The sequence below is a fragment of the Gluconacetobacter azotocaptans genome (genome assembly GCF_014174355.1).
Taxonomy (GTDB): domain Bacteria; phylum Pseudomonadota; class Alphaproteobacteria; order Acetobacterales; family Acetobacteraceae; genus Gluconacetobacter; species Gluconacetobacter azotocaptans.
The window spans coordinates 1-55298 of sequence record NZ_JABEQF010000006.1; the positions used below are offsets into that span (position 1 = coordinate 1).

At 65.7% G+C, this 55298-nt stretch carries 55 protein-coding genes and 1 pseudogene (1 of these 56 running past the window's edge); 36 read left to right on the plus strand and 20 right to left on the minus strand.

The features are described 5' to 3' along the window. From HLH34_RS09395 to HLH34_RS19380, 4 genes and pseudogenes are all read left to right on the plus strand, one after another. Positions 1-366, plus strand: a pseudogene (locus HLH34_RS09395) (hypothetical protein); the annotation flags it as partial. Beyond that, a complete protein-coding gene (locus tag HLH34_RS09400; RefSeq protein WP_183119344.1) occupies positions 366-824 on the plus strand; it encodes a hypothetical protein in 459 nt (152 codons plus the stop codon). The pseudogene HLH34_RS09395 and the gene HLH34_RS09400, both read left to right, overlap by 1 nt. Next, positions 821-1306 (plus strand): hypothetical protein, encoded by a 486-nt coding sequence (locus HLH34_RS19375; RefSeq protein WP_244959807.1) that lies wholly within the window; start codon positions 821-823, stop codon positions 1304-1306. The genes HLH34_RS09400 and HLH34_RS19375 overlap by 4 nt, the downstream gene beginning before the upstream one ends. Further along, positions 1207-1737: a hypothetical protein gene (locus tag HLH34_RS19380; RefSeq protein WP_244959808.1), complete on the plus strand. Its 531-nt coding sequence runs from the start codon at positions 1207-1209 to the stop codon at positions 1735-1737. Before HLH34_RS19375 ends, HLH34_RS19380 begins: the two co-directional genes overlap by 100 nt. Positions 1738-1790: 53 nt before the next feature. Here HLH34_RS19380 and HLH34_RS09410 read toward each other — a convergent pair whose 3' ends face one another. The 3 genes from HLH34_RS09410 to HLH34_RS19390 form a co-directional block, all read right to left on the minus strand. Further along, a complete protein-coding gene (locus tag HLH34_RS09410; RefSeq protein ID WP_183119599.1) occupies positions 1791-2360 on the minus strand; it encodes a manganese efflux pump MntP in 570 nt (189 codons plus the stop codon). Positions 2361-2722: 362 nt separating this feature from the next. Next, entirely contained in the window at positions 2723-3229 is a 507-nt protein-coding gene (locus HLH34_RS19385) for a phosphatase PAP2 family protein (RefSeq protein ID WP_244959809.1), read from the minus strand. Next, complete coding sequence (locus HLH34_RS19390) at positions 3226-3531, minus strand: hypothetical protein (RefSeq protein WP_244959810.1); 306 nt, start codon at positions 3529-3531, stop codon at positions 3226-3228. The genes HLH34_RS19385 and HLH34_RS19390 overlap by 4 nt, the downstream gene beginning before the upstream one ends. A gap of 191 nt (positions 3532-3722) precedes the next feature. On the opposite strand from HLH34_RS19390, the gene HLH34_RS09420 reads away from it, so the two are divergent. The 4 genes from HLH34_RS09420 (at position 3723) to HLH34_RS09435 (ending at position 6147) form a co-directional block, all read left to right on the plus strand. After that, positions 3723-4067 (plus strand): hypothetical protein, encoded by a 345-nt coding sequence (locus HLH34_RS09420; protein WP_183119346.1) that lies wholly within the window; start codon positions 3723-3725, stop codon positions 4065-4067. Continuing rightward, positions 4064-4537, plus strand: coding sequence for a GNAT family N-acetyltransferase (locus tag HLH34_RS09425; RefSeq protein WP_183119347.1), 474 nt, complete (start codon positions 4064-4066; stop codon positions 4535-4537). The genes HLH34_RS09420 and HLH34_RS09425 overlap by 4 nt, the downstream gene beginning before the upstream one ends. Then, positions 4537-5253: a hypothetical protein gene (locus HLH34_RS09430; protein WP_220792112.1), complete on the plus strand. Its 717-nt coding sequence runs from the start codon at positions 4537-4539 to the stop codon at positions 5251-5253. The genes HLH34_RS09425 and HLH34_RS09430 overlap by 1 nt, the downstream gene beginning before the upstream one ends. Positions 5254-5502: 249 nt before the next feature. Continuing rightward, positions 5503-6147, plus strand: a complete 645-nt coding sequence (locus tag HLH34_RS09435) for a YkgJ family cysteine cluster protein (RefSeq protein ID WP_244959811.1) — start codon at positions 5503-5505, stop codon at positions 6145-6147. A 164-nt stretch (positions 6148-6311) separates the two neighbouring features. Here the strand turns inward: HLH34_RS09435 and HLH34_RS09440 are convergent, their stop codons facing one another. Further along, positions 6312-7046 (minus strand): YfdX family protein, encoded by a 735-nt coding sequence (locus HLH34_RS09440; RefSeq protein ID WP_183119349.1) that lies wholly within the window; start codon positions 7044-7046, stop codon positions 6312-6314. Positions 7047-7323: 277 nt separating this feature from the next. On the opposite strand from HLH34_RS09440, the gene HLH34_RS09445 reads away from it, so the two are divergent. The 4 genes from HLH34_RS09445 to HLH34_RS09460 are packed head-to-tail and all read left to right on the plus strand — an operon-like array spanning position 7324 to position 9939. Then, on the plus strand, positions 7324-8229 hold the full coding sequence (locus HLH34_RS09445) for a phage tail protein (RefSeq protein ID WP_183119350.1): 906 nt from the start codon (positions 7324-7326) through the stop codon (positions 8227-8229). Next, positions 8226-8720 (plus strand): hypothetical protein, encoded by a 495-nt coding sequence (locus HLH34_RS09450; protein WP_244959812.1) that lies wholly within the window; start codon positions 8226-8228, stop codon positions 8718-8720. The genes HLH34_RS09445 and HLH34_RS09450 overlap by 4 nt, the downstream gene beginning before the upstream one ends. Continuing rightward, a complete protein-coding gene (locus HLH34_RS09455) occupies positions 8720-9199 on the plus strand; it encodes a hypothetical protein (protein WP_183119351.1) in 480 nt (159 codons plus the stop codon). Before HLH34_RS09450 ends, HLH34_RS09455 begins: the two co-directional genes overlap by 1 nt. An 11-nt stretch (positions 9200-9210) precedes the next feature. Then, a complete protein-coding gene (locus tag HLH34_RS09460) occupies positions 9211-9939 on the plus strand; it encodes a hypothetical protein (RefSeq protein WP_183119352.1) in 729 nt (242 codons plus the stop codon). Positions 9940-9966: 27 nt separating this feature from the next. On the opposite strand, the gene HLH34_RS09465 is transcribed toward HLH34_RS09460, so the two are convergent. Further along, positions 9967-10287 carry a hypothetical protein gene (locus HLH34_RS09465; RefSeq protein ID WP_183119353.1) on the minus strand — a complete coding sequence of 107 codons (321 nt, stop codon included), beginning with the start codon at positions 10285-10287 and terminating at the stop codon, positions 9967-9969. An 87-nt stretch (positions 10288-10374) separates the two neighbouring features. Here HLH34_RS09465 and HLH34_RS09470 point away from each other — a divergent pair, with 87 nt between their 5' ends. Further along, on the plus strand, positions 10375-11214 hold the full coding sequence (locus HLH34_RS09470) for a hypothetical protein (protein WP_244959814.1): 840 nt from the start codon (positions 10375-10377) through the stop codon (positions 11212-11214). Positions 11215-11319: 105 nt separating this feature from the next. On the opposite strand, the gene HLH34_RS09475 is transcribed toward HLH34_RS09470, so the two are convergent. Further along, positions 11320-12066, minus strand: a complete 747-nt coding sequence (locus HLH34_RS09475; RefSeq protein ID WP_183119354.1) for a glucose 1-dehydrogenase — start codon at positions 12064-12066, stop codon at positions 11320-11322. A 146-nt stretch (positions 12067-12212) separates the two neighbouring features. On the opposite strand from HLH34_RS09475, the gene HLH34_RS09480 reads away from it, so the two are divergent. The 3 genes from HLH34_RS09480 to HLH34_RS09490 all read left to right on the plus strand — a co-directional run bounded on the left by HLH34_RS09480 (position 12213) and on the right by HLH34_RS09490 (position 16317). Next, positions 12213-12857 (plus strand): TetR/AcrR family transcriptional regulator, encoded by a 645-nt coding sequence (locus tag HLH34_RS09480; protein ID WP_244959815.1) that lies wholly within the window; start codon positions 12213-12215, stop codon positions 12855-12857. Positions 12858-13042: 185 nt separating this feature from the next. Further along, on the plus strand, positions 13043-14788 hold the full coding sequence (locus HLH34_RS09485) for a glycoside hydrolase family 32 protein (protein WP_183119603.1): 1746 nt from the start codon (positions 13043-13045) through the stop codon (positions 14786-14788). Between the two features lie 782 nt (positions 14789-15570). After that, positions 15571-16317: an EcsC family protein gene (locus HLH34_RS09490; protein WP_244959817.1), complete on the plus strand. Its 747-nt coding sequence runs from the start codon at positions 15571-15573 to the stop codon at positions 16315-16317. Positions 16318-16637: 320 nt separating this feature from the next. Here the strand turns inward: HLH34_RS09490 and HLH34_RS09495 are convergent, their stop codons facing one another. Continuing rightward, positions 16638-17711 carry a ParA family protein gene (locus HLH34_RS09495; protein WP_183119355.1) on the minus strand — a complete coding sequence of 358 codons (1074 nt, stop codon included), beginning with the start codon at positions 17709-17711 and terminating at the stop codon, positions 16638-16640. A gap of 318 nt (positions 17712-18029) precedes the next feature. Continuing rightward, on the minus strand, positions 18030-18893 hold the full coding sequence (locus tag HLH34_RS09500) for a LysR substrate-binding domain-containing protein (protein WP_183119356.1): 864 nt from the start codon (positions 18891-18893) through the stop codon (positions 18030-18032). Positions 18894-18968: 75 nt separating this feature from the next. Between HLH34_RS09500 and pdxA the strand changes: the two genes are divergently transcribed. From pdxA to HLH34_RS09515, 3 genes are read left to right on the plus strand one after another with little or no spacing between them, the layout of a single operon-like run. Then, positions 18969-19973: a 4-hydroxythreonine-4-phosphate dehydrogenase PdxA gene (gene pdxA / locus HLH34_RS09505; protein WP_183119357.1), complete on the plus strand. Its 1005-nt coding sequence runs from the start codon at positions 18969-18971 to the stop codon at positions 19971-19973. Then, the gene (locus HLH34_RS09510) at positions 19970-20650 is read left to right on the plus strand and encodes a vWA domain-containing protein (RefSeq protein WP_183119358.1); all 681 of its coding nucleotides are present in this window, start codon (positions 19970-19972) and stop codon (positions 20648-20650) included. The genes pdxA and HLH34_RS09510 overlap by 4 nt, the downstream gene beginning before the upstream one ends. A 14-nt stretch (positions 20651-20664) precedes the next feature. Further along, positions 20665-21027, plus strand: a complete 363-nt coding sequence (locus tag HLH34_RS09515; RefSeq protein ID WP_183119359.1) for a cupin domain-containing protein — start codon at positions 20665-20667, stop codon at positions 21025-21027. Positions 21028-21236: 209 nt separating this feature from the next. On the opposite strand, the gene HLH34_RS09520 is transcribed toward HLH34_RS09515, so the two are convergent. Both HLH34_RS09520 and HLH34_RS09525 read right to left on the minus strand, forming a co-directional pair. Next, a complete protein-coding gene (locus tag HLH34_RS09520) occupies positions 21237-24053 on the minus strand; it encodes a bifunctional diguanylate cyclase/phosphodiesterase (RefSeq protein ID WP_183119360.1) in 2817 nt (938 codons plus the stop codon). 307 nt (positions 24054-24360) lie between these two features. Continuing rightward, positions 24361-24771 (minus strand): MerR family transcriptional regulator, encoded by a 411-nt coding sequence (locus HLH34_RS09525; RefSeq protein WP_183119361.1) that lies wholly within the window; start codon positions 24769-24771, stop codon positions 24361-24363. Positions 24772-24842: 71 nt separating this feature from the next. Here HLH34_RS09525 and HLH34_RS09530 point away from each other — a divergent pair, with 71 nt between their 5' ends. Next, a complete protein-coding gene (locus HLH34_RS09530) occupies positions 24843-25496 on the plus strand; it encodes a cation transporter (protein WP_183119605.1) in 654 nt (217 codons plus the stop codon). 71 nt (positions 25497-25567) lie between these two features. Here HLH34_RS09530 and HLH34_RS09535 read toward each other — a convergent pair whose 3' ends face one another. Both HLH34_RS09535 and HLH34_RS09540 read right to left on the minus strand, forming a co-directional pair. Beyond that, a complete protein-coding gene (locus tag HLH34_RS09535) occupies positions 25568-25948 on the minus strand; it encodes a PRC-barrel domain-containing protein (protein ID WP_183119362.1) in 381 nt (126 codons plus the stop codon). A gap of 99 nt (positions 25949-26047) precedes the next feature. After that, positions 26048-26671 carry an FMN-binding negative transcriptional regulator gene (locus tag HLH34_RS09540; RefSeq protein ID WP_183119363.1) on the minus strand — a complete coding sequence of 208 codons (624 nt, stop codon included), beginning with the start codon at positions 26669-26671 and terminating at the stop codon, positions 26048-26050. Positions 26672-26936: 265 nt separating this feature from the next. Here HLH34_RS09540 and HLH34_RS09545 point away from each other — a divergent pair, with 265 nt between their 5' ends. The 5 genes from HLH34_RS09545 (at position 26937) to aldA (ending at position 33751) form a co-directional block, all read left to right on the plus strand. After that, positions 26937-29393 carry a membrane-bound PQQ-dependent dehydrogenase, glucose/quinate/shikimate family gene (locus HLH34_RS09545; protein WP_183119364.1) on the plus strand — a complete coding sequence of 819 codons (2457 nt, stop codon included), beginning with the start codon at positions 26937-26939 and terminating at the stop codon, positions 29391-29393. A 161-nt stretch (positions 29394-29554) separates the two neighbouring features. Next, positions 29555-30445, plus strand: a complete 891-nt coding sequence (locus HLH34_RS09550; RefSeq protein WP_183119365.1) for a transporter — start codon at positions 29555-29557, stop codon at positions 30443-30445. 122 nt (positions 30446-30567) lie between these two features. Further along, positions 30568-31518 carry a helix-turn-helix domain-containing protein gene (locus HLH34_RS09555; protein ID WP_183119366.1) on the plus strand — a complete coding sequence of 317 codons (951 nt, stop codon included), beginning with the start codon at positions 30568-30570 and terminating at the stop codon, positions 31516-31518. 398 nt (positions 31519-31916) lie between these two features. Next, a complete protein-coding gene (locus tag HLH34_RS19625) occupies positions 31917-32051 on the plus strand; it encodes a hypothetical protein (RefSeq protein WP_264784297.1) in 135 nt (44 codons plus the stop codon). A 251-nt stretch (positions 32052-32302) separates the two neighbouring features. Continuing rightward, on the plus strand, positions 32303-33751 hold the full coding sequence (gene aldA, locus HLH34_RS09565; RefSeq protein WP_183119367.1) for an aldehyde dehydrogenase: 1449 nt from the start codon (positions 32303-32305) through the stop codon (positions 33749-33751). Positions 33752-33798: 47 nt separating this feature from the next. On the opposite strand, the gene HLH34_RS09570 is transcribed toward aldA, so the two are convergent. Further along, positions 33799-35286: a sugar porter family MFS transporter gene (locus HLH34_RS09570; RefSeq protein WP_183119368.1), complete on the minus strand. Its 1488-nt coding sequence runs from the start codon at positions 35284-35286 to the stop codon at positions 33799-33801. Between the two features lie 335 nt (positions 35287-35621). Here HLH34_RS09570 and HLH34_RS09575 point away from each other — a divergent pair, with 335 nt between their 5' ends. Further along, positions 35622-36731, plus strand: a complete 1110-nt coding sequence (locus HLH34_RS09575; RefSeq protein WP_244959846.1) for a major royal jelly family protein — start codon at positions 35622-35624, stop codon at positions 36729-36731. Between the two features lie 54 nt (positions 36732-36785). Here the strand turns inward: HLH34_RS09575 and HLH34_RS09580 are convergent, their stop codons facing one another. Both HLH34_RS09580 and HLH34_RS09585 read right to left on the minus strand, forming a co-directional pair. Further along, positions 36786-39197, minus strand: a complete 2412-nt coding sequence (locus tag HLH34_RS09580) for a penicillin acylase family protein (protein ID WP_183119370.1) — start codon at positions 39195-39197, stop codon at positions 36786-36788. A gap of 259 nt (positions 39198-39456) precedes the next feature. After that, positions 39457-39927: a MarR family winged helix-turn-helix transcriptional regulator gene (locus tag HLH34_RS09585; protein WP_183119371.1), complete on the minus strand. Its 471-nt coding sequence runs from the start codon at positions 39925-39927 to the stop codon at positions 39457-39459. A gap of 63 nt (positions 39928-39990) precedes the next feature. Here HLH34_RS09585 and surE point away from each other — a divergent pair, with 63 nt between their 5' ends. Both surE and HLH34_RS09595 read left to right on the plus strand, forming a co-directional pair. Then, the gene (gene surE / locus HLH34_RS09590; RefSeq protein WP_183119372.1) at positions 39991-40779 is read left to right on the plus strand and encodes a 5'/3'-nucleotidase SurE; all 789 of its coding nucleotides are present in this window, start codon (positions 39991-39993) and stop codon (positions 40777-40779) included. 252 nt (positions 40780-41031) lie between these two features. Continuing rightward, positions 41032-41568 carry an isochorismatase family protein gene (locus HLH34_RS09595; RefSeq protein WP_220792113.1) on the plus strand — a complete coding sequence of 179 codons (537 nt, stop codon included), beginning with the start codon at positions 41032-41034 and terminating at the stop codon, positions 41566-41568. Positions 41569-41922: 354 nt separating this feature from the next. On the opposite strand, the gene HLH34_RS09600 is transcribed toward HLH34_RS09595, so the two are convergent. Then, complete coding sequence (locus HLH34_RS09600) at positions 41923-43203, minus strand: DEAD/DEAH box helicase (protein WP_183119607.1); 1281 nt, start codon at positions 43201-43203, stop codon at positions 41923-41925. Positions 43204-43806: 603 nt separating this feature from the next. Here HLH34_RS09600 and HLH34_RS09605 point away from each other — a divergent pair. Together HLH34_RS09605 and HLH34_RS09610 are read left to right on the plus strand one after the other, a co-directional pair. Continuing rightward, positions 43807-44787, plus strand: coding sequence for a DGQHR domain-containing protein (locus tag HLH34_RS09605; RefSeq protein ID WP_183119373.1), 981 nt, complete (start codon positions 43807-43809; stop codon positions 44785-44787). A 79-nt stretch (positions 44788-44866) separates the two neighbouring features. Next, a complete protein-coding gene (locus HLH34_RS09610; RefSeq protein WP_220792114.1) occupies positions 44867-45745 on the plus strand; it encodes a hypothetical protein in 879 nt (292 codons plus the stop codon). Between the two features lie 15 nt (positions 45746-45760). Here HLH34_RS09610 and HLH34_RS19170 read toward each other — a convergent pair whose 3' ends face one another. After that, the gene (locus HLH34_RS19170; protein ID WP_220792115.1) at positions 45761-45982 is read right to left on the minus strand and encodes a hypothetical protein; all 222 of its coding nucleotides are present in this window, start codon (positions 45980-45982) and stop codon (positions 45761-45763) included. 64 nt (positions 45983-46046) lie between these two features. After that, complete coding sequence (gene ftrA, locus HLH34_RS09620) at positions 46047-47030, minus strand: transcriptional regulator FtrA (RefSeq protein WP_183119375.1); 984 nt, start codon at positions 47028-47030, stop codon at positions 46047-46049. 113 nt (positions 47031-47143) lie between these two features. Here ftrA and HLH34_RS09625 point away from each other — a divergent pair, with 113 nt between their 5' ends. Continuing rightward, the gene (locus tag HLH34_RS09625; protein ID WP_183119376.1) at positions 47144-47758 is read left to right on the plus strand and encodes a glutathione S-transferase family protein; all 615 of its coding nucleotides are present in this window, start codon (positions 47144-47146) and stop codon (positions 47756-47758) included. Positions 47759-47965: 207 nt separating this feature from the next. On the opposite strand, the gene HLH34_RS09630 is transcribed toward HLH34_RS09625, so the two are convergent. After that, complete coding sequence (locus tag HLH34_RS09630) at positions 47966-48784, minus strand: alpha/beta fold hydrolase (protein WP_183119377.1); 819 nt, start codon at positions 48782-48784, stop codon at positions 47966-47968. A 239-nt stretch (positions 48785-49023) separates the two neighbouring features. Here HLH34_RS09630 and HLH34_RS09635 point away from each other — a divergent pair, with 239 nt between their 5' ends. From HLH34_RS09635 to HLH34_RS09645, 3 genes are all read left to right on the plus strand, one after another. Next, positions 49024-49371 carry a VanZ family protein gene (locus HLH34_RS09635; protein WP_183119378.1) on the plus strand — a complete coding sequence of 116 codons (348 nt, stop codon included), beginning with the start codon at positions 49024-49026 and terminating at the stop codon, positions 49369-49371. A 174-nt stretch (positions 49372-49545) separates the two neighbouring features. Beyond that, complete coding sequence (locus HLH34_RS09640; RefSeq protein WP_183119379.1) at positions 49546-50697, plus strand: aldo/keto reductase; 1152 nt, start codon at positions 49546-49548, stop codon at positions 50695-50697. Positions 50698-51128: 431 nt separating this feature from the next. Next, entirely contained in the window at positions 51129-52880 is a 1752-nt protein-coding gene (locus HLH34_RS09645) for a glycoside hydrolase family 13 protein (protein WP_220792116.1), read from the plus strand. A 161-nt stretch (positions 52881-53041) separates the two neighbouring features. On the opposite strand, the gene HLH34_RS09650 is transcribed toward HLH34_RS09645, so the two are convergent. Continuing rightward, positions 53042-54793 carry a DUF885 domain-containing protein gene (locus HLH34_RS09650; RefSeq protein WP_220792117.1) on the minus strand — a complete coding sequence of 584 codons (1752 nt, stop codon included), beginning with the start codon at positions 54791-54793 and terminating at the stop codon, positions 53042-53044. Between the two features lie 114 nt (positions 54794-54907). Between HLH34_RS09650 and HLH34_RS09655 the strand changes: the two genes are divergently transcribed. Together HLH34_RS09655 and HLH34_RS09660 are read left to right on the plus strand one after the other, a co-directional pair. Continuing rightward, positions 54908-55246, plus strand: coding sequence for a hypothetical protein (locus HLH34_RS09655; protein WP_183119381.1), 339 nt, complete (start codon positions 54908-54910; stop codon positions 55244-55246). Between the two features lie 38 nt (positions 55247-55284). After that, a protein-coding gene (locus HLH34_RS09660) for a Bax inhibitor-1/YccA family protein (protein ID WP_183119382.1) crosses the window boundary here: on the plus strand, positions 55285-55298 show its 5' end (the start). 706 nt of this gene lie beyond the right edge of the window; 14 of the gene's 720 nt are visible here — the first part of the coding sequence; the start codon lies at positions 55285-55287; the stop codon falls past the right edge of the window.

Sequence of the window (55298 nt, forward strand, 5' to 3'; positions counted from 1 at the left end):
CGGAAGCTGGCGATGCTGGCCGCCGTGCCGCCGTCGCCCCCGCCGGCGCGGGCGGACCCGCCACCGCCGCCCGGTGGGCCGCGCGGTGTCGTGGTGCTGCATCATGGCGCGCGGGTGATCGACGGGTTCGGCCCGCCGGACGGGCGGGTCGTGGGGTGGGTGGGCGACGTCTACCTGCAACGCGACGGCGGCGCGGGCGGGGCGCTGTGGTCCAAGCCGTCGGGCGCCGGCACCGCGGACGGCTGGGCGGCCGGGGGCGGCGGCGACAACAGGGCGGGCGGCGTGCTGCCGCTGGTCAATGGCGACACATCCCCGATCGGCATCCTGTCCGATCCGACGGGGCAGACAATCGGGGTGCCGATCTGATGGGACACAGCACGCTGATCACCGATTATTTCGGCTATGGCGCCGCCGCCGCCCGGCCGGCGGCGCCGAATATTCCCGGCGGCTGCCTGGGGTTCTACTACGCCACCGATATCGGGCAGGTCTATGCCTGGGACGGGGCGTGGCAGGCCTGGGCGCCGTCCGGGCAGAGCTTCGCCGGCGGGCTGGGGGCGGCGGGCGCCACGCAGGGGGCGGCCACGGCGCTGGTGGCGAACGTCAGCCTGTTCACCACCGTGGCGGCCGGCGGCGGCGCCATCCTGACGGCGGGGGCGGTGGGCACCTGGCGGAAGGTGCTGAATCGCGGCGCGGCCGCGCTGCTGGTCTATCCGCCCCCGGGCGGGGGGATCGACGCGATGGCGGCGGATGCGCCGTTCACGATCCTGGCCGGCGGCGCCGCGACGTTCTGGCAGAACAGTGCAACGCAATGGTATTCCGAATGAAGACGATTTTGCTGACCCTGGTCGGCGCGCTGGCGCTGGCCGCCCCCGCCCGCGCGCAGGTCGCGGGGCCGGTGGGGCATGGCGAACTGCCGTCCTGCCCCGATGCCGGCGGCAACCATCTGAACTACGTGCCCGCGACGGGGGCGTTTTCCTGCGGCACGTCGGGCGGGGTGCCGGTGCTGGCGAACGGGACGGTGCTGGGCAATGTCAGCGGCGGTGCCGCCGTTGCCGCGGCCCTGACGCCGGCGCAGGTGACGGGGCTGATCCAGCCGTTTACCGCCGGCCTGCCGGGCGCGGTGCCGGCCATCGTGCAGAGCCAGGTGGTGGCGATGACCGGGGGGCGCTGGTCGTTCCGCTGCCGAACGCGCCGACGGCGGGGAACATGCTGCTGTTCGTGGGAACGAAGTGGAATATCTCGCCCTCGATCGTCGCGGGATGGACCACGCTGTGGTTCGACCCCACCGAGACCGCCGACGGGCTGATGGTGCTGTACCGTTTCGTGCTGCCCGGCGATACCGCGTCGATCCAGCTTTCGACCCAGCAGACCGGGTGGGTGGGGTGCCTGTTCGAACTTTCGGGGGTGGGGGCGGGAAATATCATATCGGTGCAGAAGGGGGCCGATTATGCCGGCGGCAGCACGCCGGTCGGCGCCAGCTCCGGCTTTCCCGACGACGGGACGCTGATGGTGGGAATGGCGTTGGCCGAGGGCGCCGCCGCGCAGCCGGCCGTCACCCTGACCGGCGCGACGCCGGGCCAGACGGCGTGGGCCACGGGGTCGGCCAATGGCGGGAACCGCTTCGTGACGTCGTTTACGGCCGGCCCGCTGCCCCGGGGCGGGACGACCATCGCCGCCGGCTTTTCGCCATCGGCCACGACCATCATCGGCACGGTGGCGATCAGCCCCGTGCGGTGAGGGGGCGATGGGCGGCCGACCCGATGCCGTCCCTCGGGTGCCGCGGCGTGCCGCTAGGCGGTGAGATGCTGGTACAGGATGGATGCGCCGACGACGATCAGCGCGACGCCGCCCAGTATTTCGGCATAGCGGCCGATATAGGCGCTGGCGTGCCGGCCCAGCATGACCCCGAGCGTGGCGACGACGGTCGTCACGCCGCCGATGACCAGGCAGGCGGTAACGATGTTGACCTGCATGACCGCAAGGCTGACGCCGACGGCGGTCGCATCGATGCTGGTGGCCAGGGCGGTCGCGGCCAGCCGGAGCGGCGTGTGGGTTTTGTCGGGCGAAGCATCCTGCGACGCTTCGTTCGTCATGGCGGCATGGATCATGTGAACGCCGACGCCCAGCAGAAGGAAGAACGCGATCCAGTGATCGACGGCGGCGATCCGGTTGCTGAGCGCCAGGCCGATGCTCCAGCCGATTGCCGGCGTTATGGCTTCGAAGACGCCGAACACGGCCCCGACGCGCAGCGCGTGGATCCATGCGCTGCGCCGGGTGGCGGCACCTTTGCCGACAGCCGCGGCAAACGCGTCCACGGACAGGCCGGCGCCAAGTGCGCCGAGCGTGATGACACCTGTCATTTCGAACATGTCCCAGGGCCGTCAACGAACGATGCAATCCACCTCCGGCCGCGAAGGAGGCGGGCATCGCTGGTCTTGCCGGGCAGGTCGAAACCTGCTGCCATCGCCACGGATTGCTCTGCCGAGCCTTCCGAGGATGTTGACGACGGCCCCGCGCGTGGCGGGTAGCTACTCCCCAAGAGCGAGGCTCTCATATCCGCAGACGGCCGGCGGCGCAACCGCGCAGGAAATCCATCTCGGCGCCGGTTTGAAAATGCGCGCTGGCGGCGATCCGACGCGCATTTTCTGCGTTCCGCTTCGGGGCTCGAAAACACACGCCGGGCGCTTCGCTGCGTTCCGCTCTCGCTCGCCAGCCCACATCTTCAAACAGGCTCTCGTTCCGTGAGATGTCGGGGCCGGGAAAGCCAGGCGAAGACGGCGAAGACGGCGGCGCCGGCGATCAGATCGACGGCGTAATGGCCACCGACCGGGATCGCCGAGAGAAGGACCGCGGCACACCAGACGCAGGCCGCCGCCAGCAGCGCGGCGGATTCCCATGCGGCGAACGGCGCCAGGAAGGCCATCACGGCGTGGAACGAGGGAAAGGTGACGACGCCCTGGAGGTGACGCACGTCGATCGTATCGGTCGATCGCGCGTGGTAGAGGCCGAAGACCTGCTGATGGTAACGGCCCGCGCCGGGCGGCAGCGACGCCAGGATCTTCTGCAGTGTCGCATAATTGATCATCGCGCCGATCGCGGGGATGAAGGCGGACACGACAATGCATGTCAGGGCCGACATGATGTAGATGAAGCAGAAGCGCCACAGTCGGGGCATCCGGTTCGCGCATCCCAGAAAAAGCGCCGACGCCAGCATGGATGGCACGGTCATGCCATAGACGACATCCAGCCGGCGATCGCGGCGAGGCGTAGCGGCGGCCGTGCCGCCGTATAGACGAGGTGTACCGCAAGAAGAATGCAGATCATGCCGGCCCCGCGCAGCAGGGGTGGCTCGATCAGCAGGCGGGTCCGCGTGGCGGCGAGCAGTGCCCCCGTGGCGGCCGTGGGGATGAGGCAGAAGCCGACAGCGGGATAGGTGCGGCAGAAATCCAGGAAACGGGGGACGATATCGGGCCCGTCCGTCGCCATGCCGTCGGAACGTGCCCCGGTGGCGTCGAGAAACGATCGTCGCACGGCTGGCCTCGTGATATTGACGCATCGTGACTATCACGCCGGAATGAAAAGGGCGAGGCGGCGTGGACATCGGGCCCGTTTTACGCGCTTGCGCGGCCATCCGCCGGTGGGGTACAAACGTCGCATCCGGGCACAGGCACCGCCCGCTCTCCGACGCCTCCACAGGGGGCGCGTATGCGATTGCAGGTGCCATGTCCGTTCAGCCGGTTTCCATCCTTCCCGCGCAGCCCGTCCCCGCGTCCACGACGGCGATCTATACTTCGCCCGGCGGGGTGTTGACGCGCATCGACGCGCTGGGCGTGTGCAATGTCGCGGCCGTTGCCGTCCAGGTCACGATCTGTCTGGTTCCGGCGGGGGCCGATGCGGGGCCTGCGAACGCCACGACGTTCAACCAGACCATCCTGCCCGGGCAGAGCTGGAACAGCCCGAACGAGATCGGCAAGGTGCTGGGGCCGGGGGATGCGATCGCGGCGGTGGCGACGGCGGGGGCCGCGCTGACGATTTCGGCCGGCGGGCTGCAGGTGACCACCTCGTGATCGTCTATCGGGTCGAACCCTGGTCGGCGGCGCTGGCGGACATGCGGCCGCTGTGGGCGGCGCATTTCCACGAGGTTGCGGCCGATCAGGCGCGTGTTCCGCTGGACATGGATCTGGCCGCCTATGCGGCGCTGGAGGCGGCGGGCGCGCTGCATGTCGTGACCATGCGCGACGGCGACCGGCTGGCGGGGTACCTGGTCGCGATGGTCTGGCCGCATCTGCATCATCGCAGCACGCTGCATGCGTTTTTCGATTTGTATTACGTCCGACCGGCCGACCGCAGATGGACCGCCGGCCTGCGGCTGTTCCGCGAGGCCGAGCGCACGCTGGCGGCGCGCGGGGTGCGGCGGCTGATCACCGGCACGAAGATCCATGCCGCGCCGTGCGGCCGGCCGCTGGATGTCGGGCGGATTTTCCAGCGATTGGGCTGGGTGGAAATGGAACGTCAATTCGGGAAGTGGATCGGCTGATGGTGACGGCAATCACGGGCGGGCTGGGCGCGCTGGGTTCGATCGCAAGTGGTCTCACGGGGGCGGACGCGGCATCGACCGCCGCCCGCCAGCGGGCGTCGGAGTTCAACGCGGCCAACCAGTTCCAGCAGGGGGTCTATGACCAGACCCGGCAGGATTTGTCGCCCTATGTCTCGGCGGGGACGAATGCGCTGTACAGCCTGGCCAGCCTGATGGGGCTGCCGGGTGGGTCTTCCGGCCAGGGGTCGGGCGCGCTGGATGCCTACAACCAGTTCACCCGGACGCCCTATTACCAGTTCCCGTTGCAGCAGGGCGAACAGGGGCTGGACCAGTCGGCCGCGGCGAAGGGGCTGGCGCTGTCGGGCGGCCAGATGAACGCCTTGCAGAAATACGCGCAGAATTACGCGGGGACGCAGTTCGGCAACTACATGAGCGGGCTGTCCGGCCTGGCGGGCATGGGCAGTTCGGCGGCCGGGACCGTCGGCAGCCAGGGCAACCAGGCGGCCGGCGACGTGCTGAACGCCCTGTCGGGGGCGGGGAATGCGACGGCGCAAGGCACGCTGGGCGCGACCGGCGCGTTGCAGGGCGGGCTGGGAAACGCGCTGGCGCTGCTGGCCGGCGGCGGGTCGTCCGGGGTGCTGGGGTCGCTGCTGGGCGCGGCGGGCGGGGACAGCAGCTACCAGAACCCGTTCGCCGGCATGGGCATGACGATGTAGGGCTGCAAACCCGTCGCGGATCGGGGGGCATTGCCTGTCATGGCCATGGCTTGTACACTGTTGCCCGGCCTCATTCGGCGTTTTATCTCCGGGACCCGGAAAATTCGGGTTGGTATCGGAATAAAATGGAAACGCCTTCCTCCGGCACATGTTCATCGGACGTGATGGAAAGACAGATCAGAATTGGTAATGGACAATCGCACTTCCGCCTCTCGCCCCGCCTCGCCGCTTGCGTACATGCGGGAAAAAATGACTCAGGCGGATGCGGCGTTCAGGCACGATCTGGCTGCCGCCACGGACGGGACCGACGTGAGCCGGCTGGCGCGTACCCTGCTGGCTCTTTGCGATGACGTGGCCGATGAACTGCTGCGGATCGGCCCGGTCAAGCCACTGGCCTGCCGCGCGGGATGCGATACCTGCTGCCGGAGCCTGATACAGGTCAATCCGGTTTTTGCCGTTCTGGCTGTTGCCGAGGCGCGCCGGACATTTTCGCGGGACCGGTTCCAGGCGCTGAAGGACCGGCTGGCGTCAGGCACGCCCTTCTGCCCGTTTCTGTTCGATGGCGTCTGTTCGATATATCACAGCCGCCCCATGGTCTGCCGCGGCTATTACAGCCTGGACCTGGACCTTTGCAAACAGGGCGATTACTGCGAAAAAAACCTTGGGTACCAGGGCGACGAGGCGCATGCGGCGCACCAGTTGATGATTTTTCTCTTTTCGCTGGAAAAACGCATCGAAGGCATCGAGGCCGACCTTGGCCTGGACCCGGGGCCGGTCTTTCTGGATGCGGCGGCGCGTGTGCTTCTGGAGACGCCGACCGCGCCCGACGCCTGGCTGTCGGGCGGGCGGATCTTTTCCGGAAATCACGACCGGGAAAAAATTCCCGCAACCTGACGGGCTCTTGCGCGGCGTGCCTCAGGGCTCTGCCCTGAAACCCGCCAAAGGGCCGAGCCCTTTGGAAACCCGGTCGTTTGATCCATGATCGGGGTCCAGGGCCTCAGGCTCCCCGATCCCGGATAACGGGTGGGTTCGGGCGAAGCCCGATCTTCCTTCGCGGCTTAAGAGGATTTCGGGCCCGTGGGAGCGAACACCATGTCGTCGGCGACGAAGCGGGCGGCGTTCTGGGCGTCCTGCAGGGCCTGGTCGGCGCCCGCCATGTCGGTGCCGCGCACCAGGTTCGAAGCCCGATAGACGTCCGCCGTCACGCTTTGCAGCGGTGCGACGATCATGACGAAATCGACGTCGACATCCGCGCCCTTCAGGGTCTGCGCCGCAGCGGCGGATTCGCCTTTCTTCATGTGCTGGCTGGCGGTTTTCGCGGCCTGGGCCTTGTCGGCGGGGGCGGTGGCCGGATCGGCCGAGACCACATATTCCGCATCGACCGGAATCCAGGTGACGGCCGGCGCGGTCGCTGCCGGGTCGGGGGCCTTGCCGTGCGTGCCCTGCGGCGCGTGGGCCGGCGGGGCCAGGGCGGCCTCGGCGCGGGTGAAGGCGTGATTGTCGGTTTGCGCACGGGCCAGGGCGGTGTTGGCGTCGGCCAGGAACGTGCCGGCCGCGCCCTTGTCGCCCTGCGCCAGGGCCTGGCGCGCCAGGTCGATATCGGCAAAGGCCCGCAGCCCGTCGCGCGACAATCTTCCGAAATCGTGCTCGATCGCGGTCTGGCCCGGTCGTGCGACGTGGGTCTGGGGCACGGTGGCCTGGGGGGCCGTCTGGGGGGCGGCCAGGGCGACGGCCGGGGTGGCGGCCAGGGCGGCGGCGAGAAGGGCGCGGGACAGGACGGAACGCTGTGGCATCGGATGACCTCGGCTGTTGGCGGGGCCAGCCTCCCCCCTTTCCGCCCGGGGGCAAAGACCCCTGCGCGCAGGGCGGAGTCCCCCCTCCTGCATGACGGGCGGGCCGGGAGCGGGGGAGATGCGACGGGAAAAGTCGCGACGGACTGCGTATATTTCCGGTATTTCATATTGCACGGTTGCCCGTTCGCCGTTTCCGCGGCTAGGATGCGGCATCAGGGCACAGGCACCGCCCGCTTATCCAGTCGCCCCCGCGCGGGGCGCGGTCGGGGTATGGTGCATGTCTGGTTCAGCCGCTCGTTTCATCTGGCCCAACAGTTTCAGCGTGGATGCCGCGGGCGTGCCGCGCGCGGGCGCACGGCTGTTTTTCTACCAGACCGGCACGACGACGCCGCAGGCGACCTATGCCGACGCGAGCCTGACCATCCCCAATCCCAACCCCGTCGTCGCGGACGAGGCCGGGCAGTTCGGCGCCATCTTCCTGGTCGGCTTTCCGGCCTATGCCGTGGTGCTGGACGATGCCGGCGGCAACCAGGTCTGGGCGATGGACCCGGTGGGCGCCGGCACGGGCGGCATGGGCGCGGTGCCGGTCGGGGCGGTGATGGATTTCGCCGGGGCCACCGCGCCGCCGGGGTGGGTGCTGTGCTACGGCCAGACTGTCAGCCGCACGACCTATGCCGCGCTGTTCGCCGTGCTGGGCACGGTTTTCGGCGCGGGCGACGGGGCGACGACGTTCGGCCTGCCGGACCTGCGCGGCCGGGCGACGTTCGGCGTCGACAACATGGGGGGGGCCGCGGCCAATCTGGTCACCTCCGCCGGGTCGGGGCTGAACGGGGTGCAGCTTGGCGCCGTGGGCGGCAGCCAGATGAGTGCATCGCACACGCACGGCGTCACGGATTCCGGACACACGCACGCCGTCACCGACCCCGGGCACGTCCATAGGCCGAACCACGGATCCGGCTTCGTCGTGCCGCAGGGATCGGGCGGCGAAATGGACGCGGTTTTCGCCGGGGGCGGCGACGTCGAGGAAAAGGCGACCGCGCAGACGGCATCGGGCACGACAGGGATCGCCCTCGCCAGCGCCGCCACCGGCCTGACCATCGACAGCGCCGGCAGCGGTACCGGCCAGAACATTCCGCCGGCGATGATGCTGAACCGGATCATCTATACCGGTGTGGGCGGATGAGCGCCGTCGCCCGGCCGCGGGATGACGATGCGCCCCGCCCCGCGATGCCCGAACCGGTGACGCCCCAACCGGCGATGCCCCAATCGGCGATGCTGGACCCCGTCGAGGCGTCCGAGGCGCTGCGCGACCACGGCCTGCGGATCGGCCGGCTGGAGGCCGGGCAGCAGGGGCTGATGGTCAAGCTGGCCGAGATCTCGGCCGAGGGGCGCACGCGCGGCGAACATCAGGACCGGCGCGCCGACCGCGATTCGCAGCAGACGCAGCAGGCCATCGCCGGGCTGCGGAGCGAGATGCGCGCGACCATCGCCGAGACGACGGCCCCGCTGAACGAGGCGCAGCGGACGCTGATCCGCCAGAGCGAGCAGATTGCCGGCGGCATCAAGGTGATTCGCAACATGGGCATCGGCATCGGCGGCGTCGTGTCGGCGCTGCTGGGGTTCCAGCCGTTCGTCGACTGGATCGGCCATGTGCTGCGGCTGGGGGGACGCTGATGTCCGGCATCGACCTGGCCCAACTGAAATGGCGCGTCGTCGCCCCCACGCTGGCGACACTGGGGCTGGGCGGGGATGCGGCGGTCAATCTGCTGACGGGCACGGCACTGGTCGAAAGCGGCGGGGTCTGGCTGGCGCAGCTTGGCGGCGGCCCGGCGCTGGGCGTGTGGCAGATGGAACCCGCGACCCATGACGATATCTGGCGCAGCTTCCTGTCCGACGACCGGTTCGGCGAGATCGAAACCCGCGTGCGGCGCATGACCGGTTCCGACCTGCCGCGTGTGCAGCAGCTTGTCGGCAACCTGCGCTACGCCTGCGCCATGGCGCGGCTGAAATACTACCGCGCGCCCGATGCGCTGCCGGCCGCGAATGATGCCGCCGGCCTGAGCGCGCTGCACAAGCGTGTCTACAACACCGTGCGCGGCGCGGCGGACCCCACCACCAACATCGCGGCGTTCCGGCGCGCGATTGCAGCATAAGGAGGTCCGCCATGGACCCGGCGACCCTTTTCCCCACGCTTCTGGCGATCGTGCCGGTGCGGTACCTGATCGACGTGGCCGCCGTGTGCGGCGTGTGCGCGGCCGTGATGCCGTGGCTGCCGGTGCCGGCCCGCGCGGCGTCGGCGTACGGGCGCGTCTATGCGCTGCTGAATATCGCGGCGCAGAATTTCCGCAATGTCACGAACCTGGCGCGGCCAGGGAAGGGTGGATCGGGGTCCTCGGGGACGCCGATGGCGGGCATGGCGCTGCTGGCGGGCCTGGGCCTGTCGCTGTCCGCCTGCACCACCGTCGGCGGCACGACCGCGATCGACACCGCCGAACTGAACGCCGATGCCGGCGCGATCGCGTTCGCGGCCGAGGCGATCGAGGCCATTCCGGGCCTGTCGTCGCATCTCAGCCCCGATCAGGTGGCGCGGGTCAATGCCGCGCTGGGCCGGATCAAGGACATCTCGGCGCAGATCGATGCGGCATCGGGGGGTGCGATCGACATCGACACCGGCAAGGGCTGGGCGTCGGCGCTGGCGTCGGAATTCCAGACGATCCTGACCATCGCGACGCCGATCGTGTCGGCCTTCGCGCCCGGGGTGGGGGCCTATATCCAGACGGCCGGGCAGATCATTCCGCTGCTGTTGCAGGCCGTGGGGCTGACGCCGGCAAGCGTGTCGGTGACGCCGGACACGCCGTCGGCGGTGCGGGCGGCGCTGTATCGCGGCGTGTAAGGGCGCCCGCCCGCCCCGTCGTCGCGGTCAGGAATGCGGCCCCTGTCCGGGCTTGGGCATCTGATCGGGCCGGGGCTTGTCCATGCCGGGCGGCTTCGGGTTTTCCTCGGCCGGTTTCAGGGCATGGGGTGTGGGATAGTTCTTGGACTTGGGCGCCTGGTCCTGATGTTTCCGGAGATAGGGGGCATTGTCGTAGTCCGTGGACGGCTTGTCCGACGGTTTGGGAAAATGCCCCTGTTCGGAATCCATCGAGGAGGGGGAAGGGTTTTTCTGCGCCCATCCGGCCGGCGGCATCAGGGCCGGCACGGCTGCGGCGCAGGCGAGCACGAGAATGGGGAGACGGCGCATGGCGGGACCTCCTGTCCGGTGATGTGCCAACGCCGGATGGCGGCAGGTGTTGGGGTCGTCGCGTCGACGTGAAGGGGACAGGCCACGATGGTTTCACGCACATGGGGGAAACTGGGCTGCCGTCCGGCGGAAACCCGGCCGGGGCAGCCGGGCCTGTCCGGCCTGGCGATGATGGCGCGCCGCGCGCCGGGCCGGCTGGCGCGGGCGGACATCGACCCCGCGCCGCTGATGCTGGGCAACGACGTGCTGGGCGACTGCACCTCGGCCGGCATCGGCAACCATATCCGCGCGACGGCGGCGCTGGCCGGGTATCAGGTGGCGGTGGGCACGGGGCAGGCCGAGGCGTTCTACGCGGCCTCGACCGGCTATGTGCCCGGTGACCCGGCGACCGACCGGGGCGGGGTGGAGGTGGACGTGCTGACCCACGCCGCGCGCGACGGCTACGCGCTGGCCGGCCAGACGCTGTTCCCCCTGTGGGGCAGCGCCGACCCCGACGACCTGAACGGCCTGCGCAACATCATGGCCGGGATGGGGGCGGCGTATCTGGGCGTGCGGCTGGCGCGCGCCGACCAGCAGGACGGCGTGTGGGACACCACCACGCCGGGCGACCAGACGCCGGGGTCGTGGGGCGGGCATTGCCTGCTGGCCTGGGCCTATGACGGCGTGGCGGAGGATGCGCTGGTCACGCTGCTGACCTGGGGCACGACGCAACGCTGCACCTGGCGCTGGCTGCGGTCGCGCCTGATGGAGGTGCACGGCCTGGCCTGGCGCCAACTGATGCCCGCCGGCGGAAGGGCACCGGGTGGCGAGGACTGGGACGCGCTGGTGGCGGCGAATGCGGATTATCTGGAAGGCGGGTTGCGCACAGGTCGGGCCCTGCCCGAACCCGGCAAGGGCCCTGGCCCTTGCATCCCGTTCGTTTCCTGAAGTGCGGGGCGTCCAAAGGACGGTGGGGGCACCGGTGGTGCGCCCGCGATCCTTAACGTCCCGGCCCCAGGCCCGGCGCCATCACGCCGGGCCCGTTCCCGCATTTCAGCGCAGACCGCCGGAGGCGATCAGCGTTTCGCCGGTCAGCCACCGGGCGTCATCGGAAGCCAGGAAAACCGCAAGCGGCGCGATGTCCTGCACCTGGCCCGTGCGGCCCAGCGGCGTCTGGGCCACGATGGCCTGTTCCATCTCCGAGCCGACGACGTGCGCGCTCTGGGTGCCTTCGGTTTCGACCAGGCCGGGATTGATGGCGTTCACCCGGATCTGCTTCGGCCCGAGTTCGCGCGCCAGCGACCCGGTGATGGCGTCGACCGCGCCCTTCGTGCCGGTATAGACCGCCGAGTTGGGCGGCGTGATGCGCGAGACGACCGAACTGATATTGATGATGCTGCCGCCCGCGCCCAGGTGGCTGACCGCCGCCTGGGTCGTCAGCAGCGTGCCCAGCACGTTGACGTTGAACTGCCGGTGGAAATGCTCCTCGGTGATCTCCTCGATCGAGGCGAATTCATAGACGCCGGAGTTATTGACCAGGATATCCAGCCGGCCGAACTGGTTGATCGCGGCATCGACGATGGCCTGGGCATCGGCCTTGCGCGAGACGTCGCCCTGAACCGCCACGGCCTGGCCGCCGGCATTCGTGATGGCCGTGACCACCGCATCGGCCCCCGATCTGCTGGAGGCGTAATTGACGACGACCGCGGCACCTTCCGCCGCCAGCGCCTTGGCGATTCCCGCGCCGATGCCCTTGGAGGCGCCGGTGACGATCGCGACTTTTCCGGAAAGCTTGCTCATTGGTAATGTCCCTGTCTGCTCGGGCTGAGAGCGAAGCGCGGCCCTGGCGCCCGGGTTGCGGAAACGGATGACTTAAAATTTGGAGCGGCCGCTCCAACATGCGACATATGAGGGGCGTGATTTCGCGTTCAAGGATTTATGGAGCGATGACACCAAAAAAAATCGACGGTGAGCGGCGAGGCCGGGGCCGACCGCCATCCTTCGACCGGGGGCAGGCCCTGCGCGCGGCCATGCGCCTGTTCTGGGACCGGGGGTATGACGGAACCAGCTTCGACGACCTGATCGCGGCCATGGGGATCAGTGCGTCGAGCTTCTACAATGCGTTCGGCAGCAAGGAGGCTTTGTACCAGGAGGCGATCGACGCCTACATCAAGGTCGCCGGAGGGTGGTTTTCTGCCGCCCTGAACGAAGAGACCGACACGCGGACCACCTTCGGGCATCTGACGGCCGCGGCGGCGGCCGAGTTCACGCGCGACGACCTGCCGGCGGGGTGCATGATCGCGGTCGCGGCCACCCAGTGTGCGCCGACCCAGGCACGCCTGCGCGATCTTCTGGCCAGCCAACGCACCCAGTCCGAGGACGCGATGGTGGACCGCCTGCGTCGCGGCATGGCGGCGGGCGACCTGCCTGCCGATACCGATATCGAAGCGCTGGCGGCGTTCTATGGTTCGCTGTTGCGCGGCATGGCGGTGCAGGCCCGCGACGGCGCGTCGCGGGAGAGATTGCTGGAAATCGCGCGGATCGGGATGCAGGCATGGCCTGCAGCGCAGCCGCATCCGCGCGATTCCTGAGAGGGGGCCTCATGAGAGGGGGCCGACGGTTTTGACCGGAGGCGGACTTGCGGGGATGGCGTGTCCGCAAGCGCCCACCGCCCCGCCTGGACGGCAAGCCCACCGCGCCGGCATCAAGCATGGCCGGAGCGTCCGCTGCGGCGACTGACTGGCCCGACCCGCCGGAGCTTTCTACACTGGACGACATGACGGACGACCGATTCCCCCGCCTGAGCCGCCGCGGCGCGCTTTCCTCGCTCATGGCCCTGGGCGCCGCCGGAATGGGCAGCGGCGCGCGCGCCGACACGTCTGCGCCATCGGTCCCCGCCGCGCCCACGCCGCCCCAGGCGCCGGACCGGCTGCGCAAGGCCGAACCCAATGCCTCGCACCCCTCGCCTGCCGACCAGCCGGGCGTCGTCTCGCGTCCGGTCGTGAAGACGCAAAGCGATATCTTCTACCGCCCGACGATCCATTTCTCGCCGACCAGCGGCTTCATGAACGATCCCAACGGCCTGATCTTCGACGGCACGCGCTATCATCTGTATTACCAGTACGATCCGTTCGCCCCCTATGCGGGGCGCGTGCATTGGGGCCATGCGACCAGCACCGACATGCTGCACTGGCAGGACCAGCCCATCGCCATTCCCGAAACGAAGGACGGCGAGGCCTATACCGGCTGCGCGGTCATGGACACGACGAATGCCTCGGGCCTGTTCGACCCCGGCCCGGACGGCAAGATCCAGGATGGCAGGACCGGGGGCGGCATGGTCGCGATCTATACCCGCGCCACCCCGCAAAGGCAGGCGCAGTACCTCGCCACCAGCCGCGACAACGGCCAGACCTTCACCGAATACGCCCATAATCCGATCCTGGATATCGGCAGCAATTCCTTTCGCGACCCGCAGGTGCTGTTTCATAAACCCACGAACCAGTGGGTCATGGTCATCGCCAAATCACGCCTGCACCAGATCGCATTCTACGCCTCCATCGACCTGATCCATTGGGTGCATCTCAGCGATTTCGGCCCTTCCGGCCTGTTCGGCGTCGATTACGAATGTCCGAACCTGATCGAAATCCCGCTGGAGGGCGGCGGCACGCGGTGGGTGCTGTTCGTTTCGGTCAATCCGGGCGGCCCGACCGGCGGCAGCATCACCCAGTATTTCGTGGGCACGTTCGACGGCACGCGCTTCAGTCCGGACGACACGGTGATCGGCCTGACCGACTTCGCCAAGGACGCCTACGCCCTGCAGGTCTATAGCGGCATGACGGACGGCCAGGCGGTGTCGATCGCGTGGTTCGGCAACTGGCAATATTGCCAGGAACTGCCGACGCAAAGCTGGCGCGGCACGATGACCCTGCCCCGGACGATGACCCTGCGGCGCGATTTCGCCGGCTGGATCCGCCTGGCGCAGAACCCGCGCGGGCTGGAGGCCCTGCGCGGCCCGGCCATTCCCTTCCCGGCCACGCGCCTGGCCGCCGGGTCCAGCACCCAGGTCTCGCTGCCGCCCGGCACGGCGCTGGACCTGGCGATAAGCGTCACCGTCGACGAACGTCCGCACGGCCTGCCGCTGGGCGACAAGGGACGCACCGGCCGCTTCGTCATCGTCTTCGGCAACGAGCAGGGCGAATCCCTCACCATCGGGTTCGACGCGTTTTCCGGCCAGCTCTGGCTCGACCGCAACGACCTCAGGGGCTTCGAACAGCCGTTCTTCACCGGCGAGTTCTCGACCGTGCTGAACCCGGACGACCGGCATTTCGAGGTCCGGATCGTGCTGGATGCCTGCACGCTGGAAATCTTCGCCAATGGCGGCCTGTCGGTCGGCACGGCCCTGATCTACCCTGTCGCCCCGCTCGATTTCCTGCGCCTGGAAGCCAGCGGCGCCGCCGCCACGGTCGAAAAACTCGCCCTCTATCCGCTGCAAAAGGCGATGGACCGCGAAACGGCGGTGTAAGTGTCTGATCGGACGGGCGCGCATCGTCAGAGGGTAGGAAGAAGATCGGTTTTCCGGAAATCCCGCTCTTTGAACAGAAGAGGGACCTGCCGGTCCTTCGGCGGGGTAACGACCCTTGCCGAACCGGATGAAGGCCTCCCGCGCCTGACCCGGGTCAGGCGGACCAGGCGATTTCGGGGACGGACCGGCCTTGGTCCTTGAGATACGTCAGGCGCCCACAGGCGCATGATGTCGCGCGTCGTCTCGGGGCCTTCCGGCACGTGCCGCCGATCGGCGCAGGCGGTATGCGCGCCATGGTGCCTTTGTGCTTACGGCACATCAGGACACGTTCGCCTGACGCGATGATCGGCGGCAGAAGACGCACCGATGCCGATGCCTCCGGCGATCGGCAGCGTAGTCACTCTCGCATACCGGTCGGGTCGGCGCATCGTGGGCTCCGGGCTTCGGGCTCCGGACTGCTGGTTGCGGTGTTGTGGCGTCTGTCTTCACACGCGAGCAGCGCTAAAAGCGGACATTCTGCTTTCCCGCCATTGCTGCCTGTCGGCTCTCGCCTCATGTGGGACATACAAGCACTGCATGAACGCACGCAAAGCAGACATGAGTATTTCGTTAATTTTCGGTACATTCACCCTACCATCCTCCTGAAAGCGGGATTACGCGTAGAAATTACGCTGTCGGGTATCAGATGCCCTCGGCAACGGCATTCAATTGTTATGTTCGAGCCAAAAAGATAGGCAGTCTCTGCGTTGCACCTTATTACAAGCCTAGCAAGAAGCATTTCGATGGACTATGTTTCATTGTATTTCATGAACTGGAGATTAGACTTGAACGACGCGCCTTCCCGAGATCAGGGGTCCTTGCTTCTGACTGCTGTCCAAGCGGTTGCAATCAGTCCAGAAAAAGCCAAAAAAATTGTGGCTCAATACCAGAAGGCTGCACACAAGACGAACCCAAAGGCGAGTGAAACGGAGATCGAAGAAATCATCTCCAATAAGATCGTCGACAAATATTCCAAGTATGCTTCGCTCAGCGGTGGCGTAGCCGCGCTACCTGGTATTGTCCCCGGCGTTGGGACGGTCGCAGCTATGGTTGGGGGGGGAATGGCAGACACAACAGCTTGCATGAAGATACAGATCGACATGACGATGCTGTTGGCAACAAACTTTGGTTACGACCTGAACGACCATGACGCCATGTACATGACTACGCTTATTGCTGTCAGCGGCGGGTTAGAGAAAATGGGAGTAGGCATCGGTGTTCCGATAGCGTCGAAAGCTGGCGTCAAGATGCTTAAGCAATATCTAAAAGGTGCGACGCTTACGATTGTAAAGGAATTATTCAAGCGCTTTGGTCTTACTTTTACTCGTAAAGCACTTGAAAAAAGCATACCTTTCGGCGTCGGAGTTGTCGCTGGTTCGGGCCTCAACTACGCCCTTACACAATATGTCGGTCATCAAGCGATAAAATGCTTCACCATTGAACGACAGATGGAAGAAGAGGCTGATAATAACGGCAAAGTGGATAGCTAAAGAGTAGAGTTTATTATGGCACGGTCAAGAGGTATTCTCTGCTTCTGATGCCCCCGCCATTAACGCTGATTTTTTTATTTTCCGTCTGCCACCGCCTGTCTTCTTATCGAAGACGAAGAAGACAGGCGGCTTTCGCCTTTATGTCGATCGTCCGGTCGATGTGCGCAGCGTTCCAACAGAGGACGTGGGTCTAAGGCACCCTCCCTAGTGGAGGGCCATAACTACTCACGGGGCTTTTGGGGCAACAATAACTGGAAAGTGCCCCCAGCGTCGCTTGATCCCGTTGCCGGCGAGACCAAGCGACCAAATTATGCCAAGGGTTAAAGTTTTGATACAAAATCCTCAAGGTGATCCAACGACTCTTTGTAATTAGCCTTTGGAATATTCACTTCGGTGCCGTCTGGCATCGTATATTTAGTCTTCTTAGGTAGTTTGTGTAATGGGATGCCAAGGCTCGACGATACTTTTCCCGAGGTATGAAAATCCTTCACGTTTGACATAAATATATCTTCCCACTCCTTATTGCTTGTCGGAATGCTTGAGAGATGTGCAAAAACAGACGGATCGGCTTGATATTGTTGCCACGCGAAGCGAGATATTTCGTTCTTGATCGACGCATACGCATTAGCCACGCCCATATTGGCTGTAAAGTTGTTGAAGGGTAGCTCGAATATTTTTGGCAAAGGCAAATTGAAGTTTTGAATCTGCTTGTTGAAGGTCAATACCTTGTCTGCATAGTTCTTGGCGGCTGACGACGGGTATTTCCCGTAGAGCAGCATCATAATGCCTTTTATCCCTTCCAGTGAGCTATAATCCGCCATCACGGGTATAACGATATGGTCCGATGAGACTAGCGCCATTTGAGTGTAAACCGAAAAACTTGGGTTACAGTCAATAAAGACGGTCATCTCCTCAAAGTCGGTCCTCGCCAGTTCAGCCTCGCACAGTCGCCGGATAGCGGTGACGTACTCCGCCCAAGCATTGATGTTGCCAGGGTTCATCGTCGCAAAATTGAGTGCCAGAGATAGGGACTCAAGAAAGGAATCACCAGCTATTAAGAAAAGATTAGCGGCGATTTCCTTGTTATGCCTTGAAACGTGCGTCATGTAGCTGGACGGAATGCTCGTGAAGCCTGAGTTGCCGCTCAACACCCAGTCCATGAATCCCACAATGTTTCTACGCGTGGCCTGCGACTGGAGTCGTTGGTTCTCAGCATATCCCTTCTTTCCACCGCCTAAGAAGAACTGCGAGATGTTGGCTTGAGGACAGAGATCAATCACCAATATTAGCTTGTCTGGGTTCTGCTCAGCATATAGGCAAGCCGCATTCTGGCACAGAGTAGTTTTGCCCACTCCGCCCTTGTTATTGTAAAAGGCGTATATTGCGGTCGACATCGTCCATCCCACGTTCTGAAGGCTGATAGCATGGCGAACTGGGGCTGCGGTCGCAACCCCGCGATCTTCGGCTGTCCCTTTTTTATCAAGGGCCGACCGTCAGCGTTATCCGTTGCTGCGCCACGATGGAAACCAAAACAAATGGCGGGCTTCGGGAGCGGGAGATAAGTTGACGATCGACACAAAAGTGACCGCATAATAGGCATGAACGCCGGTAGCACGAATGACGGCTTTTCTAACCGCTACAATCAGAAGCCGACATCCCGCTCTCCCCGCAGACCAGACGTTCGGATGCAACGAGGCTACGTCTGCCAAGAGTTATCCCGCTTGTTGCGCGATCCATTTTTCCAGGGCCCTGAGATTGTCCGTCATTTCCATCCCTCTGGGCCTGATCAATCCGTAGGATGTCCCGTCCGCATCGAAGCCGACCGGTGCCAGAAGCCGTCCGTTCCTTACCTCGTCCGCCGCGATGATCCGGGGCGACAGGGCGACGCCCAGGCCGCCGGCGGCTGCTTCCAGCATCATGAAATGATGGTCGAACAGGCGCGTATCGCGGGGCGCCGGAATGTCGGGCCGGGAGGCCAGCCAGTTCCTCCATGCCTCGGGCCGGGTCCGCGATCCCAGCGCCAGATAGTCCCCGGCCCTGAACCGCTCCGCCATGTCAGGCCGCATCACCGGTCCGACCGCCTCCGGCACGAGCGTGGTGACGGTCCAGTCCGGATCGAGCGGAAAGTCGAGGCGCCGGATTGCCAGCGTGATGCGTTCCCGCGCGAAATCCAGCGCCCCGCCGCCGGTCGAGAGATGCACGTCGATGCCGGGATGGCGGTCCTGGAAGTCTGACAGTCGCGGGATCAGCCAGCGCATGGCCAGCGATCGCTCGCAGGACAGTACGATCGGCGGCGCGGCGGCGGACGACCTGATCTCGGCCAGAGCCGCCGCGATCCCGTTCAGCGCATCGCTTGCCGCGCGGGCAAGACGCGCGCCGTCCCGGGTCGGCCGCACGCCGCGCCCGTCCGGTTCCAGCAATGTCAGGTTCAATTCGGCGGCCAGCTTGGACGCCCGGCGGCTGACCGCGCCGTGCGTCAGGGCCAGTTCCGTGGCGGCCGCCCGCACCGAGCCCAGGCGGACCACCGCCGCGAAGGCGCGCAAATCGTCGAGCGACGGAATGTCGGATCGCTTCATTGGTCAGTTTTTATCACCGGAATGGGTCAGTTCATATCGATTTTCACTCGGCACCGTTCCGTTATTCTCACCATCATGAGCGAAGCGTCCTCCTGCCACACCCTGCCGCTGGCCGTCACGATGGGCGACCCCGCCGGGATCGGGCCGGAGATCGTGGCCCGGATGTTCCTGCGGCGGCCGGCGCAACGGCGCTGGATTGTCGTCGGTGATGCGCTGGTGATGGGCCATGCCCTGGCCGCGCGCGATCCGGTGGCGCGGGTGCGCCGGATCGCGACGCCGGCCGAAGCCCGGTTCGATGACGGGGTGCTGAATGTGCTGGCGTCATCGGAATGCGTGGCCCTGCCGCCCGTGGGCCGGGTCAGCGCCGAAAGTGGCCGCGCCGCCTATGCGGCAATCCTCACCGCCATCCGGTTGGCCAGGGGTGGCGCGATCCGGGGCATGGTCACCGCGCCGATCCACAAGGAAGCGCTCGCCGCTGCCGGACTGCATTATCCGGGCCATACGGAAATCCTCGCCGAACAGGCCGGCGGCGTGGATGTCGCCATGATGCTGGCGAATGAGGATATCCACGTCGTGCTGGTGACCATCCATTGTTCGCTCAGGGACGCAATCCGGCGCGCCGATCATCCCGCGCAGATGGTGGCGATCCGCCTGGCCCACGCGGGGGCGCGGGCGCTGGGCATCGAACGCCCGCGCGTCGCCGTGGCGGGCCTCAATCCCCATGCCGGGGAAGGCGGACTGTTCGGCGACGAGGAAGCCCGCATCATCGTGCCCGCCATCGCACAGGCGCGGAGCGAGGGCATCGATGCGTCCGGCCCCTGGCCCGGCGATACGGTATTCATGCAGGCGCGGCAGAAGCGCTTCGATGTCGTCGTCGCGCAATACCACGACCAGGGGCTGATTCCGTTGAAATATATGGGCCTGGCGCAGGGCGTGAACATCACGCTGGGCCTGCCCTTCGTGCGCACCAGTCCCGACCACGGCACGGCCTTCGATATCGCGGGATATGGCGTCGCCGATTCGTCGAGCCTGGAGACGGCATTCGATTACGCCCTTCGCCTCACCGGAGCCGCTGCATGATCCGACCCGATTTCATCTTCATGCTGACCCGCCATGACCGGACGGTGGAGAATGCGGCCGATCTGGTCGAAACCGCCCGTGCCGCGGGCGTCCGCCATATCGGGTTCAAGGATATCGGCCTGCCGTTTGCGGCACTCCAGACGCTGGCAGGCGCCATCCGGCAGGCAGGGGCACAGACATATCTCGAAGTCGTCTCGCTCGATCGCGAGAGCGAGCTTCGCTCCGTGCAGGCCGGGATCGATCTGGGCGTCGATTATCTGCTGGGCGGCACCCATGTCGACGATGCGCTGCGGCTGCTGGAAGGTACTGCGATCCGCTATTACCCCTTTCCCGGCCGGATCAGCGGACATCCCAGCATTCTCGAAGGGACCGAAGTCGAGATCGTGCGGAGCGCCGTCGATCTCGTCTCCCGGCCGGGGGTGCACGGGCTGGATCTGCTGGCCTATCGGTTCGCGGGAGACGTGCCGACTCTGATGCGACGGGTCTGCGCCGCCGTGGCGGACAAGCCCGTCATTGTCGCGGGGTCGCTCGATCGGGCGGAGCGGATCCGGGCCGCCGCGTCGGCAGGTGCCGCCGGTTTTACGGTCGGCACGGCGGTTCTCGACGGCGCGTTTCCGGCCCCGCCTGATCTGTCGCGGCAGATCGCCTGCGTCCAGACTGTCCTGCGTCGGTTCTGATGGAGAAGAAGCCAATGGAAAAAGTAAATCTGTCGCAGGCGTTTGCGACATTTTCCGATTACTGGAGTCCCCGTGTGGCCGGCGACATCAACACGTCCCAGATCAAGCTGGCGAAATTCAAGGGGTCGTTCGACTGGCACCACCATGAACATGAGGACGAACTGTTCCTGGTCGTCTCCGGGACATTGCGCATGCACTTCCGGGAGAGGGACGTCGACATCGAAGCCGGCGAATTCATCATCGTGCCGCACGGCGTGGAGCATTGTCCCGAGGCCCTGGGCGACGAATGCCATGTCGTCCTGCTGGAGCCGAACACGACCCTCAATACGGGCAATGTGACCAACGACCGTACCGTGCATACGCCTTCCCGGATATAGCCGGGAAAGGGGGCAGTGGTGTCCGGCGATACATTGACAAGCGTGGCGCATCGCCTCGTCGCGCATGTCCGATGCTGTAGCCCGCAGTGCAGGGCGAGCGCCTGAACCGGACAGGCGCTCACCCGCCGACCCGGATCGTGCCTGAACGACCGGGTTTCCAAAGGACGCGGCCCTTTGGCGCGCCCTGACGCTTGCCGCCGGCCGGTTGTTCAGGCGTCGGCGGGTGCCGTCACCACGTCCGGGGCGAGGGGGCCGGGGCGGCCCAGGAAATAGCCCTGGGCTTCGGTGCAGCCTTCGACGTTCAGGATGTCGAGCTGGAAGCGTGTTTCCACGCCTTCGGCCAGCACGGGGATGTTCAGGCTGCGGCCCAGGGCGAGGATGGCGCGCAGGATGGCCTTGGATTCCGGCGAGTGCTCGATTTCGTTCATGAAGCTGCGGTCGAGCTTGATCTTGTCGAACGGGAAGGTCCGCAGCGTTTCGAGCGAGGAGTAGCCCACCCCGAAATCGTCGATCGCGATCGACACGCCCATGGCCTTGATCCGCCGCAGGGTGCGCAGCGAGCGCACCTTGTCCACGACGATCGAGGTTTCGGTCATCTCCAGTTCCAGCCGGTGCGGCTCTAGGCCCGTTTCGGTCAGGATGTTGCCCACCAGGTCGGCCAGGCCGTCGTCGCCCAGCTGCACCGCCGACAGGTTGACGGCGATCTTGTAGGGGTGCGGCCAGCCGGCCGCCGTGCGGCAGGCCGCGCGCAGCACCCATTCGCCGATGGGAAGGATGGCGCCGCATTCCTCGGCCAGGGGGATGAAATCCATCGGCGGGACCATGCCCCATTCGGGGTGGCGCCAGCGCAGCAGGACCTCGAATCCGCTGATGTCGCCGTTCGAGACCTTTTTCTGCACCTGGAAATTCAGATGGAACTGCTCGCGGTCCAGCGCCTCCCACAAGGCGGCGGCCAGGCTGCGGCGGCTGCGCGCGGCCTCGTCCATTTCGGCCTGGTAGAAGCAGATCCTCTCGCGCAGGGCCGCCTTGGCCCGGTACATCGCAAGGTCGGCATTGACCATCAGCGCATCGACCGTGTCGGCGTCCTGCGGAAACAGCGACACGCCGAAGCTGGCGTCGGGGCGCAGTTCGAAACCGTCCAGCACGATGGGCTGCGACAGGCAGGCCTCCAGCCGCCCGATGAAGGCGTCCAGTTCGGCGATGTCGTAAAACCGCTTGGCCGCCGCGAATTCGTCGCCGCCCAGGCGCGCCACCAGTTCGTCTTCCGCCTTGGTTTCGCGGATGCGCTCGGCCAGGACCTTCAGCACCTGGTCGCCCGCCGCGTGGCCGTGCTGGTCGTTGATGGCCTTGAACTTGTCCAGGTCGATGCAGATCACCGCCAGGCGCTGCCCGACCCGTTCGGCCAGCATCAGGTCGCGCCGCAGCATGTCGTTGAACTGCGCCCGGTTGGCCAGGCCCGTCAGCCCGTCGTGATGGGCCAGATAGGCGATGCGCGCCTCGGCCTCCAGCCGCTGGGTGATGTCCTCGTAGGTTTCGACCCACCCGCCGTCGGCCGTCGTGCATACCGCCACCTGCACCGCCCGCTCGTCGCGCAGGCGCAGCAGGAACTGCCCGTCCTGCCCCTGCCGGATCACGGCCATCTGCAGGTCGCACGCCTCGTCCACGCGCCGCCGCAGCGCCTCGCCGGTCAACCCCAGCGTCGCATAGACGCAGGTCAGGAACGCGCGATATTCCATGCCGGGCCGGATGTCCTGCACGGCGAGGCCGAACAGTTCGGCACAGCGTCCGTTCGCCAGGATCAGCCGCCCGTCCGCCCCGAACAGGCACAGGCCCTGCGACATGTTTTCCAGCGCGACATCCAGGTTGCGCGTGATCCGGGCGATGCGGTCGCCGTCCTCCTTCTGCTTGGTGCGGTCGCGGGTGACATGGGCGAAGCCGATCAGCCCGTCCTCGGCGTCCCGCAGCGGCTCGATCGTGGCCGAGGCCCAGAAGGGCGTGCCGTCCTTGCGATAGTGCCAGGCTTCCCGCACCACGGTGCCCATGGCGGCCTCGGCCAGCACGCGCTGGGGTTCGCCGGCCTGGCGCTCGGGCTCGGAATAATGTTCGCCGAAATACCGTCCCAGCGCCTCGGCGGACGTATAGCCCTTCAGGCGTTCGGCGCCGGCATTCCAGGTGCTGATGTGCCCCTGCGGGTCGAGCATGTAGATTGCATGGTCCCGCACGCCTTCGACCAGCAGGCGGAACGCCAGGTCGCTCTTGTGGACCGCCCGCTCGGCGCGCAGGGCGAAGAAGGCCGCGGCCAGCCCGATGGAGATCAGCGCGACGGCCACGATGCCGATCAGCGCGATCAGCACGGCCGACGACAGCGCCGGCCCCTGCATCCGCCAGGCCGCCGTCGCCATGGAGACATGCCGCATCGTCACGGCGGCCATGGCGGTGAAATGCAGGCCGGCGATGGACAGCGCCAGCAATGCGGCCGGGACCAGGCGGCGCAACGGCGTGCCGCCGTGCCGCCGCGCCGACAGAAAGGCCGCGAGGGACAGCGCGATGCCGATTGCCACCGACAGGGCCGCCAGGCCGCCGTTCCAGAGCATATGCCCCGGCATCCGCACCGCCGACATGCCGATGAAATGCATGGCGGCGACACCCAGCCCGAAAATGACCGCCGCACCCACGCTGGCCGCCCGCCGCGCGGGCCGCGCGATGCCGTGGCCCGCGGCCAGGCCGATGGCGACGGCGGTCGCCAGGATCGCGATCAGCAGCGACAGCACGGTCGGCGCGGGCCGGAACCACAGCGCGATGCCCGGCCGATAGGCCAGCATGGCGATGAAGTGGGTGGCCCAGATGCCGAACCCTCCGGCAGCGCCCGCCCCCCCGATCCAGAGCCTCCGGTCGCCCTCCGCGCCGTGCCGCGCGCGGTCCAGCAGGGTCATGGTTCCGTAGCTGCTGAGCAGGCAGAGCAGAACCGACAGACCCGTTCCAACCAGGTCATGTTTCAGGACGACATACCCCAGGATCCCAGTCATCCGATGTTCCACGCCTCGCCGCTTCGCCGCATCCTGCCACGCCGGCCGGAATGAAGGCCCTTTCACATTCCCGGGAGCACCGGGGGGAAATATGTTCTTTTAGGATACTGACCGGTGGGTCAAGGTCGGCCCGCGCGGATCGCCTCTGCGTGGCGGGTCGAGGCGGTTCAGGGCACGCCGCGGGATGGGCACGAAGGCAGGGGCGTTGCCCTTGACCCACCAAAGGGCCACGCCTTCTGGAACCTAAGGCTTCATAAAATAAAGTGAATACAATGGATTGGGACCTTGTGGTGGCCCCGGCCTTCCTTCACCCGGACGGGGCCGGTCCCAGGGCCTCGACGATCCTGCATTCCTCAACCTTGCGGCGTCCGCACTGCCCCAGCAGGGTGCTCAGTTCATGGCGCAGGCATTGCAGGTCGCGGATCTTGCGTTCGATCTCGGCAACATGCTCCTGGACAACAGCATCGATCCGGTCGCAGGGCCGATCCCCGTGCCGGGCCATATCCAGCAGGGCGCGCACCTGTTCAAGCGAAAAACCCAGTTTCCGGGCCCGACGGATAAAGCTCAGCCGGCGCAGGTGCTCCTGGTCATAGACGCGGTAGTTTCCCGAACTGCGGGGTGGTGGGGGCAACAGGCCGGATCGCTCGTAATACCGGATGGTTTCGACTTTGGTGCCGGCCCTGCGCCCCAGTTCGCCGATCGAGAAGGTCTGTCGCATCGGTGTCTTGACCCTGTAGGGACTACAGGGTGGATATGGCGTGCTCTCCACCCCCAGTCGAGAGCGCCGCCATGCCCTGCTGCCATGATTCCCGTTGTCCCGGCACCTCGTCCGCAGCAGCGCGGCAGACCGTTCGGTGGCGACGGGCGCTGTGGACCGCGCTGCTGATCAACGGCGGTTTTTTCCTGACCGAAACCGTAGCGGGTGTCATGGCAGGTTCGGCATCGCTTCAGGCCGACGCGCTGGATTTTTTCGGAGACACGGCCAATTACGCCATCAGTCTGGCCGTAACCGGCATGGCGCTGGCCTGGCGCAGCCGGGCAGCCCTGCTCAAGGGGGCGACGATGCTGGTTTTTGCCCTGTGGGTGCTGGGCGATACGGTCCGGCATGCCTGGATCGGAACATTGCCGCAGGCGGAAACCATGGGGATTGTCGGCGCCGCAGCGCTGGTGGCCAACGGGGCGGTCGCCCTGATGCTGTATTGCTTCCGCAATGGCGACGCGAACATGCGTTCCGTCTGGATCTGCTCCAGAAACGACGCCATCGGGAATCTGGCCGTCCTGCTCGCCGCGCTCGGCGTATTCGGGACCGGAACGGGCTGGCCCGATCTTGTCGTGGCCTGTGTCATGGGTGGACTGGGGCTGCATGGCGGGGGACAGATCGTCCGTCATGCTCTGACAGAGGCCGGCGGCCCGTCGTCGCCTGAAACCGGACGGGCAGCCTGAAGAAACGCCCAACCACGACGCCGCACGCCCGATGGGGCGCGCGACGCGCGGTGCGGCGAACGCGATCGGTCCTACAAATCCGTGGGCCGGCGATAATAATCGTCGATTCCACGGCTGTACATGTCGTCGCTCCAGTTCGGCATCGTGTCTTCGGTGTAGACCGGGGCGGATTGCAGTTGCTCGCGGGTCAGGTCGACCACGTACCCGCCTTGTGCCGGATCGTAGGTCAGGGAACTCCACGGCAGGGGATGATAGCTGTTGCCGATCCCCAGGAAGCCACCGAAGCTCATCACCGCATAGGTGACGTGGCCGGTCAGCTTGTCGACCATGAAATGCTTGACGGTACCAAGCCTTTCGCCGTCACGGGAATAGACGGCAGTTCCCTCGACCTTGTCCGAGGCGATCAGTTCATGCGTCTCGGTCTGGCCGCTGGTCACAGTAGAGTCGGACATGGGTCTCTCTCCTCTTGTCTGGTCCCCTAAGCGTGGGGACGCCATTACGGCGGACAAGGGGGCGGAGAAGATCGCACGAAAACGTCACCGTGCCGGGGGTCAGCGCGGGATCAGGGCGGCGAGGGCCTGGTCGGCGGGGTCGGGGCCGGCAGCCAGGGCGTCGGCCACGCGGGTGCGGTCCTCGGCGGTGCGGTTCTGGCTGAGCTTGCGCTTGCCCTCCAGCCGGGCGATCGGCAGGCGCAGGCCGACGATGCCGCGCAACTGGGCCGCGATGAAGGCGTCCGGCGCGTCGGACACCGCCCAGGGGGCGGGGCGCCCGGCCTCGTGCCGGTCGGTCAGGCGGGTGACGATGTCGCGCAGCCGGTCGGCATCGTCGAAGAATTCGGCCGGGCCGGCGGCCTGCACGGCGGTGTAGTTCCAGGTCGGCACCACCTTGCCGTGTTCGTGCTTGCCCGCGTACCAGCCGGGCGAGACATAGGCGTCCGGCCCCATGAACAGGGCCACCGCCGGGCCGGTCGCGGGCGTGCTCCATTGGGCGTTGGCGCGGGCGACGTGGCCGTACAGCACGCCGTATTCGCCCTCGTCTTCGGCCAGCAGCAGGGGCAGGGGCGTGACCAGCGGCCCCTCGGCGGTGGCGGTGATCAGCGTCGCCAGCCGGGCCGCGCGCATCATGGCGTGCAGGGTGGGCAGGTCGTCGGTGCGAAAGGCGGGGGGTGTGTACATGGGGGCCGGTTCTCGTGGGCGGGGTGCCGTCCCATAGACACCAGTCGGCGGGGAAAAGGAAGGTCGGGGCGCGCTGCCGCCGCCGCGACCTGTCTCACCCATGAGACAGTCGGGCGATCCTGGAACAACCCTGCGTGAGCATATCGCTGATCGGCATGGCGTCCCGTACGGGCGCCATGCTGATCAGGGGCGCCGGCCCGCGGGGACAGTACGCCGATACTGCCGCGCATGTGTGGCCATGAAAACTTCTAGAGAGAAACGCGGCATGCGAGAAGGTATCGGGAGGTTATTGTCTATCATAACCTCGGCGTTGTTTGCCCTGATCGGGCTTTTTCTTTTCTTCGGTGGGGCGCAACTGCTGTTTCTGGGCGGTTCGTGGTTCTATATTCTGGCGGGCGCCGTCATGCTGGGCGTGGCGTTCTGCGGCATCCGGATGCCGAAGCTGGCCAACCGCATCTATGCGGTGTTCCTGCTGGTGGCCACGCTGTGGGCGCTGTTCGAGGTCGGGTTCGACATCTGGGGCCTTGAGGTCCGTCTGATGATGTTGGTCGGCCTGGGCGCGTGGCTGTTGCTACCGTGGGTCTGGCGGGCCGGCGCGGGCTGGCTGGCCGACAAGCGCGAGGTACTGGGCGCGGTCGCGATTTCCGGCCTGGCGCTGGTGGCCAGTTGCTTCGGCAGCTATTCGATCGACGGGACGGTGCCCGCCGAGCGCATGGCGGCGCAGGGACAGCCCGACCCGGCATCCGAAGGTGTGGCCGATGCCGACTGGTCGGCCTATGGCCGCACGGTGGGGGGCGACCGCTATTCGCCGCTGGGCCAGATCACGCCCGCGAACATCGGCACCCTGAAGCGGGCCTGGCTGACGCGCACGGGCGATGTGCAGCAGGATGGCGAAGGCACCGTGGCGGGACCGGACCAGGGGCACGAGTTCAATCTGGAACTGACGCCCATCAAGGTCGGCAACACGCTGTACATGTGCACGCCGCATAGCTGGGTGATGGCGCTGGATGCCGCCACCGGCAAGGTGAAATGGAAGTTCGACCCCCATCCGGCGACGGCCGACCTGGCGAAGAACGTCTATCTGGCCTGCCGTGGCGTGACCTATTACCGCATCCCCGACGAGATCCAGACCAACTGCCGGACGCGCATCTATTCGCCGGTGGCGGATGTGCGCATGGTGGCCCTGGATGCCGAGACGGGCAAACCCTGCGACGATTTCGGCGACCATGGCTTCATTTCCATGCGCCAGTATCTGGGCCACGTGCCGCATGGCTTCCATTTCATCACCTCGCCGCCGATGGTGGCCAGGAACCGCCTGATCACCGGCGGGTGGATCTTCGACAACCAGGCGAATTTCGAGCCCTCCGGCGCCATCCGCGCATTCGATGCGACGACGGGCGAAATCGCCTGGGCGTGGGATGCCGGCCATACGCCCGAGACCTGGAAGCCCGGCCCGGACGACGTGCTGACGCGCGACACGCCCAATGCCTGGGGCGTCTATACGGCCGACCCGGCCCTGGGGATGGTCTATATCCCCACGGGCAATGCGCCGCCCGACAATTGGGGTGGCTCGCGCCGTCCGTTCGACGATGCGACATCGTCGGCGACGATCGCGCTGGATATCGTGACGGGCGAGCGGCGGTGGACGTACCAGACCGTGCATCACGACCTGTGGGACATGGACCTTCCGTCCGGCCCGTCCATGGTGGAACTGCCCGGCCCGAACGGCGAGAGCGTGCCCGCGCTGGTGCAGAGCACGAAGCGTGGCGAATTCTTCGTCCTGGACCGCCGCACCGGGCAGCCGGTGCCGGGCTATCCGGTCGAGGAACGGCCTGTGCCCACGGCGGGCCATGCGCCTGACGACCGTGTGTCGCCCACGCAGCCCTATCCGGTGGCGATGCCCAGCCTGACGCCCCCGAACCTGCGGGAAAGCGACATGTGGGGCGCGACGCTGCTGGACCAGATGATGTGCCGCATCGAGTATCGCCAGTCGGCCTACGAGGGGCAGTTCACGCCGCCGCATGTCGGCAAGACCACGATCGTCTATCCGGCGTTCTACGGTGTGGTGGACTGGCAGGGCATCACGATCGACCCGCAGCGCAAGATCCTGCTGGCCAATGCAAGTTACCTGCCGTTCCGCATCAAGCTGGACAAGCGCCAGACGCTGGAAGGCTCGGGCACGCTGCCGAAATGGAGCGGGCAGGGCGAGGAACCCGCGGCGAAGGGCGATGCGCTTTCGGTGTCGCCGGATTACGGCACGCCGTATATCGCCTTTACCAATCCCTGGCTGAATCCGCTGCAGATTCCCTGCAAGGGGCCGGTCTGGGGCACGCTGACGGCGATCGACCTCGTGACCAAGAAAATCGTCTGGCAGCATCCGGTGGGCACGACGCGCGACACCGGGCCCTTCCGCACGCACAACAACCTGCCCCTGCCGACTGGCATGTATAATATCGGCGGCAACATCGTGACCAAGGGCGGTGTCGTGTTCATGGGCGCCACGGCGGACGATTATCTGCGGGCCTTCGACCTGGCGACGGGCAAGGTGATCTGGAACGACCGCCTGCCGGCGGGCGGACAGGCCACGCCGATGTCCTACGAGATCGGCGGCAAGCAGTACGTGCTGATCGCGGCCGGCGGCCATGGCGGCCTGGGCACGCGCAGCGGCGACTACATCATCGCCTATACGCTGGACGGCGCGCAGGGCGTGCCGGCGCAATAAGACCAACCCTGGCGGGAGAAAATCGGGCGCTGCCCGAACCCGCCAGGGCCTGAGGCCCTGGACCCCGATCATGAGCCGATGGCCTCTGGCGGGTTTCAGTGCCTTGAGGCTTGCCGCCGGAGCGGCATTCACTCCCCCGCGTTTCTCTACGGAATTTCCTTATGTATCGGACGGAAAAATCGGAATGGCGTCGTGCCGTGGTCCGTCTCGGCGTCGCCTCCGTCGCGCTGTTCGGCGCGCGGGCGGCGCGCGCGGCGGATGTCACGCTTGGCATCATCGGTCCGCATGAATATGACCTGCCGGTCGATTTCAAACCCTTCAACGTGCTGGTGCAGTACGGCGACGGCAACGCGGCCGGCAGTTCCTACAACTCCCTGGGGCAGCGGACGGCCGTGGGCGGCAGCCACACCTGGTCGGGCCTGACGAAATATGTCCATTTTCGCAGCTTCGATGCGATTCCGCATGTCGGCTTCGCCTTCGAACTGATCCAGAGCGAAAGCTACACCCTGGCCCATGGCACGAATTACGGCGGGTTCGGCCCGACCATCGTCGGCCCGGCGGCGTGGTTCAAGCCCAACAGCCACAGCACGTTCGGCATCCAGACCTTCATGCAGACGCCTGTGGGGACGCGGGATGCGACGTCGCCCAACTACTGGTCGAATATATCGAGCCTGATTTTCGATTACGAATGGCGGCATTTCAGCTTCGACGGGGATGTCGGCACCGTCGTCGGGTCGACGAAGCACGTCAAGGGCGAACACAGCTATTCGCCCGGCGTGGTGTTCTACAGCAACCTGCGGTTCAGCTGGAAAGCCACGCGCCTGATCGAGCCCTTCTTCGCGCTGGACTGGCAGAACGTGACGGGCACCTACGACCGCACGGCCCGCCGGGACGTGGCGGAGTCGAACAGCCGCGAGGTGGCGCTGGGCACGGGCGTCATGTTCAACATCGCGAAGGATTTTTCCTTCACCGCGCGCTATGCGCACTCGGTCGACGGCCGCAACATTCCGGAAAGCAACGCATATTACATAAAACTCGTCTATCTGTGGTGACGGCGGGCGCGCGCGCCGGAGCGTGACACAAAATGCGTATGACAGCATGTCTTATGCTGTATAAGTGAGCTGCCTCTCCGGACCGGAGAGGGTGTCAACGGATGCGCGGACGGTCGGCGAAGATGAAATCGGCTTGCGGTAAGGACACGGCCCCTCGCCCCCCGGGGCCTGTTCCGGTGGTGCCGGGCGCGGGCGAGGTTGCCAAATCCTGGCAGCGGTGTTCGCGGTCCTATCAGCTTGACCCCGCGCAGGGATGGACGGCCGATGTGCTGTCCGGGGCGGAATTCCGCCATGCCAGCGGCCCGTCGGGGGCCTTCCTGAAAACGGCGATGCCCGAAATGGGGCGGCTGTTCACCCTGGTGCAGGGGCTGGGCCTGATGGTCCTGCTGGCCGACCCGGACGCGATGATCCTGGCGCGCTGCATCGACGAGGCGCATCGCCCGGTCTGCCGGCGGTTGCAGTTGCGCGAAGGGGCGCTGTGGAACGAGCGGGTGGCGGGCACCAACGGCATCGGGACGGCGGTGCAGGATGGCTGCCCGCTGTTTCTGGGCGAGGGCGAGCACTGGCGGTTCTGCTTTTCGCTTCTGGCGAGTTATGCCGTGCCGATTTTCGATGGGCGGGGCCGCGTGGCGGGAGCGATCAATTTGGCGGCGTTTAACGGCGACACGACGCGCCCCGTGGCGTCGCTGGTGCTGGACACGCTGATGCAGGCTGGCCGACGCATCGAGGAGCAGCTGTTCCGCGCCCGTCATGAGGGCCAGCAGGTCCTGACCCTGGGGGTGGCGGCCGGCTGTTCGGCCCCGCTGGTCGCGCTGAACGCCGACGGCGAGGTCACGGGTGCGACCTATGCCGCGCGGGCGCTCACGGGCTGGACCGACGACATGATCCGCACGCATCCGAACCTGCTGACCCGGCTGGAGGCCGGCGACGAGATCAGCTTCCAGCGGGCCGAGGAACATGTCATCCGCGCGGCCCTGAGCCTGGCGCAGGGGAATGCCAGCGTGACGGCGCGCAACCTGGGGATCGGCCGCGCGACGCTGTATCGCAAGATGAAGGCGATGGGAATCCGCTAGGTTCCGGGGCGGGCCGCGGGCGCCCCCGCCTGGCGATGGTCAGTCATCGCCCATCCGCGTGACGAGGTGATCGGGATCGGGCTGGATTGCGCGGAGTTCAAGGGACCGCCGGAACTGTTCCGCGCGGCGTACGCCCTGGCCCGGTCCGGCGAGGACAGCCAGACGTAGGCCCCTCCGCGCAATGTCCAGACCTGCCTGGACGTTCCGGGGTGCGACCGCATCGACCACGGCTACAATCTGCCGGCCCGGCGCTGACCTGCCGCTGCCGCGAGCGCGGGGTGGCCTTTACCGTGTGCGCGCATACCTGCGTGCCGTAGCGGCTGGAACAACGCTGGCCCACGTTGAAGGCGATGAAAGAGGCCGGTCTGTTTCCCGTTTCCTGCGTGAATGATCCACCGATGTTCGGAACGGATATCGGCGCCATCTATGCCACGATGGCCCGTGTTCCGTCGCTTGACGTGCCGGAGGTCGCGGCGATGTCCCTGCGCGCGATTGATGCGGCGTGGCTGTCCGATGAGGAAAAGCCAGGATGAGGAAGGATTTTCAAAGGAGTCGATGCGCTCTCCGGGATGGCGGCATGACGTTTCCGATCCGCGGGAAGCGTCGGGTCTGTCGGCAGGGGCCGACCTGCCCGCGCTGCAACCCACGTATGATCGTGGGTGGACCGCCGGACGCCTGACCCATCTTTCACGGCCCGAGGCCGCAACTTTTCGCCATGCTGTCGTTGACTCTTGCATCGTCCCCATCGCGGGTCCACACCCGTCGGGTCGGAGAGGAGGAAAGCATGGCTTTGCAACAAAACTACGATCTTTTCATCAATGGTCGTTGGACGGCTGCAAGCAGGGGCGAGCGCCTTGCCGTGGAAAACCCCGCAACGGGCGAGACGCTGGCGCAGGTCGCCAACGGCACGGCCGAGGACGTCGACGTTGCCGTCGCGGCCGCGAAGGAGGCGATGCCCCACTGGCGCCGCCGCATCGCGACCGAGCGGGCGGATTATCTGTATCGCCTCGTCGGCCTGATCAAACGCGACGCCGAGCATCTGGCGCGCACGATCACGCAGGAAATGGGCAAGCCGATCCGGGAAGCGCGCGTCGAGGTGGGCTTTGCCGCCGATCTGCTGCGTTTCGCCGCCGAGAATGCGCGGCGTCTGGAAGGCGAGATTCTGCCCGGCGCGCGCCCGGGCGAGAAGATCCTGATCGACCGCAAGCCGGTTGGTGTGGTGGGCGCCATCGCCGCGTGGAATTTCCCGCTGGCGCTGGTGGCGCGCAAGCTGGGCCCGGCGCTGGCGGCGGGCAATACCATCGTCGTCAAGCCGCATGAAATGACGCCGCTGGCCGCGCTGGAACTGGCGAAGCTGGTGGCCGAGGCGGAAATTCCGCCCGGTGTGGTCAATATCGTCACCGGCGATGGTCCGCGCGTCGGCGTGCCGCTGGTGGCGCATCCCGATACCCGCCTGATCACCATGACCGGCAGCACGCCGGCGGGCAGGAAGATCATGGCGGCCGCGGCGGAACATCTGAAAATCGTGCGGCTGGAACTGGGCGGCAAGGCGCCGTTCATCGTGGCGGACGACGCGGATATCGACCGCGCGGTGGAAGCCGCCGTCGTGGCGCGCTTCGGCAATGCCGGACAGGTCTGCACGGCGAACGAGCGCACCTATGTCGATGCGAAGATCTATGACGCCTTCGCCGAAAAGCTGCGCGGCCGCATCCGGAAACTGAAAGTCGGCAACCCGCTGGACGAGGCGACGGACATGGGCCCGAAGGTCTGTGGTCCGGAGCTGGAAAAAGTGGACGGGATGGTCAGGCGGGCGGTCGAACAGGGTGCGAAACTCGAATTCGGCGGCGCGCGCCTGACCGGCGGCCTCTACGACAAGGGGCAGTTCTATGCGCCCACGCTGCTGACCGGTGTGACCGAGGCGATGGACATCACGCAGAACGAGGTTTTCGGCCCGGTTCTGTCGCTGATCAGGGTCGACAGCTACGAGGACGCGATCCGGCAGGCCAACAACTCCCGCTACGGTCTGTCGGCCTATGTGTTCACCAACAGTTTGGAGCGGATCATGAAGATCAACGCCGACCTTGAATTCGGCGAGGTCTATGTGAACCGCGAGGGCGGCGAGGCCGCGCACGGCTTCCATCACGGCTATCGCGACAGCGGTATCGGCGGCGAGGACGGCCAGCATGGCCTGGAAGCCTATGTCGAGACGCAGACCATCTATCTGAACGCCTGAGCGAAGCGGCGGCGCCCCGGGCGTTGCCCGAAGCCCTTTGGCGGGTTTCAGGGCAGCGCCCTGGGGCCTGCCGGCCGGAACATGCCGGCCCGCAACGATTCCTCGATCTCCTCCAGGCTGGTCCCGACCGTTTCCGGCACGTATTTCCAGACGAACAGGAACGCGATGACGTTGATGGCGCCGAACAGCCAGAAGGTTCCGGTGGTGCCCAGGGTCTGAACCAGCGACAGGGTGACAAGCGAGACGATGGTGTCGGACAGCCACACGGTGGCGCTGGCCAGCCCCATTGCCTTGCTGCGGATGACGAGGGGGAAGACTTCTGCCGCGACCAGCCAGACCGCGACCGAAAGAGAGCCGAAATTGAAGAAGATATAGCCCAGCAGCGACACGACCATGAGCACCATGCGGACGCCGCCCAGCGGCGCGGGGTTCAGGAACACGGCGCCGAGCACGAAGAGCGACAGGGCGGCGAAAGGCAGCATGACCAGCATCATCCGCCGCCGCCCGACCTTGTCGATCAGCGCGATGCCCATTGCCGTGGTGATGGTGGACGTCACCCCGACCGAGACCGATGTCAGCAGGGCGGCGGAATGGGCCAGCCCCGTGTGCGACAGGATGATCGGCGCGTAATAGACGATCACGTTGGGGCCTGAAAGCTGCGACAGGGCGGCGATGCCCAGGGCGGCGACCAGGGCCGGGCGCACCCAGCGGCGGCGCAGATCCGCCCACCCCGCCTGTGGCGTTTCGGTATCGCCGACCGTCAGCACGGCGTTCAGTTCGCGGCGAACGTCCCGATGATGGCCCCGCAGCTTGTACAGGATCGAAACCGCCCGCCGTTCCTGCCGGTGATGCAGCAGCCAGCGCGGGCTCTCGGGCAGAAACATCATGCCCAGGGCCAGAAGCAGCGCCGGGATCGCGCCCAGCATGAACATGGGCCGCCAGGCTTCGGGCCGCCCCGACAATACGTAGCCCACGAAGAAGGCCAGCAGCAGCCCGAGGGAAAAGACCAGCTGGAACAGCGACACCAGGCCGCCGCGCCGTTCGGCGGGCGCAAGTTCGGCGACATAGACCGGGACGATCTGCGTGGTGGCGCCGATGGCCATGCCAAGCCACAGCCGGGCGAAGATCAGGACGCCGACGGTCGGCGCCAGGCCGCAGCCGATCGACGCCACGATGAAAATGACGGCCGCGACCATGATGGCGGGGCGTCGCCCCCACCGGTCCGATACCGGCCCGCTGGAAACGGCGCCGAATATCGCCCCGATGTTCAACGCGGCCGCGACCCATTCCTGCCCCGATGTGGAAAGCGAGAAGCTCTGCGTGACGAAAATCAGCGCGGAGGCGATGATGCCGGTATCGTACCCGAACAGCAGGCCGCCCACGGCCGCCACGGCGGCGGCGATCGAGACATAGCGCCGCGCGGATGCGGTGCGGTCACCCAGTCGCTCGATGGCCGGCATGACCGAAAAGGCGCGCCTGTGCGTTTCGCTTGCGTGCAGGTCGTGCGCGATGTCCGTCGTGCCTGAGCTTGCCATTGCTGGGTCCCTTCGCGGTCGGGTGCCGCCGTCGTTCGCGTCGGCCGGGAATGTCCTGACGCGTGCGTTTCATCACGCGGGCATCAGGCGTTTTGCCGTGTCGTTGCGGCCATTGCATAGCTATGCATGAAAGTTATCTGTATGTCTGATGGTGCCGGAGGACGCAAAGTCAAAGCGGCGGGCGGGCGCGGCCGCGTTCGATCACTTGTGCGTCAATCCCGTGTGGCGGGGGGTACGCACACACAGGGAATGAGAGGTGGGATGCGATGGTTTCCGGGGTTCTGACGGGGCGGGGCGGCGGGTGGACACGCGCGGCAGGCGCACGCTGTGTACTGATGGGGGCGCTTCTGGCGGCGGCACCGTGTGGCGCACGCGCGGCGGACAGCGTGGATCATGGCGCCGTGCCCTCGGGAAACGTGGCCGTCGCGGCGCGCTTTTCGGACATGCAGCCGTCGGGCATCGTCGTGCTGCCCGACGGCAGCGTGATCCTCGGCTTTCCCCGCAGCGCGCAGGATCATGCGGGGCCGAGGCTGGCGCGGCTGACGACGTCCCCTGACGGCCCGCCCGGGCTGGTTGCCTATCCCGACGCCGCGACGCAGGGCCGGCTGGTCTCGCCCCTGGGCATGACGCTGGACACGCGCGGACGGATCTGGATCGTCGACGAGGGCACCGTGGCCGGCGCCACCGGCCCGGCGACGCCGGCGCTGGTGATGGTCGACCCCGCGCCGGGTGGCGAGGGGGTCAGGGTCCTGCCGCTGCGGGCGCCGGCGATCCGCCCGGACAGCCACGCCAACGACCTGCGGATCGACCTGACGCACGGCGACGCGGGCCTGGCCTTCATCACCGATACGTCCCTGGCCGACCATCCGGCGATCATCGTCGTCGATCTGGCCAGCGAAAAGGCATGGCGGGTGCTGGATGGCGACGCCTCCACCCGCCCGACGCCGGGCTTCGCGATGGAGGTCGACGGGCAGATGCACCGCTTCGACCTGGCCCACCCCGCCATGGGGCAGGGGGGCGCCGACGGAATCGCGATCAGCCCCGACAGCGCGACGCTGTATTGGCAGCCCCTGTCGGGGCGCAGGCTGTACAGCGCGCCGACCGCCGTGCTGGGCGACCCCCAGGCCACCCCGGCGGCACTGGCGCGCGCCGTGCGGGACGAGGGCGAGACTGGGGTGGTGGACGGCATGGCGACCGCGCCGGACGGCAGCCTCTACCTGACCGATCTGGAACGCCACGCCATCCTGCGTCGCGCGACCGACGGCACGCTGTCGGTGGTGGCGCACGATCCGCGCCTGATCTCGCCCGACGGGCTGGCGCTGCGGGGCGACACATTGTGGCTGACGGTCGGGCAGTGGTCGCGCCTGCCGGTCTTCCATGGCGGCCACGACCGGCAGGAACGCCCATGGCTGGTCGCGCGTATCCGGATGTCCGGCACGCCCTGAGGCCGGCTGCCCGAACCCGCCAAGGGCCCTCAGGGGGCAACCCCCGTGCCGTCGTTACGGCGTCAGGGTCAGCGTCCAGTGCGCCGCGCCGGGCAGCAGGGGGTGGGGCGTGCCGGCGACCCAGGCGGACTGGCCGGCGCCGTAATAGGGGGCCAGGGGGTTGCCGGCCTGGCCCATGGGCATGTCGAACAGGCCGGCGGCTTCGTGGCCGGGGCTGACGACCAGGCGTTCGGACGCGCCGAAGCCGGGGACGGCGACGCGGGGCACCAGGGTGTCGCCGGCCTCGGGCACGTCCGGCGGATCGGTCAGCCAGCCCAGGCCGGGCACCGCGCGGGCCAGCGGGTGGTGGATGCCGACGTGGTTGACCGCGCCCCAGTCGAACCGTGCCAGACCCCCGGCGGCGGCAATGTCGTGGGTCAGCGCGTCCAGGATCGCGTCGGTGACGGCGGCCCAGTCGCGATAGGGGGGCGGGACCAGCGCCGGCGGCTGGTCGGTCAGCAGGCGTTCCACGGCCCAGCCGGCACGGGCGGGCATGCGGGGCGGCGGCCCGGACGCCGCGCCGGGCGGGTGCGGCAGCGCGCGGGCATAGGCGTCGAAGACGATGTGCAGCGCCCGCGCGCGGAAGGTGCTGACCAGCCGGTAGCCGACCGAGCCCGGGCGGGCATGTTCGCCCCAGCCGGCGACCGGCGCCCGCAGCGCCGCCAGATCCGCCCGGCCGGGCCGCGCGTCGATGGCGCGTTGCAGCAGGGCCTGCCACGGGCGCAGCACGGTGGCGTGGTCGTCGGTTTCGATCGCCAGCAGGTCGGGTTCGGCGAAGTGGTCGCGGGCGTTCAGATCGTCGCGCAGCCGGCCGGCGCGCAGTCCGTCGGCATAGCCGCCGTCGCCCAGCAGCGCCAGCGCCGGCCCGCCCACCACGCGGCCGTTGGCAGACCACAGCCGGCCGCCCGGCGGGTCGACGATTTCCGGGATCTCGGCCGCCGTCAGATAGCCGTTCCAGCCGTGGGTGCCGTCGGCCCAGGAATGCGGCAACTGGTCGTCCAGATCAATCCGTCGCGGCACCTGGCCGATGATGGTCCAGGCGATGTGCCCGGCGCTGTCGCCGACCAGCATGTTTTCCTGCGGCAGGCCGGTGCGGTGCGCGGCGTCCAGGGCGGCGCGCACGTCCGTGGCGCCTTCCAGCGCGCGCACGCCGTCATAGCGCACGGCGTTGTCGTCGGCGGCGCTCCAGCGCCACACCAGCGGGGCGCCGGCGGCGTCGTGTCCCACGACCGGGCCCCAGATGGTCTGCGCGATGTCGTCGGGCCGGCAGGCGGCGCGGATGACGCAGATCGTCTCATGCACCGTCTCGATGGCGCGGATGCCGTCGGGGGTGCGGTACCGGGTGGGGTCGCCCGGCAGCGTGTCCAGCGTGATCAGGTCGCCCGATTCGATATAGCCGTCGGTGAAGGCCCAGGCGACGTGGCCATTGCTGCCGACTACCTGGAAAGGCTGCCCGGGCAGGGTGACGCCCACAAGGTCCAGCACCGGCGGCGCGTCCGGGGCCGCGCGCACGATCTGGCGGGCGCGGTACCAGATGTTGGGTACGCCCAGGCCCAGATGCATGTCGTCGGCGACGATGGCGGCCCCGGTCGCGGTCAGCCGCCCCGACACCGCGATATTGTTCGATCCGCGTTCCGGCGCCGGGGGGGCCGCGGCGGGCGAGGTCGATGCCTGGGTCGGCGATGGGGGCGGGGTCGTCAGCCGGGCCGGCATCGGCGGGCCGTCGGCGGCCGTGCCGTCGGCCGGGGCGTCCAGCGGCGTCAGGGACGGGTCCAGGAACGCCGCCATCCCGGGCCCCCACGTCCGGCGCAGGGCGGCGCGCAGGCGCTGGGCGCCGCCGTCGGCGCTTTGCAGGTCGAAATACATCGCATAGACGACCAGCAGGGAATCCGCGTCGGTCCACGGGGCGGGCGCCGCGCGCAGCAGCGTGTATTCGAACGGTGCGTGGCCCAGCGCCTGCAGCCCGGCGTTGACGCCGGCGGTATAGGCCGACAGCAGGGCGCGGTCGGCCGGGTCCTGCCGGGCCAGCACCCGTTGGGCATGGGCGCGGAAGCGGTGCAGCCGGTGCGCGCGGTCGACCGGCAGGGCGGCGGCGCCGACCAGGGCGGACAGTTCGCCGGCGCCGACGCGGCGCAGCAGGTCCATTTCGAAAAACCGTTCCTGCCCATGCAGGAAGCCCAGCGCGCGCGCCAGGTCGGCGCGGCTGCGTGCGGTCAGCGTCGGCACGCCGTCGCGGTCGCGCGCGATCCGCACCGGGGCGGACAGACCCGCCAGGGGCCGCGTGCCCGCCAGCACCGGGCGGCTGGCGCGCAGCACCCACGCGCCATATCCCAGCCCCCCGGCCCCGGCCAGCAGCAGCACGGCCAGCCCCCCGGTCAGCACGCGCCTGATCCGGCGGCGGGGCGAAGGCGGCGCGGGTGGGGTCATGCAGCGGCTCCGGTCGGGATGGCCCAGTAAACCGGACCTTGGGAGAGGCCGCAATCGTCCGGGGGTGTTGTCGGGCGTTGCCCGAACCCACCAGGGCCTGAGGCCCTGGACCCCGATCATGGGACAGGCCGATCGGCGCGTCGTTTCATGGGCGCGGAGGTAATGCTTCTGGGGTGCCTATATCGTTTGCGAACACGGCTGATGGGGCGGGAGCGCAGAAACAGGTAAGAATCCATTTCCTTTTTCCACGTGCTATCACTCACGCTTTCAGGTCGGCCTGACGATCCGGGTCGTCCGCCCCTGGCGCGGCAAGCCGTTCCAGCAATTGTCCTGCTTGTATAAGGAGCTTGCTCTCCTCATACGTGAGTTGCCTCGCGATCGCGTCGGCAAGCCATGCATCCCGTCGATGACGACTTTCCATCAGGATCGCGTCACCGGTTGCCGTCAGGACAAGCCGGGTCACACGCCGGTCGATCCCATCCGGGTGACGCGCGACCAGACCGGATGTTTCCAGATCCCGTAATACCGCCGCAACCTGGGATGACCGCATATCCTCCATGCGGGCGATGGCCGAGGGCGTCGCCGCGTTGCCGAGGCGGTCGATCGCGCTGATCACCAGCATGCGTGTCCAGGATTCCGGATCGTTGCGGGCCTCCTGGCGCAGACGACGCGCAAGCCGGGTCAACTGCGCACGCAGCCGGCTGATTTCAGGGGAAACGATGGCTCTCATATTTGCTACTTTATATTAGCTATGAATTGATAGCAATATGGAGCGAACGGCAAGGAGCCCTCCATGACCGAACCACTTTTCTCCCGTGTGCTGCTGACCAATGACGATGGAATCGATGCCCCCGGCCTGGCGGTCCTCGAAGACGTTGCAAGGCAACTGGCCCATGAAGTCTGGGTTGTGGCCCCCGTGCATGACCAGAGCGGCACGTCGCATTCCATCAGTCTGCATGATCCGCTGCGGATCAGCCGTCCTGGTGAACGCCGCTTCGCAGTCGGTGGCACGCCAGGCGACTGCGTGGCGATCGGTGTCCGACACCTGCTGGCCGATATGCCACCGGATATCATTCTGTCAGGCATCAATCGCGGCGCGAACCTGGGTACGGAAACGGTCTTCTCCGGCACGGTCGGCGCCGCCATGACGGGTATGCTGCTGGGTGTTCCTTCCATTGCGCTCAGTCAGGCGTTCACGGATCGTGCCAACGTGCGGTGGGAGACGGCCCGGACGCTGGCGCCCGACGTGATCCGCCGTCTGGCCGGACTGGCCTGGTCTCGCGACGCCTGCCTGAATGTGAACTTCCCCGATTGTCCTCCGGAGCAGGCAGGTCCTCTCGTGCTGACCCGGCAGGGCCGAGGTCTGCTGGACGGGATCGGCGTCACGACCCGCGAGGATCCGCGCGGCCTGAACTATCACTGGCTGGAACTCCGGCGTTCGAAAAAGCAGGATGATGCCGGAACGGAAACGGCGGCACTTGCGGCGGCCCATATCAGTGTCACGCCGCTTCGTTTCGAGCGGACACATGATGGCGTGTGGGAAAGCCTGAGACAGCAGATGGATCCGCCTGGCGGAAGGTAGCGGGGGCATGGCGTGTTGCAGATGAGGCGGCAGTTCGGTTCGGTTGCGACGCTCATCGTACCGGCGGTTCTGGCGGGTAAGCTGACTGTCGGGCTTCCGTTTGTCGACCTGTACCGGACCAGCGTCTGAGCGAAAGCTGCGCGCAGGTCCCGTGGTGCGGGCAATTAAATCGCCCTGATCCCATTTCCGCTATCCGAATGAGGGTGCTACGGTCGTTTCACGACACCCGGCGTGAGAACAGGAAAGGCCATCATGAAGGCTCTGGCTATCATCGACATGCAGATGGACATGCAGCATCGAATCGAGGCCGGGCGAGACCACGTCAACCCTGCGTCTCCGGTTCGAATTGCCGAACTTGCGGCTGCCTTCCGCCGGAAGGGGCTGCCTGTCCTTCACATCCGGCATGCTGACGAAAACCGTGCGTCGCCACTTCATCCCGAAGCCGCAGGATACAGGCCGATGCCATGCGCCGAAGCGCTTGAAAACGAGCCTGTTTTCGTAAAAAGGACGTCATCGGGTTTTGCATCTACAGATCTGGCCGTTTATCTGCGCGACAAAGGCATCGACGACCTTTTCGTGACCGGGGCCGTCGCGGGGTTCTGCGTCAATTCGACCGTTCGGGCGGGTGCTGATCTCGGCTTTAACATGACGGTCGTGCGCGACGCCGTACTCGGTTTCGACATGCCCTCGGCTCACCTGTCTGCCCGCACCATCTTTGATGTGACAATGGCGCTGCTCGAAGCCGACTTCGCGAAAGTGGTGGATTCCACAGCCGTTCTGCCTGATTAGCCGAAGCGGCCGGTTCTGGCGCGGCGAAGCGGATAATGCCAGGTCCAGGTCATTTTCCGGATGACCGCTTCATGGATCGCGTCACGATGCTCTGCATGACCGGGATGAAGGCGAAAGCCGCCTGTCCGCTCATCGCGATAAGCTGACAGGTCGTTCAGGCCGGGGGAGCGGCTGGTCTGCTTTTAGTCGTAAACTGTGCCAATCGGATATTCACACGTGTGAATCGACCGTCCGGTGCGCGCGCATTCCGGCCATCGGCCGCGTGCATCCAGCCTCCTCCAGGCAGGCATTATGCACACCGGCGGAGGGCAAAGACCCTTCGTGACCCGTCCGCCAGCGTAATCAGACTTTCTCTCAAGCCGTCCTGGCTGCTGTCCGTGCGGCCTGCTTCTCTTCCTCGGTCCAGATTTTGCGTTCGCGCTTCTTCTGCGGCTTGATTTCCTTGGCCGGCGCACCGCCCAGCACGGGTGGGCGCATGGTCGAGTTCCGCGCCGCTTCCGAATGCCACTGATGATCGTCCTGAACGATCAGGGCGCGACCGATTTCGCGCTCGACATCACGCAGCCAGGCGCGCTGCTCGGCATCGCAGAGCGTGATGGCGAAGCCGTTGCGCCCGGCGCGGCCGGTGCGGCCTATGCGATGGACATAGCTTTCCGGCAGGCTCGGCAGGTCATGGTTGAAAACATGCGTCACCGTATCGACGTCGATGCCGCGCGCTGCGATATCCGTCGCCACCAGAACCTGCGCGGTTCCGGAGCGGAAGGCGTCCAGCGCGCGCTCCCGCTGGCCCTGCGATTTGTTGCCGTGCAGGGCCTCGGCCGTGATGCCCGCCTCGGTGATGAAGGCACAGACTTCGTTGGCAATGTTCTTCTGCAGCGTGAAGACCACGGCCTGGCCGATCCCCGGCGTCTGCAGCAACGCCAGGAGCGCCGCCTTCTTGTCGGCCGCATCGACGAACATGACCGACTGTTCGATCCGGTCGACGGTGGTCGAGGGCGGGGCGATTTCGACCTTCGCCGGATCGCGCAGGAGGCTCTCGGCCAGCGCGGTGATGGATTTCGGCATCGTTGCCGAAAACAGCAATGTATGCCGGTCCTTCGGGAGCGTCGCGACGATACGCTCGATCGGCTTGGCGAAGCCCATGTCGAGCATCTGGTCGGCCTCATCCAGCACCAGCGCCTCGAGCTGCGACAGGTCGCACAGGCCCTGGTTGATCAGGTCCAGCAACCGCCCCGGCGCGGCCACGATGATGTCCACACCATTTTTGAGCGCGTTCACCTGATGGAGCTGACTGACGCCGCCGAAAATCGTTGTCACGCTGGGCTGCAGATGGCGACCGAAGCTATTGAAGCCGTCGGCGATCTGAGAGACCAGTTCGCGCGTGGGCGCGAGGACCAGGACGCGGGCGCCGCCCTTGGGCGCCGGGCGGGGGGACGTGGCAAGGCGATGCAGCAGCGGCAGTGCGAAAGCGGCGGTCTTGCCTGTGCCGGTCTGGGCCATGCCCAGCAGGTCGCGGCCTTCCAGCAGCATCGGGATCGATTGGGCCTGGATGGGGGTAGGGGTGGCGTACCCTTCCTCGGCCAGTGCGCCCAGCAGGGTCGGCGCCAGGGAGAGATCGGCGAACGTCATGGACATGGTCAAGCGGCGCCTCCGGCGCTCAGTAAGGCTGCGCCTGTTCGGGCTTCGCTGGTTCGGAACGCGGAGTTTTACGGGCGATGCTGCATCGCGTCAACGCGGAGAGGAGGGGCGCGCGGTGGTTTTTCCTCCACCCGCGCCCGTCGCAGACCCTGCCCGCCGAACCGCCGCGCCCACCGTCGGCGCAGTGTCATCGAACGCATGTTCGGCCGTATGAAGGACTGGCAGCGGACTGCCATATGCCACGGCCGGGGGGTGGAATATCGGATTCGCCAACAAAGCATGAATAGAAGACGAAATTAAATATCCACTGATATTTCATCAACGCTTAATTGATAATTTTTTGTATTTTCATATTAGCTATAATGATACTGTAAATAATGTAATGAGCCTACATGAATCAGACTGCAACATCGCTGCGTCATAGCGGAAATGGTATGCAAATAATCCTCCAAGGAAATGCCAAATTGAGTGGAGGCTGGTGAACTTGTGTCATTACCCATGGTCGTCGCCAGCAGCAATGTTGCAAATCGCGGATAAAATAGGTTAAAGACACTTGATTCAACGAAACGGAACACCTTAGCCAAATTGAATGGGATTTTGATGGCAACGGACGATGAGGATCAGTATCTTAGCTATACTGCGAGCTTGATAACTCAGGGCAAACACCGCTTCTATACGCTTACAATCCCGTCAGACGTGCTCGCTCGAACCTGCTTCGTAATTGATCGCGACGAAGATCCAGTAGAAGGTTTTCAGCGCCTTCTAAACAAAGACCGAGCGCAAGAAATTGCGGATTACATCGATGCTGGATTTGGTACGATCCCGACATCGATAGTTTTGTCAGCTCAGGACATTGCTGAGTTCACGTATAGCAGTGCCAAGCGGACAGTCCGCTTCCGATATAATCCGAAAGCATTCCTCATCCTGGACGGTCAGCATAGAATATATGGATTTCATTTAGCCAAGTCAGAATTACGTGTTCCCGTAGTTATTTACAATGATCTGGCTCGAAGGGATGAGTCTCGGCTTTTTATAGATATAAATACGAAACAACGAGCCGTTCCAAATGAACTCCTCCTAGATATAAGGAAAATTGCCGACTACCGGAACGATGTTGAAAGTCGTCTTGGAGATATCTTTGACCTATTTGCTTCTGAACCCACTAGTCCACTACTTGGGTCGATGTCAGCTTCTAGGCGGCGGAAAGATTATATCTCTCGTGTGACGTTCAATTCGGCGACGAAACCTATCTTATCTCTTTTTGGTGATGCAGATATTCAAGATATTTACCAAATACTTTCTGCTTATCTGACATCTTTTTTGAGTACGGCGAAACAAAGTAAATTGGAAATTAATATCACTGCGCCGATAGTGTTTAGGGCGTTAATGTCTATTTTCCCAGAAATCGCGCAACGAGTACGTGACAAGCATGGCGTCGTATATACGACGGACAATTTTGCCGAAGTTATCGCCTCTATGTTGAAGAACGTGAAACACTCGTCAGTTAAAAATGTTGGAAACAGTGTAACTTCTTACGCAAAAGTTTTTACTGACGCTATGAAAACAAAGTCGATCTTCTAATATGACGAGCGTTGTTGAGGCATGTCGACTGATGTGGGTTCCTGGAATCGACAGACTAGACGGAAAGCCTAGCTATAACATGCACGGCTGGCTAACCACGGAAAACTTCGCACCAACAATCACTGACGGAATTATTGAACTTCAAGGAGTGGATCCTAAAATTCTACTACAGGCATTTGCTGGAGATCTGAATAGAGTTGCTTTGGCCGGGAGCGAAAGTCTTAATAATATTGTTAATATTCCGACAATACCAAAATCACTTGGCTGGCCTTATGTAAAACTTTATTACAGTGCCTTCTTTTATGCCCATGCCATATTACGCGCTTGGGGCCGCTCCCCTAGCTATCTTCGAACATCAGATCTAATAAGGGTAAAACAAGTCTTCCAATTATATACTCTCTCCCCTCCCTTTAAACTTCAGACTGGACAATATCTCTTATCCGCCGGCTCTAATGCCGATTCGCTCTTTATTGCCCCTATGAATAGTGGAGGCGGGACACACGAAGCTATTTGGCGTATTTTTCAAACCGAATTGAGTGACTTGCAAAGTCGTGTTATCGCTGCACCTTACACATCGTCTGATAAGGGCGCCATAAGTGGAGCCCTGAATTCGGCTGTTAATCTATTAACAAACCATGGAGCAAATACGGCTTGGCCGTCAGCGATGCGAAACGATATCCAATATCGCCAGACAGAGGGGCTTTGGTTTCCGTATACCGGACGTAAAAAGACTGTTGATTTTGCTCGCCATGTTACAGATATTTTGTGCGACACCAAGAAAACCGAGGACGTTCTTGCGTGCCAAAATGATAATTTGAGCCGGTTCCAAGCAGCCTGCTCGTTCGTGGTCGTTCTGGCGCGTCAGATGCTTTCAGACTTGTCGCAGGTGGGGGGCGCCAAAAGCTTCCTGAAATTTGGGCAGTCCGACTTCGAGCGGAGCTTGACGACGAATACCTAAGAATATCCGTTGTGATCAAGCGGATTTTGATGTCCAGAGGCGATCGTCCCGGAGGAGGGCGTTGGTGAGCACGATGAGCTTTCGCATGATCGCAGTGATGGCGATCTTGGCGTGTTTTCTCTTATCTCTGAGGCATGCGAATATCGGATTCTCCGAGGGTTTGTCGCCCCCCGGGAGACCGGCGGGGCAGGGCGGCTTGGTGGTCCAGGCGGACACGCCGTTCATCACCGCCGTCATGCGAAAGGATGTCGTTCTTGCCAAAGTCCTTTCCCTGTCCGGGATGGTTGATAGCGGACGGCCGCTATTCGCGGATCGTATCCTCGCGGCGGGTGGCGAACTGAAGCCGATAGGCCGTTGGCGTCACCCCGGTGACCGCACGGAAATGCTGCCGCAGATTGGCGGCCGTGCCGAAGCCCGCCCGGAGCGCGATCGCCTCGATCGACAGGGTCGTCTCTTCCAGCAGTTCTTCCGCAAGCCTCAGGCGCTGGCGCAGCAGCCACGTACCGGGCGCCAGTCCGGTCGCGTCGCGGATGTGGCGATGCAGGCTTCTGACGCTGACATGCATCACGGCCGCCATGCGCTCCATCGTCCATCGCTCGGCCAGGCGGCCGCGCAGGGCGTCGAGCAGGCGGGAGAGCCGGTCGCCCGCGGGCGGAGGCACCGCGCGTTCGATGAACTGCGACTGGCCGCCGCCGCGGTGCGCCGCCACCACCAGCCGCCGCGCCACCAGATTTGCGGCTTTGGTGCCGAAATCCTTGCGGACGACATGGATGCATAAATCGAGACCTGCGGCGCTGCCGGCCGATGTCAGGATGTTGTCGCTTTCGACATACAACGCGCCCGCATCGACGCTGATCGCCGGATAGGCGGCCGCGAGAGCGGCGGCATGGTGCCAATGGGTCGTCGCCCGTTTCCCGTCCAGGAGGCCGGCCTGCGCCAGCACGAACGCGCCCCCGCAGATCGAGACGATGCGGCGGCCGGACCGGTTCGCCGCGCGCAAGGCGTGCAGCAGGGGCGCGGGCGCGGCTTCGGCGGGGCCGCGCCAGCCGGGGATCACGATCGTATCGGCCGTCTGGAGCAAGGAGAGATCGCCATCGGCGGTGATGGTCATGCCGCCCTGCCCGTGCAGGGGGCCGGGTTCGGCGGCGACGATCGCGCAGCGATACCAGCCCGCACCCATTTCAGGGCGCGACAGGCCGAAAACTTCAAAGGCGCAGCCGAACTCGAACAGGCACAGACGGTCGTAGACCAGAAGGGCGACGAGGGGCGCGGTCGTCTTTGACATGATCCTTGCGATAGGTGTCCGATCGGACAATGGCAAGCCCCTCTGCGCCCTGTCTAATCTGTCGGGAACGGGCCCGGTCGCGATGCCGGCCGGCAACAGAGGCGGTTCATGCGATGAAACTGGTTGGCATGCTCGATTCACCCTATGTGCGGCGCGTCGCGATCTCGCTCGACCTGCTCGGGATCCCCTTCACCCACGAACCTCTGTCCGTATTCGCCGGGTTCGACGCGTTCCGGGCGATCAATCCGGTCGTCAAGGCGCCCACCCTGGTCACGGATGATGGGGTCGTGCTGATGGACTCCGGGCTGATCCTCGAATACGCCGCACGGCGCGCGCCGGGCGGGCGGCGGCTGCAGCCGGAAAGCATGGGGGATTTCGCACGGGTGCAACGCCTGACCGGCCTCGCGCTCGCGGCCTGCGAGAAGACCGTGCAGATCGTCTATGAGCACAGCCTTCGCCCGGCGGGGAAACGGCATCAGCCCTGGCTGGAGCGCGTGACCGGGCAGTTGCGGCAGGCCTGTCGCCTGCTGGAGGAGGAAATCGGGCCTGCCGATCCCTGGCTTTTCGGCATCCATCCGGTGCAGGCCGATATCACGATCGCGGTGGCCTGTCGCTTTACGCAGGACATGCTGCCCCAGGTCATGGAATCGCAAACCTTCCCGCGTCTTGCGGCATTTTCGGTGCGGGCCGAGGCGACGGATGCGTTCGCGGCCTATCCCTGTTCCTGATTCCGGCCCGAAAATGCCGGCCGACGCCCAACGGCGCGAGGAACGCGGCGTCGATGCGGCGCTGCGCGTATCAAAGGAAGGTCGGGCGCTGCCCGAACCCGGCAAGGGCCGAGGCCCTTGCATCCCATTCGTCTTAAAAATCCTGGGTATCCAAAGGGCTTGGCCCTTTGGTGGGTCAAGGGCAACGCCCTTGCCTTCCTCCCTTGCTCACCCCCGCAGGAAGGCCAGCAGATCGGCGTTGACCTGATCCTTGTGGGTGAGGGGGAAGCCGTGCGGCGCGCCGGGATAGAGCTTGAGCGTCGCACCCGGGATCATCTCGGCGGCCAGCTTGCCGGTGGCTTCGAACGGCACCACCTGGTCGTCGTCGCCGTGCAGCACCAGGGTGGGCACGTCGATTTTCGCCATGTCGGGGCGGAAATCGGTTTCGGAAAAGGCGGTGACGCAGTCGATCGTGCCCTTGATCGAGGCCGTCAGGGCGATCTGCAGCGTCTGGTCGAACACCGCCTGCGACACCGCCGTGCCGTGGTTGGTGCCGTAGAAGATGGGGCTGAAATCGGCCAGGAACTGCGCGCGGTCGGCCAGCAGCCCGGCGCGGATGCCGTCGAACACCGCGCGGTCGGGGCCGGCGGGGTGGTCCGGCGTCTTGACGAACAGCGGCGTCACCGCGCCCAGCAGCGCCAGCCCGGCCACGCGGCCGCTGCCGTGGCGGGCGATGTAGCGCACGATGTCGCCGCCGCCCATCGAAAACCCGACCAGCACCACGTTTTCAAGGTCCAGCCGTTCGATCAACTCGCTGATGTCGTCGGCGAAGGTATCGTAATCGTAGCCGTTCCAGGGCTGGGCGGAACGGCCGAAGCCGCGCCGGTCGAACGCGATGGCACGATAGCCGTGCTGCGCCAGGAACAGCATCTGATAGTCCCACATATCCGCGCTGAGCGGCCATCCGTGGCTGAACAGGACGGGCTGGCCGGTGCCCCAGTCCTTGTAATAGAGGTCGGTGCCGTCGCGGGTCGTGATCGTGGGCATGGGGCTCTCCTTCGTGAGGTAGGTGGGACGGGTGCCCGTCGGGGAACCGCGTCGTCGTTGACCGGACAGTAGGCGCCGCCTGGAAACGCATAAATAGAAACAAATGAAATATATCGTTTCCTTATTTTGATTTTTGGGGCGGGATGGAGCGCCCCCGGATCGCCGGAAACCATGCTAATCTGGTTCGTTGACACCTGATCCGAACCATCGGGCTCTTAAAAGTGAGGTGCGGGACGCAAATGAGACGATTGTGCCAGATTGCCGCCGTGGGGTTGACGCTGTTTATCGTGTTCGTGACGCTCGGCCCGTTGAGGGACCGGCCGCAGACCGGGCACCCGCAGGGCGAACGGTTTGCCGCCTATTTCATTCTCGGCGCCGTCTTTGCCGTTGCCTACCCGCGACATCGGGGCTGGATCGCGGCGGGGGTCGTGGTGGGGAGCATCGCGCTGGAACTGGGCCAGCTTGCCATCCCCGGCCGGGATGCCGGCCTGCCCGACGCCGCCGTCAAGGCCCTGGGCGGGATGATGGGAACGGCGCTGATTTCGGCATCGGCCTATACCCTGCGCGTGGCCCGCAGCCGGGCCTGATGCACGGTATCGTGAGGTAATCGGCGGCCGGCAATCCGGTCCGGCGGCTGGATTCCGGCATTTCGGCGCGGCAGACTGGCGCTTTCGGCAGACGGGCCGCGTTGCACGCGGCGGGAACCGGCGTGCCGCGCGATCGCTGCCGATCTGTCCGACCACCAGCCGAGGGAACCGATCATGCCGACAAGACGGGATATGCTTGCCCTTTCCACCATGGGCGCCGCCGCGTTGCTGGCGCGGCAGGCCCATGCCCAGGACGCGGGCCATGCGGGCGACGTCATGCCCACGCTGGGTCATGTGACGGGCACGACCCTGCCGGCCAACGCGCCCCGGCCGGGCCAGCGCTTTCGTCCGCCGACGCGGATCGGCCTGGGCGGGGTGCCTATCGGCAACGGCTTCGCCGCGTGCACCGACGCGGATGCCGAAGCGGCATTGGAGGCCGCGTGGGCGGCCGGCGTCCGCTATTTCGACACCTCGCCCTGGTATGGGCTGGGCCTGAGCGAGCGCCGCTTCGGCCATTTCCTGCACACCCGCCCGCGCGACGAATTCGTGCTGTCCACCAAGGTCGGCCGGCTGCTGACGGCGACCACGCATCCGCCGGCGGTGAAACTGTGGAACGACCCGTCGCCCTTCGCCTATCGCTACGACTATACGGCGGACGGCGTGCGGCGCTCGATCGAGGACAGCCTGCAACGGCTGGGCATTTCGCGCCTGGACATCGTGTACATCCACGACATCTCGCCCGACAACGGCGACATGGGCGCGCGCTGGACGGAGTATTTCGACGTCGCCGCCAAGGGCGCCATGCCGGCGCTGACCCGCATGCGCGAGGAAGGGATCATCAAGGCCTGGGGGTTCGGCGTGAACACCCCCCAGCCGGCCCTGAAGGCGATCGAGGCCGGCGACCCCGACATTTTCCTGCTGGCCACGCAATATTCGCTGCTGCGCCATGACGAGGCGCTGGACCATACGCTGCCGGCGCTGGCCCGGCGCGGGATCTCGGCCGTGGTGGGGGCGCCGTTGAACGCGGGCTATCTGGCCGGGCGCGACCGCTACGATTATCGCGGCACCATCCCCGAGGGCATGCCCCGCAAGCGCGCCCGTATCAGCGCCATTGCGGCCCGCCACGGCATCGACCTGCGCACGGCCGCCCTGCAATTCGCCGCAGCACACCCCACGGTCGCCGCCATCGTCCCCGGCGCGCGCAACGCCGCCCAGATGCAGGCCAACGCCCGGTCGATGGAGGTGGCGATTCCGCCGGAATTCTGGGCTGCCCTGAAACAGGAAAAACTGATCGCGGCGAACGCGCCGACGCCCGCCACGGTATAGCGGCCGCCCTCGGGGCGCGGCCCTGAACCCCACCCGTCCTTCCTTCCTTCCTTCTTTCCTTCCTTCGGCGCCTGGTTCCGCCTCAGGCGCTGTCGCGGGCTACCGGCTGGACGTCAGGCCTTTTCGCCGGCGATCTGCTTCCTCGCAGCCAGCGCGCCGCACGGGCCAGGATCCATAACTTATTCCTATATCGTCACAGCGCGACGTTGGAATTGACACAGAGCTGCACTTATCAAATTGTTTTGATATCGATAGGTTGCCTTCGTCGCACACGAAGTTGCCAAGGGTGTCGCCGGCGCTGCGGGAGATGAGTCATGACCTCCGCGATAGACCCTCGCGCCGGCCCCCGTCGTGGGCGCCCGGCCTTTTTCCGGTGTCGGACCGGCAAAGAAAATTTTTCCAATGTCCTTTGAAAATCGAGAGAGATACAGATGCTGAAGCGAAGAAGTCTGCTGGGCGGTGCAGCAGCTGGCGCCGGCATGATCATGATCGGCCGATCGGGCGCGGCGTCCGATGTCCGACCGGACGGGGCGCGCGCCTGGTGGAAGGAAGCCGTCATTTACGAGATCTATCCGCGCTCGTTCAAGGACCAGAACGGCGACGGAATCGGAGATATTCCCGGAATTATCGACAAATTGCCCTATATCCGCGACCTCGGGGCCGACACCATCTGGCTTGCGCCGATCTTTCAGTCGCCCAATCGCGATAACGGCTACGATATCAGCGACTACAAGGCGATTATGCCCGAGTTCGGGACGATGAGCGATTTCGACAGGCTGATGGCCAGGGCGTCCGCGCTGGGCATTCGCATCATCCTCGACCTTGTCGTCAATCATACGAGCGACCAGCACCCCTGGTTTCAGAAAAGCCGCGCGTCCAAGGACAGCCCCTATCGGGATTATTACATCTGGCGTGACTCGGCGCATGGCCATCCGCCCAATAACTGGCCCTCGGCCTGGGGCGGCAGCGCCTGGACGTTCGAGCAGTCGGCCGGCAGCAGCTATCTGCATCTCTTTTCCCGGTATCAGCCCGACCTGAACTGGGACAATCCCGCCGTTCGTGAGGAGGTGTTCTCCATCATGAAATTCTGGCTGGACAAGGGCGTTTCCGGATTCCGGATGGACGCCATCACCATGATCTCCAAAATGCCGTCCTTCCGGGACATGAGCCCGGAAGAGCTGAAGGCGCCGGAATACGTCTATGCGGCGGGCCCGCATCTGCATGACTATCTGCGCGAAATGAACGACCGCGTCCTGTCACATTACGATGTCATGACCGTGGGCGAAGCGTACGGCATGCGTGCGCAGGACATTCCGCTTTTCACGGATAGCGCGCGCCGGGAACTCGACATGGTTTTCGCCTTCGACATCGTCCATGTCGACAGGCAGGGCTGGCGCAAGGTCGCCTGGCCGTTGTCCAAGCTCAAGGAAATCTACGCTGCCGCAGGGCGGCCGAGCTCGCCGGACTCGTGGAATACCGTCTTCCTCGACAATCATGACCAGCCACGTGCCGTTTCGCGCTTTGGAAATGATACGCCGCCCTTCCGCGAGGCCTCGGCCAAGGCGATCGCGACCATGCTTCTGACCCAGTGCGGAACGCCCTTCATCTATCAGGGTGAAGAACTGGGAATGACGAACCTTCCGTTCGACGGCCTTGACGATTTCGAGGACGTTCAGGTCCCTATCGAGTGGGATGCCAAGGTGAAGCGCCAGGGCGTGGACCCGGAAGCGTTTTTCGAAAGCCTGAAAGGGCTGGGGCGCGACAATGCCCGCAGCCCCATGCAGTGGGATACGACGAGGAATGCCGGATTTACCACGGCGCATAAGCCCTGGTACCGCGTGAATCCCAACTACACCGAAATCAACGCGCAGGATTGCCTGCAGAAGCCCGATTCGGTGTACCATCATTTCCGGGATCTCATTGCGGTGCGGCGCAAATATCCGGCATTGGTCCATGGCGCCTACCAGGATCTGGACCCGAATCACTCCGCCGTCTTTTTCTACTCCAGGCAGCTCGACAAGAGTAAGGTGCTCGTTCTGATCAATATGTCGGATCGGGGCTTTACGTATGAATCGCCCCTTCTGGCCACGGCGTCGCTTGTGATTTCCAATATGAAGCACCACGGCGTGGCGAAGGGGGTGACATGGCTGGAACCCTGGGAGGCGCGGGTCTATGCGGCCTGACCCCGGCTTGCCCGAAATATAAGAGGCTGGTTTAAAATTCGCCTGTTGGCGATCCGGCGTGTGTGTCCTGGGCTTCGGTGCTCACGGCCGTAAGGGCCGCTCCGCTCCGATACCCGGAAACACACGCCGGGCGTGCCGCGGCGCGGCACTCGGCCGATGGCTTACAGCATGGGCGCGTCCTGCCCCGTCATTTCGCGGCGGATGATCTTCATGGGCACAAGGCCCGCGCCCAGCAGGCTGTCGTGGAATTTTTCAAGCGAGAACGCCTTGCCCTGCGCCTTGGTCATGTCGTCGCGCAGATGCAGGATCATCAGCTTGCCCAGCAGGTAGGAATAGTACCCCGGGTCGGCCGTGCCGCGGCGGGCTTCCTTGTAGGCCATGACCGAGGACTGGTAGCATTCGCGCTGCATCATCCGCGTGGCGTCCGCAAGCGTCATGCCCTGCGTGTGCATGCCGAAGGCGGCCAGGAAACGGCAGTCGCGCAGCAGGGCGTCCTGCAACTGGGCCAGGTGCAGGCTGGCGTCCTGCCGGTGGTAGCCCTGTTCGACCATCATCTGTTCGGTGTAATGCGCCCATCCCTCGGTGGTGGCGTAGGACTGGCCGCTTTTGCGCGTCAGGGACCATGCGGGGTTGGTGCGCAGGTACAGGCCCTGCACGAAATGGCCGGGCATGGCTTCATGCACTGTGATGTTGAGCATGGAGGGCGTGTTGTCGTCTTCCAGCGATTCCTCGGCCCTGGCGGGGCTCAGCTTCGGGTCGATGGGCGTGACGTAATAATAGGAGGTGGTGGCCTTCGTCTCGAACGGGCCGGGCCAGTCGGTCGCCGCCGTGATCAGCGACCGCTCGAAACCCGGGGTGTCGGTCACCACAGGCAGCGTCTCGTTGGGCAGGGTCACCAGATGGCGCGACCGCACGAAGCCCTGGGCGTCGGTCAACTGGTCGCGCACCAGCCGGTTCAGCGCGTCGGCGGCGGCATGGTTCTTGCGGATTTCGGACAGCGCCTGGTCGGGGTGGGCGGGGTCGATCGCGCGTTCGGCGGTGTGGAACGCGGCCTGATCGCGCTTGAGCTGCGCGCGGCCGGCCGCGACGATGGTGTCGAGGGGGGCGTCCACCAGATCGGTCGCGAGCATGGCGCGGATGGTGTCGGCGCCGAGCACGAACGTGCCGCCGGGCGCGATGCCGTCCAGCGCGGTGCGGAATTTCGCGAGGGCGGCCAGCGTGGTTCCGGTGCGCGCCTTGAGCTGGGCCTGAAGTGCCCGGTCCTTCACCCCGGCGAAGGCGGCGGGGACGTTGTCGCGCACGAAGACGATCGCCCCGTCCAGATCTTCCTTCGAGATTTCGAGGAAGATGGCCGGCACCTGCGCCAGTTGCCGTTCGCCGGTGGCCAGCATCGCCGGGATCAGCGCCTCGCGCGCGATGACGTCCTTCATGCGGACGGCAGGCGGCGCGAAATCGCGGTCGATGAGGCCGTACAGCGCGTTTGTGGCCAGGCCGACATACAGGTCGGGGTTGTGCCGGAAGGACTGGACCCGTTCGTTTTCGATCAGTTCCCGGTCGATGTCCGCGACCAGGATATCGCGGTCGTCCTGCCGGCGCTGCGGCAGGGCGGACACATCCAGCGCGGCCAGCGCGTCGCGTTCGCGGTGCAGGCGCGCCGTCTGGGCGGCGATGGCCGGGGCCGAGACGTCGTCCAGGCGACCGTCCGTCGCGTGAATGCCCAGCAGGGTGGACCCGACCGGGCTGGCCGCCCATTCGGCTTCGAAATGGGATTTTTCCAGCGCGTCCAGGGCCGGGGCGGCATGCGCCGCCGTCGTGGCCAGCAGGGCGGTGAAGGCGAGGAGGAGGCGGCGGCTTCCGCGCGGCAGGATGGTTTTCATATCGCCGACGATATGGGGGCCGGATGCGGTTGGCAACGCGCGCCCCCCGTCTTGCAGGGCGCCTGCGGCATGCACATGTCGTCTCTGCCGGGGAAGGGATGGCGGGTCACATGACCCGCGAACCGCCCTGGCAAGCGAGGAGCCGGACTCATGGATGTCCACGGTTTCGACGAAGGTTCGCACTACGACAGCGAACGCGAGAGGCGGGTCGAACTTCTGATCCGGCGCCTGCCCGCAGGACTGCAGCCGGCCGTGCGCTGGCTGCGCCAGCCGGTGGCGCGCTGGGTGCGCATTCCCGCGGGCATCCTGCTGATCGCGGGCAGCGTGTTTTTCCTGCTGCCGGTTTTCGGGTTGTGGATGCTGCCGCTGGGGGTGCTGCTTCTGGCGGAGGATCTGCCGCCCGTGCGGCGCCTGACCGGCCGGCTTCTGCGCTGGATCGAAGCGCGTCATCCGAACTGGATGGGCCTGTCGCCGACCTCCACTCACTGAACTCCCGGAAAGGGAACTCCCGGAAAGGGAGATGTGTCATGGCCTTCAATGC

Bases quoted from the DNA above. Each gene is read 5' to 3' on its own strand.
- HLH34_RS09400 (WP_183119344.1), top strand. From the start codon at position 366: ATGGGACACAGCACGCTGATCACCGATTATTTCGGCTATGGCGCCGCC.
- HLH34_RS19375 (WP_244959807.1), top strand. From the start codon at position 821: ATGAAGACGATTTTGCTGACCCTGGTCGGCGCGCTGGCGCTGGCCGCC.
- HLH34_RS19380 (WP_244959808.1), top strand. From the start codon at position 1,207: ATGCTGCTGTTCGTGGGAACGAAGTGGAATATCTCGCCCTCGATCGTC.
- HLH34_RS09410 (WP_183119599.1), bottom strand. From the start codon at position 2,360: ATGACAGGTGTCATCACGCTCGGCGCACTTGGCGCCGGCCTGTCCGTG.
- HLH34_RS19385 (WP_244959809.1), bottom strand. From the start codon at position 3,229: ATGACCGTGCCATCCATGCTGGCGTCGGCGCTTTTTCTGGGATGCGCG.
- HLH34_RS09420 (WP_183119346.1), top strand. From the start codon at position 3,723: ATGTCCGTTCAGCCGGTTTCCATCCTTCCCGCGCAGCCCGTCCCCGCG.
- HLH34_RS09430 (WP_220792112.1), top strand. From the start codon at position 4,537: ATGGTGACGGCAATCACGGGCGGGCTGGGCGCGCTGGGTTCGATCGCA.
- HLH34_RS09435 (WP_244959811.1), top strand. From the start codon at position 5,503: ATGACTCAGGCGGATGCGGCGTTCAGGCACGATCTGGCTGCCGCCACG.
- HLH34_RS09440 (WP_183119349.1), bottom strand. From the start codon at position 7,046: ATGCCACAGCGTTCCGTCCTGTCCCGCGCCCTTCTCGCCGCCGCCCTG.
- HLH34_RS09445 (WP_183119350.1), top strand. From the start codon at position 7,324: ATGTCTGGTTCAGCCGCTCGTTTCATCTGGCCCAACAGTTTCAGCGTG.
- HLH34_RS09450 (WP_244959812.1), top strand. From the start codon at position 8,226: ATGAGCGCCGTCGCCCGGCCGCGGGATGACGATGCGCCCCGCCCCGCG.
- HLH34_RS09455 (WP_183119351.1), top strand. From the start codon at position 8,720: ATGTCCGGCATCGACCTGGCCCAACTGAAATGGCGCGTCGTCGCCCCC.
- HLH34_RS09460 (WP_183119352.1), top strand. From the start codon at position 9,211: ATGGACCCGGCGACCCTTTTCCCCACGCTTCTGGCGATCGTGCCGGTG.
- HLH34_RS09465 (WP_183119353.1), bottom strand. From the start codon at position 10,287: ATGCGCCGTCTCCCCATTCTCGTGCTCGCCTGCGCCGCAGCCGTGCCG.
- HLH34_RS09470 (WP_244959814.1), top strand. From the start codon at position 10,375: ATGGTTTCACGCACATGGGGGAAACTGGGCTGCCGTCCGGCGGAAACC.
- HLH34_RS09475 (WP_183119354.1), bottom strand. From the start codon at position 12,066: ATGAGCAAGCTTTCCGGAAAAGTCGCGATCGTCACCGGCGCCTCCAAG.
- HLH34_RS09480 (WP_244959815.1), top strand. From the start codon at position 12,213: ATGACACCAAAAAAAATCGACGGTGAGCGGCGAGGCCGGGGCCGACCG.
- HLH34_RS09485 (WP_183119603.1), top strand. From the start codon at position 13,043: ATGACGGACGACCGATTCCCCCGCCTGAGCCGCCGCGGCGCGCTTTCC.
- HLH34_RS09490 (WP_244959817.1), top strand. From the start codon at position 15,571: ATGGACTATGTTTCATTGTATTTCATGAACTGGAGATTAGACTTGAAC.
- HLH34_RS09495 (WP_183119355.1), bottom strand. From the start codon at position 17,711: ATGTCGACCGCAATATACGCCTTTTACAATAACAAGGGCGGAGTGGGC.
- HLH34_RS09500 (WP_183119356.1), bottom strand. From the start codon at position 18,893: ATGAAGCGATCCGACATTCCGTCGCTCGACGATTTGCGCGCCTTCGCG.
- pdxA (WP_183119357.1), top strand. From the start codon at position 18,969: ATGAGCGAAGCGTCCTCCTGCCACACCCTGCCGCTGGCCGTCACGATG.
- HLH34_RS09510 (WP_183119358.1), top strand. From the start codon at position 19,970: ATGATCCGACCCGATTTCATCTTCATGCTGACCCGCCATGACCGGACG.
- HLH34_RS09515 (WP_183119359.1), top strand. From the start codon at position 20,665: ATGGAAAAAGTAAATCTGTCGCAGGCGTTTGCGACATTTTCCGATTAC.
- HLH34_RS09520 (WP_183119360.1), bottom strand. From the start codon at position 24,053: ATGACTGGGATCCTGGGGTATGTCGTCCTGAAACATGACCTGGTTGGA.
- HLH34_RS09525 (WP_183119361.1), bottom strand. From the start codon at position 24,771: ATGCGACAGACCTTCTCGATCGGCGAACTGGGGCGCAGGGCCGGCACC.
- HLH34_RS09530 (WP_183119605.1), top strand. From the start codon at position 24,843: ATGCCCTGCTGCCATGATTCCCGTTGTCCCGGCACCTCGTCCGCAGCA.
- HLH34_RS09535 (WP_183119362.1), bottom strand. From the start codon at position 25,948: ATGTCCGACTCTACTGTGACCAGCGGCCAGACCGAGACGCATGAACTG.
- HLH34_RS09540 (WP_183119363.1), bottom strand. From the start codon at position 26,671: ATGTACACACCCCCCGCCTTTCGCACCGACGACCTGCCCACCCTGCAC.
- HLH34_RS09545 (WP_183119364.1), top strand. From the start codon at position 26,937: ATGCGAGAAGGTATCGGGAGGTTATTGTCTATCATAACCTCGGCGTTG.
- HLH34_RS09550 (WP_183119365.1), top strand. From the start codon at position 29,555: ATGTATCGGACGGAAAAATCGGAATGGCGTCGTGCCGTGGTCCGTCTC.
- HLH34_RS09555 (WP_183119366.1), top strand. From the start codon at position 30,568: ATGAAATCGGCTTGCGGTAAGGACACGGCCCCTCGCCCCCCGGGGCCT.
- HLH34_RS19625 (WP_264784297.1), top strand. From the start codon at position 31,917: ATGTTCGGAACGGATATCGGCGCCATCTATGCCACGATGGCCCGTGTT.
- aldA (WP_183119367.1), top strand. From the start codon at position 32,303: ATGGCTTTGCAACAAAACTACGATCTTTTCATCAATGGTCGTTGGACG.
- HLH34_RS09570 (WP_183119368.1), bottom strand. From the start codon at position 35,286: ATGGCAAGCTCAGGCACGACGGACATCGCGCACGACCTGCACGCAAGC.
- HLH34_RS09575 (WP_244959846.1), top strand. From the start codon at position 35,622: ATGGGGGCGCTTCTGGCGGCGGCACCGTGTGGCGCACGCGCGGCGGAC.
- HLH34_RS09580 (WP_183119370.1), bottom strand. From the start codon at position 39,197: ATGACCCCACCCGCGCCGCCTTCGCCCCGCCGCCGGATCAGGCGCGTG.
- HLH34_RS09585 (WP_183119371.1), bottom strand. From the start codon at position 39,927: ATGAGAGCCATCGTTTCCCCTGAAATCAGCCGGCTGCGTGCGCAGTTG.
- surE (WP_183119372.1), top strand. From the start codon at position 39,991: ATGACCGAACCACTTTTCTCCCGTGTGCTGCTGACCAATGACGATGGA.
- HLH34_RS09595 (WP_220792113.1), top strand. From the start codon at position 41,032: ATGAAGGCTCTGGCTATCATCGACATGCAGATGGACATGCAGCATCGA.
- HLH34_RS09600 (WP_183119607.1), bottom strand. From the start codon at position 43,203: ATGTCCATGACGTTCGCCGATCTCTCCCTGGCGCCGACCCTGCTGGGC.
- HLH34_RS09605 (WP_183119373.1), top strand. From the start codon at position 43,807: ATGGCAACGGACGATGAGGATCAGTATCTTAGCTATACTGCGAGCTTG.
- HLH34_RS09610 (WP_220792114.1), top strand. From the start codon at position 44,867: ATGCACGGCTGGCTAACCACGGAAAACTTCGCACCAACAATCACTGAC.
- HLH34_RS19170 (WP_220792115.1), bottom strand. From the start codon at position 45,982: ATGACGGCGGTGATGAACGGCGTGTCCGCCTGGACCACCAAGCCGCCC.
- ftrA (WP_183119375.1), bottom strand. From the start codon at position 47,030: ATGTCAAAGACGACCGCGCCCCTCGTCGCCCTTCTGGTCTACGACCGT.
- HLH34_RS09625 (WP_183119376.1), top strand. From the start codon at position 47,144: ATGAAACTGGTTGGCATGCTCGATTCACCCTATGTGCGGCGCGTCGCG.
- HLH34_RS09630 (WP_183119377.1), bottom strand. From the start codon at position 48,784: ATGCCCACGATCACGACCCGCGACGGCACCGACCTCTATTACAAGGAC.
- HLH34_RS09635 (WP_183119378.1), top strand. From the start codon at position 49,024: ATGAGACGATTGTGCCAGATTGCCGCCGTGGGGTTGACGCTGTTTATC.
- HLH34_RS09640 (WP_183119379.1), top strand. From the start codon at position 49,546: ATGCCGACAAGACGGGATATGCTTGCCCTTTCCACCATGGGCGCCGCC.
- HLH34_RS09645 (WP_220792116.1), top strand. From the start codon at position 51,129: ATGCTGAAGCGAAGAAGTCTGCTGGGCGGTGCAGCAGCTGGCGCCGGC.
- HLH34_RS09655 (WP_183119381.1), top strand. From the start codon at position 54,908: ATGGATGTCCACGGTTTCGACGAAGGTTCGCACTACGACAGCGAACGC.